The sequence below is a fragment of the Polaromonas sp. P4_F6 genome (genome assembly GCF_056401275.1).
The window spans coordinates 112,187-153,794 of sequence record NZ_JBFUJQ010000011.1 but is presented as its reverse complement, the minus strand read 5'-3'; the positions used below and the strand labels follow the sequence as shown (position 1 = coordinate 153,794).

33 protein-coding genes (1 of these 33 only partly in view) are annotated in these 41,608 nt (G+C 63.5%); 9 read left to right on the top strand and 24 right to left on the bottom strand.

Features of this window, described 5'->3' with window-relative positions:
- Nucleotides 1-386: 386 nt before the first annotated feature.
- The 3 genes from AC1DUN_RS21565 to AC1DUN_RS21555 form a co-directional block, all read right to left on the bottom strand.
- Complete coding sequence (locus AC1DUN_RS21565; protein ID WP_477715768.1) at nucleotides 387-2,078, bottom strand: ShlB/FhaC/HecB family hemolysin secretion/activation protein; 1,692 nt, start codon at nucleotides 2,076-2,078, stop codon at nucleotides 387-389.
- Nucleotides 2,079-2,105: 27 nt separating this feature from the next.
- Nucleotides 2,106-8,924: a YDG domain-containing protein gene (locus AC1DUN_RS21560; protein WP_477715767.1), complete on the bottom strand. Its 6,819-nt coding sequence runs from the start codon at nucleotides 8,922-8,924 to the stop codon at nucleotides 2,106-2,108.
- A gap of 267 nt (nucleotides 8,925-9,191) precedes the next feature.
- Nucleotides 9,192-10,118: an NAD-dependent epimerase/dehydratase family protein gene (locus AC1DUN_RS21555; RefSeq protein ID WP_477715766.1), complete on the bottom strand. Its 927-nt coding sequence runs from the start codon at nucleotides 10,116-10,118 to the stop codon at nucleotides 9,192-9,194.
- A gap of 60 nt (nucleotides 10,119-10,178) precedes the next feature.
- Between AC1DUN_RS21555 and AC1DUN_RS21550 the strand changes: the two genes are divergently transcribed.
- Nucleotides 10,179-11,231, top strand: coding sequence for a CDP-6-deoxy-delta-3,4-glucoseen reductase (locus tag AC1DUN_RS21550; RefSeq protein WP_477715765.1), 1,053 nt, complete (start codon nucleotides 10,179-10,181; stop codon nucleotides 11,229-11,231).
- 106 nt (nucleotides 11,232-11,337) lie between these two features.
- Here AC1DUN_RS21550 and AC1DUN_RS21545 read toward each other — a convergent pair whose 3' ends face one another.
- A complete protein-coding gene (locus AC1DUN_RS21545) occupies nucleotides 11,338-11,706 on the bottom strand; it encodes a hypothetical protein (RefSeq protein ID WP_477715764.1) in 369 nt (122 codons plus the stop codon).
- Between the two features lie 164 nt (nucleotides 11,707-11,870).
- Here AC1DUN_RS21545 and AC1DUN_RS21540 point away from each other — a divergent pair, with 164 nt between their 5' ends.
- Nucleotides 11,871-12,869 carry a Bug family tripartite tricarboxylate transporter substrate binding protein gene (locus AC1DUN_RS21540; RefSeq protein WP_477715763.1) on the top strand — a complete coding sequence of 333 codons (999 nt, stop codon included), beginning with the start codon at nucleotides 11,871-11,873 and terminating at the stop codon, nucleotides 12,867-12,869.
- Nucleotides 12,870-13,041: 172 nt separating this feature from the next.
- Here the strand turns inward: AC1DUN_RS21540 and AC1DUN_RS21535 are convergent, their stop codons facing one another.
- From AC1DUN_RS21535 to AC1DUN_RS21515, 5 genes are all read right to left on the bottom strand, one after another.
- Nucleotides 13,042-13,416 carry a DUF2845 domain-containing protein gene (locus AC1DUN_RS21535; RefSeq protein WP_477715762.1) on the bottom strand — a complete coding sequence of 125 codons (375 nt, stop codon included), beginning with the start codon at nucleotides 13,414-13,416 and terminating at the stop codon, nucleotides 13,042-13,044.
- Between the two features lie 173 nt (nucleotides 13,417-13,589).
- Entirely contained in the window at nucleotides 13,590-14,309 is a 720-nt protein-coding gene (locus tag AC1DUN_RS21530) for an ABC transporter ATP-binding protein (RefSeq protein WP_074578237.1), read from the bottom strand.
- A 14-nt stretch (nucleotides 14,310-14,323) separates the two neighbouring features.
- Entirely contained in the window at nucleotides 14,324-15,091 is a 768-nt protein-coding gene (locus AC1DUN_RS21525; RefSeq protein WP_477661243.1) for an ABC transporter ATP-binding protein, read from the bottom strand.
- 11 nt (nucleotides 15,092-15,102) lie between these two features.
- Complete coding sequence (locus AC1DUN_RS21520) at nucleotides 15,103-16,221, bottom strand: ABC transporter permease subunit (RefSeq protein ID WP_477715761.1); 1,119 nt, start codon at nucleotides 16,219-16,221, stop codon at nucleotides 15,103-15,105.
- 34 nt (nucleotides 16,222-16,255) lie between these two features.
- On the bottom strand, nucleotides 16,256-17,185 hold the full coding sequence (locus AC1DUN_RS21515) for a branched-chain amino acid ABC transporter permease (protein WP_413329891.1): 930 nt from the start codon (nucleotides 17,183-17,185) through the stop codon (nucleotides 16,256-16,258).
- Nucleotides 17,186-17,536: 351 nt separating this feature from the next.
- Here AC1DUN_RS21515 and AC1DUN_RS21510 point away from each other — a divergent pair, with 351 nt between their 5' ends.
- Nucleotides 17,537-18,430: a LysR family transcriptional regulator gene (locus AC1DUN_RS21510; protein WP_477661244.1), complete on the top strand. Its 894-nt coding sequence runs from the start codon at nucleotides 17,537-17,539 to the stop codon at nucleotides 18,428-18,430.
- A 33-nt stretch (nucleotides 18,431-18,463) separates the two neighbouring features.
- Here AC1DUN_RS21510 and AC1DUN_RS21505 read toward each other — a convergent pair whose 3' ends face one another.
- The 3 genes from AC1DUN_RS21505 to AC1DUN_RS21495 form a co-directional block, all read right to left on the bottom strand.
- Nucleotides 18,464-19,462, bottom strand: a complete 999-nt coding sequence (locus tag AC1DUN_RS21505; RefSeq protein WP_477661245.1) for an asparaginase — start codon at nucleotides 19,460-19,462, stop codon at nucleotides 18,464-18,466.
- A gap of 97 nt (nucleotides 19,463-19,559) precedes the next feature.
- Complete coding sequence (locus AC1DUN_RS21500) at nucleotides 19,560-20,699, bottom strand: branched-chain amino acid ABC transporter substrate-binding protein (RefSeq protein WP_477715760.1); 1,140 nt, start codon at nucleotides 20,697-20,699, stop codon at nucleotides 19,560-19,562.
- Nucleotides 20,700-20,880: 181 nt separating this feature from the next.
- Entirely contained in the window at nucleotides 20,881-22,182 is a 1,302-nt protein-coding gene (locus AC1DUN_RS21495; RefSeq protein WP_477715759.1) for a replication-associated recombination protein A, read from the bottom strand.
- A gap of 130 nt (nucleotides 22,183-22,312) precedes the next feature.
- Here AC1DUN_RS21495 and AC1DUN_RS21490 point away from each other — a divergent pair, with 130 nt between their 5' ends.
- On the top strand, nucleotides 22,313-22,693 hold the full coding sequence (locus tag AC1DUN_RS21490; protein WP_477715758.1) for a nuclear transport factor 2 family protein: 381 nt from the start codon (nucleotides 22,313-22,315) through the stop codon (nucleotides 22,691-22,693).
- 13 nt (nucleotides 22,694-22,706) lie between these two features.
- Here AC1DUN_RS21490 and lolA read toward each other — a convergent pair whose 3' ends face one another.
- From lolA to AC1DUN_RS21475, 3 genes are all read right to left on the bottom strand, one after another.
- The gene (gene lolA, locus AC1DUN_RS21485) at nucleotides 22,707-23,351 is read right to left on the bottom strand and encodes an outer membrane lipoprotein periplasmic chaperone LolA (protein ID WP_477715757.1); all 645 of its coding nucleotides are present in this window, start codon (nucleotides 23,349-23,351) and stop codon (nucleotides 22,707-22,709) included.
- A 5-nt stretch (nucleotides 23,352-23,356) separates the two neighbouring features.
- Nucleotides 23,357-25,696, bottom strand: a complete 2,340-nt coding sequence (locus AC1DUN_RS21480) for a DNA translocase FtsK (protein WP_477715756.1) — start codon at nucleotides 25,694-25,696, stop codon at nucleotides 23,357-23,359.
- 88 nt (nucleotides 25,697-25,784) lie between these two features.
- On the bottom strand, nucleotides 25,785-26,462 hold the full coding sequence (locus AC1DUN_RS21475) for a Crp/Fnr family transcriptional regulator (protein WP_007863182.1): 678 nt from the start codon (nucleotides 26,460-26,462) through the stop codon (nucleotides 25,785-25,787).
- 174 nt (nucleotides 26,463-26,636) lie between these two features.
- On the opposite strand from AC1DUN_RS21475, the gene trxB reads away from it, so the two are divergent.
- The 3 genes from trxB to rpmG all read left to right on the top strand — a co-directional run bounded on the left by trxB (nucleotide 26,637) and on the right by rpmG (nucleotide 28,159).
- The gene (trxB, locus tag AC1DUN_RS21470) at nucleotides 26,637-27,581 is read left to right on the top strand and encodes a thioredoxin-disulfide reductase (protein WP_074578185.1); all 945 of its coding nucleotides are present in this window, start codon (nucleotides 26,637-26,639) and stop codon (nucleotides 27,579-27,581) included.
- A 165-nt stretch (nucleotides 27,582-27,746) separates the two neighbouring features.
- Complete coding sequence (gene rpmB / locus AC1DUN_RS21465; protein WP_413329935.1) at nucleotides 27,747-27,980, top strand: 50S ribosomal protein L28; 234 nt, start codon at nucleotides 27,747-27,749, stop codon at nucleotides 27,978-27,980.
- Between the two features lie 11 nt (nucleotides 27,981-27,991).
- A complete protein-coding gene (gene rpmG, locus AC1DUN_RS21460; RefSeq protein ID WP_007863188.1) occupies nucleotides 27,992-28,159 on the top strand; it encodes a 50S ribosomal protein L33 in 168 nt (55 codons plus the stop codon).
- A 125-nt stretch (nucleotides 28,160-28,284) separates the two neighbouring features.
- Here rpmG and AC1DUN_RS21455 read toward each other — a convergent pair whose 3' ends face one another.
- The 4 genes from AC1DUN_RS21455 to AC1DUN_RS21440 form a co-directional block, all read right to left on the bottom strand.
- Nucleotides 28,285-28,686, bottom strand: a complete 402-nt coding sequence (locus AC1DUN_RS21455; protein ID WP_477715755.1) for a diacylglycerol kinase family protein — start codon at nucleotides 28,684-28,686, stop codon at nucleotides 28,285-28,287.
- A 127-nt stretch (nucleotides 28,687-28,813) separates the two neighbouring features.
- The gene (locus tag AC1DUN_RS21450) at nucleotides 28,814-30,643 is read right to left on the bottom strand and encodes a linalool dehydratase/isomerase domain-containing protein (RefSeq protein ID WP_477715754.1); all 1,830 of its coding nucleotides are present in this window, start codon (nucleotides 30,641-30,643) and stop codon (nucleotides 28,814-28,816) included.
- Nucleotides 30,644-31,023: 380 nt separating this feature from the next.
- Nucleotides 31,024-32,223, bottom strand: coding sequence for a DesA family fatty acid desaturase (locus tag AC1DUN_RS21445; protein ID WP_477661252.1), 1,200 nt, complete (start codon nucleotides 32,221-32,223; stop codon nucleotides 31,024-31,026).
- 198 nt (nucleotides 32,224-32,421) lie between these two features.
- Entirely contained in the window at nucleotides 32,422-33,675 is a 1,254-nt protein-coding gene (locus AC1DUN_RS21440; RefSeq protein ID WP_477715753.1) for an RsmB/NOP family class I SAM-dependent RNA methyltransferase, read from the bottom strand.
- Nucleotides 33,676-33,745: 70 nt separating this feature from the next.
- Between AC1DUN_RS21440 and AC1DUN_RS21435 the strand changes: the two genes are divergently transcribed.
- Nucleotides 33,746-34,006, top strand: coding sequence for a DUF1653 domain-containing protein (locus tag AC1DUN_RS21435; RefSeq protein ID WP_477715752.1), 261 nt, complete (start codon nucleotides 33,746-33,748; stop codon nucleotides 34,004-34,006).
- 25 nt (nucleotides 34,007-34,031) lie between these two features.
- Nucleotides 34,032-35,648 carry a peptide chain release factor 3 gene (locus AC1DUN_RS21430; RefSeq protein ID WP_413329879.1) on the top strand — a complete coding sequence of 539 codons (1,617 nt, stop codon included), beginning with the start codon at nucleotides 34,032-34,034 and terminating at the stop codon, nucleotides 35,646-35,648.
- Nucleotides 35,649-35,738: 90 nt separating this feature from the next.
- Here AC1DUN_RS21430 and AC1DUN_RS21425 read toward each other — a convergent pair whose 3' ends face one another.
- The 5 genes from AC1DUN_RS21425 to AC1DUN_RS21405 all read right to left on the bottom strand — a co-directional run.
- The gene (locus AC1DUN_RS21425) at nucleotides 35,739-37,067 is read right to left on the bottom strand and encodes an esterase-like activity of phytase family protein (protein WP_477715774.1); all 1,329 of its coding nucleotides are present in this window, start codon (nucleotides 37,065-37,067) and stop codon (nucleotides 35,739-35,741) included.
- A gap of 183 nt (nucleotides 37,068-37,250) precedes the next feature.
- Complete coding sequence (locus AC1DUN_RS21420) at nucleotides 37,251-38,381, bottom strand: ABC transporter substrate-binding protein (RefSeq protein WP_477715751.1); 1,131 nt, start codon at nucleotides 38,379-38,381, stop codon at nucleotides 37,251-37,253.
- A gap of 91 nt (nucleotides 38,382-38,472) precedes the next feature.
- Nucleotides 38,473-40,014 carry an amidase gene (locus AC1DUN_RS21415; protein WP_477715750.1) on the bottom strand — a complete coding sequence of 514 codons (1,542 nt, stop codon included), beginning with the start codon at nucleotides 40,012-40,014 and terminating at the stop codon, nucleotides 38,473-38,475.
- 2 nt (nucleotides 40,015-40,016) lie between these two features.
- Nucleotides 40,017-41,003 carry a Bug family tripartite tricarboxylate transporter substrate binding protein gene (locus tag AC1DUN_RS21410; RefSeq protein ID WP_477661329.1) on the bottom strand — a complete coding sequence of 329 codons (987 nt, stop codon included), beginning with the start codon at nucleotides 41,001-41,003 and terminating at the stop codon, nucleotides 40,017-40,019.
- Nucleotides 41,004-41,043: 40 nt separating this feature from the next.
- On the bottom strand, nucleotides 41,044-41,608 hold the 3' portion of the coding sequence (locus AC1DUN_RS21405) for a 1-aminocyclopropane-1-carboxylate deaminase (protein WP_477715773.1). 452 nt of this gene lie beyond the right edge of the window; the window shows 565 of its 1,017 coding nt (coding positions 453-1,017); its start codon lies beyond the right edge, outside the window — the gene reads right to left on this strand; its stop codon occupies nucleotides 41,044-41,046.

The following is a 41,608-nucleotide window of genomic DNA, read 5'->3' as shown; positions in this document are numbered from 1 at the left end:
GCGCCGAGGAGCGCAGGTTCAGGCGGATCAGGGATCGCGTTGTCTGAGCGGAGTGAAACGGAGCGAGTTTAGCSAGACCCCGCCTGAGCCGAGCACCGCAGGTTGCCCGCAGCGAAGCGGAGGGACGCAGACACCAGGGTCGCCTTTTCTTTTGCTTACTTTTGGTGTTTGCGTAACTTCGCTGCGCGAAGTGAGCAAACCCCGCGCGCGTAGCGCGCCTTTTGGCGAACAAAAGAAAACCCGCTTTGCGGGTTTCGATAAAAGTGAGTAGCTGCCGGGCTACCCCCGGCCAGCAAGCCTCAGCAGAGTAAGCAGAAAGACGAAGAGAGGAGAAGGAGAGAGGGGAAGAGCGCGCTCAGCCGGAGCAAGACCCGGCCACAAGAACCTCAGAACCGGTAAGCCAGCTCCGTCCACATCCGCATCGCATCCGGCGCCTTGACCAGCTCGGGCGCGGTGCCCAGCGGTGAAGCCAGGTAGGCCCGGGCGCGCCACTGGTTGTAGCCACTCCAGTCGAGGCCGATACCGGCGCCGCTAAAGGTCGCGGTGTTGGTGCCGGTGGTCCAGGGGCGCTGGTTGACCTTGAGGTAGGCCCCGTCCCAGAAGGCCAGAGCCTGCAGCCTTCCGCCGCCGGCCGCGCCCAGGTCGTAGCGCAGCTCTATGCTGCCGCGGTAGCCCGCGTCGCCCGACAGCGCGCTGACGTCGTAGGCACGTACGGAATAAGGCCCGCCCACGGACATTTTTTGCGAGGAGTCGAGGTTGGTATTGGCCCATTGGCCGGCCCACGACACATACAGCGAGCCCCTGTCGCCCCAGCGCTGCAGGCGGGAGAAATTCAGGTTGGTCTTGGAAAACCAGCCTTCTGTTCTGGCGCTGGCCGCATCGCTCAGCCTGGCTTCCGCGACATCAAAGCCCAGCCGGCCCCGGGTCCATGCCAGGCTCCAGGTGCTGATGCCGCCGGACAGCAGGGTGTCGCGCCAGTCTCCGCTCAGGCTGGAAGTCCAGCTGCCCAGGTGCCGGTCCGTCTTCATGCCCGCCATGTCGATGCGCTCGCGCAGCTGCAGGTTGTCGTACTGGACCTGGCCGTAAACATTGGCAGTCTGGCTGCGCAGCAGCGGGTGCCTGCCCCAAAGGCTTTCGGTTTCGGCCGAGCCATTCGCGCCCAGCTCCTGCAGCGATCCGCCGATCTTGTAGTTCAGCATGGAATAGGCGGCCCCGCCGCGCGTGCCCTGGCCGTTCAACAGGGATTCGTAGCTCACGCGGCCGTAGTTGACCCCGGCGCCTGAACTCAGGCCACTCACACCCAGGACATCGCCACGCCGCAGGGGATTGTTGAAGAACACCGTGCCGCCGAGCCGGCCCCTGCCGGTGTAACTGTTGCCGTAGTCGTCCAGTACCAGGCTTCCGGAAGTCCCCGGGCCGGGCGTGGCCTGGATCACCAGGTCGGAGCTGCCCAGCCCTTCGCCGGGCCTTAAGGTGGCCTGCACCATCACGCCGGGTATGTCCGACATCAACAGCAAGGACTTGTCGAGCAGGGCCTGCTCCACCGGTTTCCCGCCCTGCAGCGGCGCGGCCGTGGCCTGCAGCAGCAGGTCGTTCACGCGCGTCTGGTTGTCGATGCCGACCTTGCCGTAGCGCGCCTCTATCACCAGAAAGCGCACAACGCCCGAGGAGATCACCTGCGCGGGCACCACGGCTCGCGCGAAGCTTTGGCCCCGGCCGCGGTAGTACCTGCTGATGCGTGTCGCCATTTCATCGAGTTGGTCGAGCGTGAGGGTTTTGCCTTCCGCGTCGGCCACCAGTCCATGCAGGGTGTCCGTCTCGACCAGGGTGTTGCCGAGGATCTGGATCGATTTGACGTCCACTGAAACCGGTGGACGTACGGGCGGTGCCGGGGCATTTTCCTGGTTGTTCAGGGTCGGCGCTTCCCCGCGGGGCGGCGGCGCGAAGGGCTGGGACGGCTGGACCTGCTGCAGGATGGTGCCGATATCGACCGGCAGCGGATCAGCCGCCCGGGCCGTCAAAAAGGGCGCGGCGGCCAGCAGCAGCACCGCGTGCTTTCGGGATACGAGGCATTTCATGGGAAAACTTCCGTGGAGCGACCGGTTTTATTTTTTGGCGGCGATCACACCGCTTCGCAACTGCACGCCACCGTCAACGATATGCAGGCGTGGGTCTTTTTTTGCCATGGCAAGGGGCGCGTCCGCCACCTCCTCGGCGAACTGGCTGGAAGGCTCCGGCGCTTCGCCGCCCGACGATGCATCGGTGCTTGCGCTGTGCGTCACGCGCAGGGTTGACGATGCCTCGGTCGAGTTGGCGTTGGGATTGGATTTGGCGTTGGAACTCGAACTGGCGCTGGAGTTGAATGTAGAGCGCTCCGTATCCAGGGCCTCTTTCGTGGCGGAACGAATGCCTCCATCATCCACTCCCAATCCCCGCCCGGACGTCGTCGTCGTCGTCGTCGTCGTCGGTGTCGGTGTCGGTGTCGGCGTCGCGGGCGCAGGTGCTGCGGGCAAAGGCGTGATGGCCGCAGTCAGCCCGGTGGGCTGTACCACCGCGTAGTTGCCGGCATCGGCGCCGCTCAGGGTAAAACCGGTCACGGTCACGGCCTTGCCGTTGCCCACGTTCGGGTCGGCAAAAGCCCCGTGGCCGCCACCGACGCTGACCACATCGCCGGCCAAGGCCGTGACGGCGGCGGTGCCGCCCAGGGTGGCGGCGGTCGTGCCGTCAAACACCTTGTTCTGGGCATTCACCCCGGTGATGGCCAGGGTGGCGGGCGTGATGTTGGCGGTGACACCGCTGGGCTGCGCGATGACGTAGTTGCCGGCATCGGCACCGCTCAGGGTATAGCCGGTGACGGTCACGGCCTTGCCGTTGCCCGCGTTTTTGTTGGCGAAGGTGCCGCTGCCCGTTCCGCCCAAGGCCACAACATCGGCGCCCAGGGCGGTGATGCTGGCCGTGCCGTTCAAGGTCGCGGTGGTGGTGGTGTCGTAGACCTTGTTGTTGGCGCCTACGCCGCTGACGGCCAGAGTGGCGGGCGTGATGTTGGCCGTGACGCCGGTTGGCTGCACGATGGTGTAATTGCCGGCGTCGGCACCGCCCAGGGTGTAGCCGGTGACCGTCACAGTCTTGCCATTGCCGACATTCTTGTTGGCGAACGTGCCGCTGCCGCCGCCAACCGTCACCACGTCACCGCCCAGGGCCGCAACACTGGCCGTGCCATTGAGCGTGGCCGTGGTGGTGGCGTCATAGACCTTGTTGTTGGCACCCACACCCGTGACGGCCAGGCTGGCCGGTGTGATGTTGGCCGTGACGCCCGTGGGCTGAGCTAGGGTGTAGTTGCCGGCGTCGGCACCGCTCAGCGTATAGCCGGTGACGGTCACGGCCTTGCCGTTGCCCACATTCTTGTTGGCGAAATTGCCGCTGCCGGTGCCGCCCACGGCCACCACGTCGCCGCCCAAAGCCGTGACCGCCGCCGTGCCGCTCAGCGTGGCGGCGGTGGTGGTGTCATAGACCTTGTTGTTGGCGGTCACGCCTGTGACGGTGATGCTGGCCGGCGTGATGTTCGCCGTCAGCCCCGTGGGTTGCACCACGGTGTAGTTACCGGCGTCGGCGCCGCCCAGCGTGTAACCGGTGACAGTCACGGCCTTGCCGTTGCCCACATTCTTGTTGGCGAAAGCACCGCTGCCGCCGCCAACCGTCACCACATCGGTGCCCAGGGCCGCAACGCTTGCCGTGCCGCTGAGGGTGGCGGCAGTCGTGGTGTCGTAGACCTTGTTGTTGGCGCTCACACCTGTGACCGTGATGCTGGCCGGCGTGATGTTGGCGGTGAGCCCTGTGGGCTGGACCACGGTGTAATTGCCGGCGTCTGCGCCACTCAGCGTGTAACCGGTGACAGTGACAGCCTTGCCATTGCCCACATTCTTGTTGGCGAAGTTGCCGCTGCCCGTTCCACCGATAGCCACCACGTCACCGCCCAGGGCGGTAACCGCCGCCGTTCCGCTGAGGGCAGCGGTGGTGGTGGCGTCGTAGACCTTGTTGTTGGCGCCTACACCCGTGACGGCCAGGCTGGCCGGCGTGATGTTGGCCGTGACGCCCGTGGGCTGAGCTATGGTGTAGTTGCCGGCGTCAGCCCCGCCCAGCGTGTAGCCGGTCACGGTCACGGTCTTGCCATTGCCCACATTCTTGTTGGCGAAAGTTCCGTTGCCGGTGCCGCCTACAGTGACGGTATCGCCACCCAGAGCGGCAACGCTGGCCGTGCCAGTGAGCGTGGCGGCAGTCGTGGTGTCGTACACCTTGTTGTTCGCGCCCACACCCGTGACCGTGAGGCTGGCGGGCGTGATGTTGGCGGTCAGCCCCGTGGGCAAGACCACGGTGTAGTTGCCTGCGTCGGCTCCGCCCAGCGTGTAGCCCGTGGCGGTCACGGTTTTGCCGTTGCCCACATTCTTGTTGGCGAAGGTGCCGGTGCCGCCGCCAACGGTCACCACATCACCGGCCAGGGCCGTGACGGCCGCGGTTCCGCCCAGCGTGGCGGCGGTTGTGGCGTCGTAGACCTTGTTGTTGGCGCTCACACCCGTGACCGTCAAGCTGGCAGGCGTGATGTTTGCTGTCACTGCCGTGGGTTGCACCACTGTGTAGTTGCCCGCATCGGCGCCGCCCAGCGTGTAGCCCGTGACAGTGACCGCCTTGCCATTGCCCACGTTCTTGTTGGCGAACGTTCCGCTGCCAGTCCCGCCCAAGGTGACGACATCGCCGCCCAAGGCTGTAACGCTGGCCGTGCCATTGAGCGTGGCGGTGGTCGTGGTGTCGTACACCTTGTTGTTCGCGCCCACCCCCGTGACCGTGAGGCTGGCGGGTGTAATGTTCGCCGCCAGCCCGGTGGGTTGCACCACGGTGTAGTTGCCCGCATCGACACCACCCAGCGTGTAGCCGGTGACAGTGACCGCCTTGCCGTTGCCCACATTTTTGTTGGCAAAAGTGGCGCTGCCGCCGCCAACGGTCACCACATCACCAGCCAGGGCCGTGACGGCCGCGGTTCCGCCCAGCGTGGCAGCCGCCGTGGTGTCGTACACCTTGTTGTTTGCGCTCACGCCCGTGACCGTCAGGCTGGCAGGCGTGATGTTGGCGGTCACCGCCGTGGGTTGCACCACGGTGTAGTTGCCCGCATCGGCGCCGCCCAGCGTGTAGCCGGTGACAGTGACCGCCTTGGCGTTGCCCACATTCTTGTTGGCGAAAGTGCCGCTGCCCGTCCCGCCCACGGTCACGACATCGCCGCCCAAGGCTGCAACGCTGGCCGTGCCATTGAGCGTGGCGGCAGTGGTGGTGTCGTACACCTTGTTGTTCGCCCCCACGCCGGTAACCGTCAGGCTGGCCGGTGTGATGTTGGCCCTGACACCGGTGGGCTGCACCACGGTGTAGTTGCCGGCATCGGCACCGCCCAGCGTATAGCCGGTGACATTGACCACCTTGTTGTTGCCCACGTTTTTGTCGACAAACCTGCCGCTGCCGCCGCCCACTGTCACCGTGTCACCGGCGATTGCCGTGACGCTGGCTACGCCATTGAGTGTGGCTGCGTCGCTGGCGTTGTATACCTTGCTGTCCGCGCCCACACCGGTGACTGTCAAGCTGGCTGGTGTGATGTTCGCCGTCCCCGTGGGCTGAACGATGACATAGTTGTTGGCATCGGCGCCGCCCAGGAAGTAGTTGGTGCCGGTGACGGTCTTGCCGTTGCCCACGTTCTTGTCGATGAACATGCCGACGTTGCCGCCGCCCACAAGCACGACATCGGTGCCCAGGGGCGTAACGGTCGGGGTGCCATTGAACGTGGTGGCACGGGTGCCGTCATACACCTTGCCGGCCGCGCTCACGCCGGTGACAGCGAGGCTGGCCGGTGTGATATTTGCCGTCAGCCCCGTGGGCTGCACCACGGCATAGTTGCCGGCGTCGGCTCCGCTCAATGTGTAGCCGGTGACAGTCACGGCCTTGCCGTTGCCCGCGTTCTTGTCGGCGAAGGTGCCGCTGCCCACACCGGTCACGCTCACCGTGTCACCGGCAATGGCCGTAACGCTTGCCGTTCCGTTCAAGGTGGCGCCCACGCCGGCGTCGTACACCTTGTTGGCCGCGCTGACGCCCGTGACCACCAGGTTGGCGGGATTCACGGTCAGAGTGCCATTGGCGTAACTGATGTCATAGCCCTGCTGGTTGGAATACAGGCCCGACCCTGTCACCGTGTAGCTGCCGGCATTGACCGCCCCCTGGGCGTTTCCGCCGAAGCTGACGCTCCCCGACAGGCTGCCGCAGGCCACGTTGGAGCAACTGATGCCGGTCCCGCCGTTCCATGCCAGCTTGTCGTAGGTCTTGCTGGTATTGCCGACGGTGACCGTGACCGGCGTCATCAATGATTTGAGCAGCGGACGGCTGTGCCCGTCATAAATCCGCCAGACGTTGGCCAAATCCCAGTTCGGGTTGACGTTGCCGTTGGCGGCCGTGGCTGAGTTGAAATTGGCCTGTTGCTGCATCTGGGCCGTGGTCATGCCGGTGCCGCCGCCCGCGCTGGTGGCCTGCCCGGTGGTCGTGGTGTCCCAAAAACTGCCGCTGATCGTCCCGGCCGTCTGGCTCCCTACCAAACCGCCCACGCTGCCGGCGGTGCCCGTCACCTGTCCGGCGGCATAGCTGTTGGTGATCGTGCCGCCGCTGTTGCTCATGTCTCCCACCAGCCCGCCTGTCTTGGTGGTGCCGGTGACGGCGCCCGTGGCATAGCTGTTGCTGATGCTTCCGCCGCTGCCGCTCCACAAACCAACCAGGCCGCCGTTGGTATCGCCGGAGCTGTTGACGGTGGCACTGGAATAACTGCTGCTGATGTTGCCGACATGGAGCATGTAGCCAACGAGTCCACCGGCAGCCTGACCGCTGGTTACGGTACCGGTGGAATAGCTGTTGCTGATATCACCTTGGTTGTACCCCGCCAGCCCACCGGTGAAAACCGATCCATTCACATTGCCTGTCGCGTAACTGTGGTCGATTTTTGAGTTGCCGCTGGTCCCCCCCACCAGCCCACCGGCATCGGCGCCTCCGGACACGTTCGTGCTGGCGTAGCTGTTGCTGATGATGCCGTCGTTCCATCCCGCCAATGCACCGGTATCGTTGTTGGTACTCCTGACTGAACCGCCCACCAGGCCGACATTGCGGATAACGCTGGCCGAAGAGGTGGAACCGAACAGGCCGGTGAACCGCGTCGTTCGGTCTATGGTGAGGCCGGTGATGGTGTGGCCCAGGCCGTCAAAAGTACCGTAAAAACAATTGGGGGTGCAGCCACTGTTGCCTGTTCCGATAGGCGCGAAGCCCGCACCGCCGTTCCAGGTGCTCGTGAGCGCAGCATCGATGTCGGCCCCCAACACATAGCGCCCGCCGAGATTGCCGCTAATGCCCTGCAGATCGGTGGTGGTGGTGCTGCCCGCGGCGCCCAGGTCGGTGATGACGGTATACGCGATGGTGGCGCCGGTGCTGCCTCGTTTGGTGCTGAAGTTGTTGCCCGCCGGCAGGTTGACCTTCGCGCCGTTGTTGACGTTGTAAGAGCTGCCGGTGCCGTTTGTCGTACCCTGGCCGTATTCCAGCGCCAGCTTGCCCGTGCCCGAGGCGTTGAGGTTGGCGTTGATGTTGATGTTGTTCTGCGCGTTGAGCGTCAGCTGGTTGGCGCTCCAGCCCACCACGTCGTTGACGTTGACGTCGCCCGCCGTGCCCGCGGCGCCGCTGCTGCTCTGGATGACGACGTTGCCCGCGCCCAGGTTGGTGCCCAGCGCCGCGCCCGTGATGTCCCCGCCCGAGGCGGCGACGGTGAAGTTCACCGGGTCGATCAGCCAGGTGCCGCTGCTGCCGGTGGGGGCCGCCGTGGTGATTCTGGCGTCATCCGCAATCTTCACCTGCGCGCCCGAGGTCTCGATGAAACCACCGTTGCCGCCATTGGGCGCCGAGGCGTCCAGCGTGCCCGCGACCTTGGCGGTGCCGGCGGCCATGCCGCCCAGCAGGATGATGGTGCCGTTGCGGTTTTCCACGGTGCGCGCCTGGATCACGCCGCTGTTGTTGACCACGCTGGCCAGCAGCGAATCCCGGGCGCCGGCGCTCAGGAATACCTGGCCGCCGTCGGCCCGGATCAGCCCGCCGTTTTCGGCCAGGCTGTTGAGCACGCTCTGGTCGACCACGACCTTGAGCAACTGGTTGTCCTGCAGGGTCAGGGTGGCCGCGCTGCCGGCCGCCAGCGCCACGCTGCCCTTGGGGGCGTTGATGCTGCCCTGGTTGCGCACGGTGTTGCCGATCAGGACGACATAACCGCCCGGGGCCGCAGTGAGGGTGCCCAGGTTGACCACGCTGCCCGAACCGCTGCCGCTGAAAGTGCGCTGGGCACTGCCCAGGTCCGCATCCTTGACGTCCAGCGTGGAGGCGACCAGCCCGCCCACATTGACCTGGGCGCCGGCGCCGAAGAGCACGCCGTTGGGGTTGATCAGGTAGACCTGCCCGTTGGCATTGAGCTGGCCCATGATCTGGCTGCCCTGGGTGTCCAGGATGCGGTTCACCGCGATCGCGCTGGCCGAGGGCTGCACGAACTTGACGCTTTCCTGCGCGCCGACGTTAAAGCTCTTCCAGTTCAGGGAGGCGTTCTGGCTGGACTGGGTGATGGTGGTGTTGGCCCCGCTCTGGGAGATGCTGGCCGCACCCGAGGTGACCTGGCCATCCACCGGCCCGGCCTGGGCCGTGGCCGCCCCGAGCAGCAAAACCGCTGTTGCGGGTTTGCGCAGGGCCCATCGGCCTGCCGCGCGGCCGGCGGCCCGGCCCAGCGCGTCAAGAAATGGCGGAGCCGCGAGGGCCTGCTGGCCAATTCTTGTTACAACTCCTGCAGCTTTTGCGCTGCCGCTCGAATTTTTTTTGTGCATTTTTCACACTCCGCAAGACCCCCTTTGTCAGTCGATTGAAAGAGAGGGGTCGGTCGAAGTGATGGTATGCAGAAAGGAATCGCAGCAGATCAGCTCAAAAAAAGATCTTTTTACGGTTAATAGAAACGGCTCCGGGTCGGAGCATTTTGTTTCAAATGGTTACCTCTTTGGTTGTAACATTTGACCGCCGCGCCGTTGCAAAAAACATACAGCCACAAAGGGCGAAGTGGCGCGAAAGCGGACCACATTGCTTCAACCCGGCGTTTTTCAGCGATCGCGCAGCCCGATTTCCACCGTCGGGTAGCGCAGGCGAAGCCGCAATTCGCGCTTGAGGCGGCTGTTGTCCAGCCGGCGCGATTCACTCATGAAGCTCAAGAGCACCCCGGGCAGCTCTTGCTGGGCGCTGCCGCGCGCCAGGCGCGCCGGCCGCGGCAAGCCGTAAAGATCGGCCGCCAGGTCGAAGTAGTCGCCCATCTTGAGCTGGGTGTCGTCACTGGCATTGCTGGCGCGCTGCGGCTTGCCGCGCCACAGCGCCGCGAGGCAGGCACGGGCCAGATCGTCGGCGTGGACGTGGTTGGTGTAGACGTCGTCCTCCGCGCGCAGCACCGGCGTGCCTTTGAGCAGCCGCCCGCGCGGCGTGCCGCCTTCGCGGTCGGGCGCGTAAATGCCCGGAATGCGCAGCAGGTGCACCCGGGTGCCGGTGGCCCGGCCGAACAGCCGCACATGCGCCTCGGCATGCACGCGGCGCTGGGCGCGCGGCGTGTGGGCGTTCAGCGGCCGGGTTTCGCGCACCCATTCGCCGCCGCAGTCGCCGTAGACCCCGCTGGTGGAGGCATAGACCAGGGAGCGCGGCAGGCCGCGCAGCCGCAGGGCGCGCAGCAGGGCCAGCGTGCGCGGGTCGCTGCGCAAGTCGGCTCTGTCATTCGGGGGCGGCGCCAGGTGCAACACCCGGGTGGCCAGGCCCGCCAGCCGGCGCAGCGAGGCGCCTTCGTCCAGGTTGCCCTGCAGCGGCGTGATGCCCCGGGAGCGCAGTTCGGCCACACGCGCGGCCGAAGAGGTGAGCGCCATGAGCCTGGCATTGCGCGGCAGCTGCCGGGCCGCGCGCAGGCCCACGTCGCCGCAGCCGACGATCAAAATGCGCTCCCTGCGGAAGCGGGAAGGCAGTGCACCTAAAGGACTTAAGTTTGAGGGCAAAATTGGGGGTTGCCGGGAAAACCGGCCAAGTCGAGAACAGTTACCGCAAGGATACCGAATATGAGCTTTAACGTGACCGTGCAGCCCAGCGGCCGGACTTTCATCGCCCAGGTGGACGAAGCCCTGCTGGCCGCCGCCATACGCCAGGGCATAGGCCTGCCCTACGGCTGCAAGGACGGCGCTTGCGGTTCCTGCAAATCCAGAAAACTCGAAGGCACGGTGACCCACGGCGCGCACCAGGCCAAGGCCCTGTCGCCCGAGGAAGAAGCCGCCGGCTTCATCCTCACCTGCTGCGCCACGGCCCATTCCGATGTGGTCATCGAGTCGCGCCACGTGACCGACGAAAGCGCCTTCCCCGTCAAGAAGATGCCGGTGCGCATCAACAGCCTGGCCAAGGCCTCGCACGACGTGATGGTGGTGCGCCTGCAACTGCCGGCCAGCGACGTGTTCAAGTACCACGCCGGCCAGTATGTGGAGTTTTTGCTGCGCGACGGCGACCGCCGCGCTTATTCCATGGGCAACGCACCGCACACCCAGGCCGAGAACCCGGGCGTGGAACTGCACATCCGCCACATGCCGGGCGGCAAGTTCACCGAGCATGTGTTCGGCCCCATGAAGGAAAAGGAAATCCTGCGCATCGAAGGCCCTTTCGGCAGCTTCTACCTGCGCGAAGACAGCGACAAGCCCATGGTGCTGCTGGCCTCGGGCACCGGTTTTGCGCCCATCAAGGCGCTGATCGAGCACCTGCAGTTCAAGGGCATCACGCGCCCGGCTGTGCTCTACTGGGGCGGCCGCCGACCGGCCGACCTGTACATGGACGAATGGGTGAAAACCAAGGCCGCGGAAATGCCGAATTTGCGCTACGTGCCTGTGGTGTCCAATGCCCTGCCCGAGGACAACTGGACCGGCCGCACCGGCTTTGTCCACCAGGCCGTGCTGGAGGATTTCGCCGACCTGTCGGGCCACCAGGTGTATGCCTGCGGCGCACCCATCGTGGTGGACTCGGCCCAGGCCGCCTACACCGCGGCCGGACTGCCGGAAGATGAGTTTTATGCCGACTCCTTTGTGACCGAAAAGGAAAAATCCCAGGCCACGGTTCCCGCGGAAACCTGAGCGGCGCACCCAACAAACAAGAAGAATAAAAGAAGAAGAAAAAGAAACGCCCCGGCTGATGTATCAGCCGGGGCTTTTTTTATGCGCGGTTCAAGGGCGGCGAACTTCAGCCGGCTTTGGCGGGCACGGGCGCGACCTGCCGGTCATGCTTCTGGCGGCGGATGGCGGCGCTGGCGCGGTTTTCTTCGTGTTTGAGTTTGCGGCGTTCGGCCTTGGTGACCTTGCCGTCGGATTTGGCGGCCAGCTTGTCGGCTTCGATTTTGGTCTCGCGCTTGTCGAGCTTGGCCGTTTCCTTGGCGGTCAGCGTACCCGAGCTGACGCCCTGGTCAATGCGCTTTTCCTGGTTGGCCTGGCGCTGGTCGATGCGGGGCGTGGCCAGCGGGTCTTTGGGCGCCGCGGGGGCGGCGGGCGCCTGGGCAAAAGCAAGGCCACCGGTAGCCAGTGCAAGGGCGGCGGCAAGGGTGTGAATCTTCATGGGGTTTCCTTGGGTTTGAGGTTGAGAAAACATGAAGCGGGCGCCTCATGACATCCCAACGCGGCGCGGCCGCCGGGCGTCCATGTCTCGCAGGTAAAGATGCTGTAACCGCGATGTTCCAGGCAGGAGGCTGCTGCCTCAAACTTTTTTGCAACAATAGGGCAATGAATATTCGACCCCTCACCCTCCCCTTCCTGCTGGCCAAAAGCCTGGCCGTCGTTTTGACGGCTGGCGCGGCCCTGTCACCCGTCCCGGCACTGGCCCAGGCCAAGATCACGCGCATCATCGTGCCCTATGCGGCCGGCGGCCCCATCGACGCAACCGCCCGCCTGATGGCTGAGCGCGTAAAAGACTCGCTGGGCACCGTGATCATTGAAAACAAGCCGGGCGGCGGCGGCAACATCGGCGTCGACGCGATCGCCAAGGCCCAGCCCGACGGCCTCACGGTCGGCATCTCGGCGGTGGCCACGCATGCCATCAACCCCTGGCTTTACAGCAAGATGCCGTACAACGCGGCCACCGATTTCGCACCCATCACGCAGATGGTGCGTGTGCCCAATGTGCTGGTGATGAACGCCGACACCGCGCGGCGCCTGAACATCAACACACTGGCCGACCTCATCAAATACGCCAAGGCCAACCCGGCCAAGCTCAACTACGCCAGCGGCGGCAACGGCAGCGCGGGCCACCTGGCCGGCGAGATGTTCAAGGCCCAGGCCGGCATCTTCGCGCTGCACATTCCCTACAACGGCGGCAACCCGGCCCAGCTGGCGCTGCTCAGCGGCCAGGTCGACTACAACTTCGACAACCTCGCCACGGCCTCGGCCAACATCAAGGCCGGCAAGCTCAAGGCCCTGGCCGTGACCACCGCCAAGCGCAGCGCCATGCTGCCCGAGGTGCCGGCGGTCTCCGAGACGCTCAAGGGTTTTGAGATCGACACCTGGTGGGGCTTGGTGGCGCCCGCCGGCACACCCAAGGACGTGGTGGCCAAACTCAACCATGCCTTTGTCGCCGCGCTGAACTCCCCCGAAGCCAAGTCTCGCTTTGCCACGCTGATGGCCGAACCCGTGGGCAGCACGCCCGAGCAGTTCGGCGCCTTCATGAAAAGCGAGCTGGCCAAGTATGAAAAAGTGGTGAAGGCCTCGGGCGCCAAGGTGGATTGATCCGAGGCCCATAAAAAAGGCCGGCCCCACGAAAGGGGCCGGCCTTTTTCATTGCTCACCGCCGCCGCGACTCTTAAACCCAGCAGGAGCCGCGGAACCGGCTTTGCCGGGCCGCAGGCGCAGCGGCCCCCTCGGGGGGCAGCGCATTACACGAAGTGAAAAGCGTGGGGGCTCACTTCACACGGTCGCCGTAGCGGATGCTTTTGAGGGAGCCGCCCTCAAACAACAGCATGGTCATGAACTGCCCATAACCGGGGTTGTAAGTCCACTCCTCAACCTGCTGGCAGGTGTTGACCGTGACGTTGGCGGTGGCGCTGGGCACCGTCGGCGTGGTGACGGGCGCGCTGGAAACGGTTTCCTGCACGGGCTTGCAGAAGCTGTCCTTCATGACGGGCTCGCCGCATTTTTGCAAAATGGTGCCCTTGGAGTTGCCGATCTGCGCAAGGTCACCCTTGCAGCGTAGCGATTGGGCAGAGGCGCCGGTGAACGCGGACGAAGCCAGCAAGGCCAGGGTCACAGCGGCGGCGCGGACAAGGATTGGATTCATTTTTTGCTTCCCAGGGTTCGATAAAGATGCGCGTGCGGCGCACCCTTCGAACTTTATGCGCAAAGATTTGGCGCCGCAAGGCATTTGCGGCCCCGGGCCGGCCTGCCGGTGTTACGGCTGTAATGCGCATCCCGCGGCACCGTGCGGCGCGCGGGCTGGCGCAAAACAACGGCTTATTCGCCGAGGTAGGCGGCGCGCACGCGCGGGTCGCTGAGCAGCTGCTTGGCGTCGCCGTTCATGGTGACGTTGCCGGACTCCATGACGTAGCCGCGGTTGGCGATGCCCAGCGCGCGGCTGGCATTCTGCTCGACCAGCAGCACCGTCACGCCGCGCGAAGAGACGTCCTTCACGACCTCGAAGATCTTGTCGACCATGATGGGCGACAGACCCATGGAGGGCTCATCGAGCAGCAGCACCTTGGGCCGGCTCATCAGCGCGCGGCCCATGGCCAGCATCTGCTGTTCGCCGCCGGACATGGTGCCGGCCAGCTGGTCCTTGCGCTCACGCAGGCGCGGGAACAGCACGAACATCTTTTCGATGTCTTCGGCGATGCCGGCCTTGTCGCTGCGGATGTAGGCGCCCATCTGCAGGTTTTCGGTGATGGTCATGCGGGTGAACACGCCGCGGCCCTCCGGCACCATGGCCAGGCCTTCCTTGACCAGGTCCCAGGCGCCGCGGCCCTTGATGCTTTTACCCAGGTATTCGATGTCGCCGTCCAGCATCGGCAGGGTGCCGGTGATGGCCTTCATGGTGGTGGTCTTGCCGGCGCCGTTGGAGCCGATCAGCGTGACCAGTTCGCCGTCGTGGACTTCGAAGTCCACGCCCTTGACCGCCTGGATACCGCCGTAGGCGACTTTCAGGCCGGTCACTTTGAGGAGTGTGTTTGCTGCCATGTTCTTGTTTTCCTTCAATGACCGGTGCCCAGATAGGCGGTGATCACTTTTTCGTCTTTTTGCACTTCGGCGGGCGCGCCTTCGGCGATCTGCTTGCCGTAGTCGAGCACGGTGACCCGGTCGCACAGGCCCATGACCAGCTTGACGTCGTGCTCGATCAGCAGGATGGTGCGGTTGTCCTTGCGGATACGGTCTATCAGTTCGCGCAGCTGCACTTTTTCGGTGGCGTTCATGCCGGCGGCCGGCTCGTCGAGCGCGATCAGTTGCGGGTCGGTGGCCAGCGCCCGGGCGATTTCCAGGCGGCGTTGGTCGCCGTAGCTCAGCGTGCGGGCCTTGAAGTCGGCATATTTGCCTATGCCCACGTAATCCAGCAGTTCCTGCGAGCGCTTGGCGATGGCGGCTTCCTCGTGCTTGAAGCCGGGCGTGCGGAACACCGCGCCCATGAGGCCGGACTGCGTGCGGATATGCCGGCCGACCATCACGTTTTCCAGGGCCGTCATGTCGGCGAAGAGCCGGATGTTCTGGAAGGTGCGGGCGATGCCGGCCTTGGCGACTTCGTGCACGGCCGTGGGCTTGTAGGCCTTGCCGGCAAGTTCAAAAGTGCCGCTGTCGGGCGTGTAAAGCCCGGTCAGCACATTGAAGAAAGTGGTCTTGCCGGCGCCGTTGGGGCCGATCAGGCCGTAAACCTGGCCGCGCTGGATGTGGATACCGACATCGCTCAGGGCTTGCAAGCCGCCGAAGCGCTTGGAGACACCGGAGACTTTAAGAATGGTTTCGCTCATGTCCATTCTCCTTAGGGGTTGATTGACTGAATGGGGTCTTTGCCGGCGACCTTATTCAGCGACTTGCCGTGCTCGGCGGAAGGCCAGAGGCCGCGCGGACGCATCAGCATGATGGTGATCATGGCCAGCGCGATCAGCAACTGGCGCAGGATGGCGGAGTCGAGGCGGCCGTCGGTCATGGCCTGCAGCGGGCCGGCCACATGGCGCAGCACTTCGGGCAGGGCGGCCAGCAGCAAGGCGCCCAGGATGACGCCGGGCAGGTGGCCTATGCCTCCCAGCACCACCATGGCGACGATCATGACGGATTCCATCAGGCTGAAGGATTCGGGCGACACAAAGCCCTGGAAGGCCGCGAACATCGAGCCGGACACGCCGCCGAAGGTGGCGCCCATGCCGAAAGCCAGCAGCTTCATGTTGCGGGTGTTGATGCCCATGGCCTTGGCGGCGATCTCGTCTTCGCGGATGGCCATCCAGGCGCGGCCTATGCGGGAGTTTTCCAGGCGGTGGCAGATGACGACCGAAACGATCACCAGCACCAGGAACAGGTAGTAGTACATGGACACCGAGTTGACCTCGATGCCGAAGAACTCATGCGGCTTGCCCAGGTCGAAGCCGAAGAACTTCATCGAGTCGATCTGGTTGATGCCCTTGGGGCCGTTGGTCAGGTTGATGGGGCGGTCCAGGTTGTTCAGGAACACCCGGATGATTTCACCGAAGCCCAGCGTCACGATGGCCAGGTAGTCGCCGCGCAGCTTGAGGGTCGGGGCGCCCAGTATCACGCCGAAGAAACCGGCGAGCGCCGCGGCGGCCGGAATGATGGCCCAGATCGGCAAATGCAGGCCGTTCGGGAACTGCGCCGCGATCCAGGGGAAGGCGTCGGCCAGGTGGGGTGAACCGAGCAACGCGAACAGATAGGCGCCGACGGCGAAGAAGGCGACATAGCCCAGGTCCAGCAGGCCGGCGTAGCCGACCACGATGTTCAGGCCCAGCGCCAGCAGCACATAGAGCAGCGCCATGTCGACAATGCGCACCCAGGCGTTGCCGCCCTGCTGCAGGATCAGGGGCAGCACCAGCAGCGCCGCCGCGACGACCAGAAAGGTCACCAGTTTTTTCGATTGTGTGGAATTCATCAATATTCTCCTTGTGTACCGGATGGAGGGGCCTTCAGGCCCGGTCCGCCACACGCTCACCGAGCAGGCCCGAAGGCCGCAGCGTGAGGACAAAAATCAGCACGATAAAGGCGAAGATGTCGGAGTACTGGCTGCCCAGCACGCCGCCGGTCAGCGGCCCGATATAACCTGCGCCTATCGACTCGATCAGGCCCAGCAGGATGCCGCCCAGCACCGCGCCGCCGAGGTTGCCGATGCCGCCGAACACGGCGGCCGTGAAGGCCTTGAGGCCGGGCAAGAAGCCCATGGTGTGCTGCACCGTGCCGTAGTTGGAGGCGTACATCACACCGGCCAGCGCCGCCAGCACGGCGCCGATGATGAAGGTGGCGGAGATGACGGTGTCGGGTTTGACGCCCATGAGGGCCGCCACGCGCGGGTTCTCGGCGGTGGCCCGCATGGCGCGGCCCAGCTTGGTGTAGTGCACCAGCCACATCAGCACGGAGAGGGAGACGGCGGTGGCGCCCAGGATGAAGAGCTGGGTCACCGTGATGACGGCGCCGCCGACCTGGAAGGGCTCGGTGGGCAGCAGGGTGGGATAGGGTTTGTAGTTGGGTTTCCAGATGATCATGGCCAGTGTCTGCAGCAGCAGCGACATGCCGATGGCGGTGATCAGCGGGGCCAGTTTGGGGGAGTTTCGCAGCGGCCGGTAGGCGATTTTTTCAATCGCGAAGTTCAGGGCTCCGCAGACGACAAAGGCGATCAGCAGCGATATCAGCAAAATCAGCCAGCCCGGCGCGCCCGGCATGGCCTCCTGCATCCAGCGGATGATGGTCCAGCTGGTCAGCGCCCCCACCATCAAAACCTCGCCGTGCGCGAAATTGATCAGGTTGATGATGCCGTACACCATCGTGTAGCCCAGCGCGATCAGGGCATACATGCTGCCCAGGACCAGACCGTTGATGATCTGCTGTAGCAATACTTCCATAACTCACTCTCCCATGTAAATGAAATGCCAACTCAGTCTGGCGGCACCTGCCGCCGGGATCACCGGTGGCTGGCGCGAGTTAACAAAAAGCCCGCCCATCAAAGCCGGTTGGCTGCTGAATGGCGAGCTAATCCGCAAATTGTAGCCATCGGTGTTAAGCGAGAATCGGGCCAAGCAGGCGGTTTTCGCGGGGTTTACCCTTAACATTTGGTGAAACATCGATTTTTAACTTTTCATTAGTCAGTCTTATGTTGGTTACTCTTTGAAAATCCCGCCTAATGCGACATCGAGCCGCGCCCCATTGCGGCAAACCCCTGATGCCCCGCAAGCCGTCCATTTTTAAAATCCGACATGCGATTCCATAAATACGAGGCCATCAACGCGGTATTTCTTTGCGGCACCGTCACCGGCGCGGCAAAGATGCTCAATCTCTCCCAGCCGGCCGTATCCCGCCTGATTTCCAGCGCGGAAACTGAACTCGGCTTTCTTCTGTTTCACCGCCAGCAAGGACGCATGGCGCCGACCGACGAAGCCCAGCAGCTGCGCCCGGCGATCCTGAAAATCATGGAATGCATGAGCCATGCCTCCTCGCTGGCAGCCGGGCTGCGCAACGGAGGCATCAAGCAGTTGAGGATCGCAGCCGTGCCCTCGCTGGCCACAGCCGTCTTGCCCAGCGCCGTGAGGTCCTTCATCGAGCAATATCCCAAATGCAAGCTGACGCTGGAAACCTACCACTACGACTCTCTTGTCGAGGCGCTTCTGGCCGGCCAGGTCGATATCGGGTTTGTTTATGAACCGGTCGCGCACGCGGCGCTCGACACCACGGACCTGCTCCAGGCCCACTTTTGTTCAGTCTCCACATCGGGTTATTTTTCCAAATCCAAAAAATCCATCTCCATCCAGGACCTCGGCTCCTGCAACATCATTGGATTGAGCAAGGATGACCTCGTGGCCTCGCTGATTGCCCAGACGGACGGGATGGCCGACATTGCGCTCACCCGCAATGTTTCGGTCGAAACCAGCGTGGTCGCCATGCACCTGGCCATGCAAGGCTTGGGGGTGGCATTGGTCGACTCCCTGACCGGTGCGCTGGGCAAGGTGCTCGGAGCGCAGGTTTTGCCCTTTGCGCCTGAAGTGCCCATCAGGGTCGCCGCGATGCGACTGGTCACACACCAGGCTGGCCTGCATGAAAGAAAGTTTATGGAACACTTCAAGGCCCAGGCGAGTCTGATTCACGGTAGCTGAATGGGCTGAGATGGTTGCCGACATCGGGGCAGGTCAGTAGCTGTCGAAATAGCGCTGCAGCTGCACCGCATCCTGCGTCAAGGTCAATGCCAGGCAGAGCAACACGCGGGCTTTTTGCGGGCTGAGCGTGTCGGCGCCAACGCTGCCAAAGGCATCGTCGTTCATCGCGCCATTGCGCGAGACAAGGCCGCTCCCGGTGCGGGAGCTCCGTACCACAGGTATGCCCCGGAGAATCGCCTCGCGATAAGCCGCCTGGTGAACACTGGAGATGGAACCATTTCCAGTGCCCGCATGCACCAGGCCGCGCGCGCCGTGGTTCAGGAATGCGCGAATACTTTCACAGCCGGCGCCAGCGTAGGCATAAACAATATCCACCTTCGGCAGGCTGCGCAGGCCGGCCACGCTGAAAGGCGAATCCACCGTGTGCTGGCGCGACGGCATCCGGTGCAGCTTGACCTCGCCGTTTTGCATATAGCCGACGCAACCAAATTCCGGGCTCCCAAAACTGTCAATCGAGGAGGTGTGGGACTTGGTCACTTCACGGGCCGAAAAGATCCGCTCGTTTGCAACCACCATCACACCCAGGCCTCGCGCAAGAGGGTTGGCGGCCAGTTGCACCGCTCGCAAGAGATTCAGAGGACCATCCGCACTGAGGGCCGTTGCCGGCCGCATGGCCCCCACCACCACGACCGGCTTGGGCGTCTTGATCGCCAGGTGCAGAAAGTAGGCGGTCTCCTCCAGCGTATCGGTCCCTTGCGTCAGCACAAAGCCATCGGGAGCTTCGGTTTCCTCCAGCCGGGTCATCGCGTCAGCCAGGCCGAGCCATGTATCGGTGGAGAAGTTTTCGCTGCCCAGCTGGCTGATCTGGATCACGAGCAGCTCGACGTTCCCGGGCAAATAAGGCCTCAAAGGCGCCAGCGTGTCGGCCGCGGAGAGCTGTGAATCCTGGTAATTGAGTACGTCCGCCGCGGAATCGGCTTCGCCCGCGATGGTGCCCCCAGTTCCCAGAACGGCAATTTTTATTTTTGGCATCAATGTTCAGCAATTGCGTTAGGCGCACCAGGAAGACGGCGGCGAAATCGGCGCCGCGGTCTTTCAGGGGTGCGGGGACTTTCCGGGCGCAGGCGCGTCACTTCATCGTGACAAGCGTGGTCTTGATGCCCTGGGGGTAGGTGGACAAGGTGACGGCGGCATTCTTGCGCTGGCCGGTTCCGTCAAACTCGATATGCCCGGTGATGCCCTCGTGCTTTGTCTTGCCGACATACGCCAGGTATTTCGCGGGCTCCGCCGAACCGGCCGCACGCATGGCATTGGCCAATATCATGACGTTGTCATAGGCATAAGGCGCATACACCACGACCTCGGCACCGTAAGCAGCCTTGTAGCGTTTTGCAAAACCGGGGCCGCCTTTCATATCCATCAAGGCCTCGCCGCCGTCGCCGCAAATAACGTTCTTCCCGACAGCCTGCGCACCCAGCTTGGGCAGATCGCCGGTGCAGACGCCGTCACCGCCCATGAAAGGAAGTTGCCCCATTCCCAACTGGGCCATCTGGCGAAGCATGGACCCGGCCTGCCCATCAAGCCCGCCAAAAAACACAGCCTGGGCTTTCTTGCCTTTGATCGTCGTCAGGATGGGCGAGAAATCGCTTGCCTTGTCATTGGTAAATTCACGCGCGACGACTTCACCGCCCAGCGATTTGAAGGTTTTTTCAAACTCATCCGCCAGGCCCTGGCCATATGCCGTGCGGTCGTCAATCAACGCGACTTTTTGAAGCTTGAGTTTGGTCGACGCAAACACAGCCAGGGCGCTACCGATCATCCCGTCATGGGCAATGGTGCGGAAGGTGGTTTTGTAGCCCAGCTGGGTGAGCTTCGGGTTGGAGGCCGCCGGGGTGATATGCGGAAGGCCCGCTTCGCTGTAGATGCGGGCGGCAGGAATCGTGGTGCCGCTGTTGTTGTGCCCCACAACACCGTTGACGCCGCTGTCCACCAGTTTTTGTGCAACGGCGGTTCCCTGCTTCGGGTCGGCCTGGTCGTCTTCGGACACCAGTTCAAACTTTACGGCCTTGCCGCCGATCTTGAACTGGCTGGCGTTGAGGTCGTCAATAGCCAGCTGCGCGCCACGCTCGTTGTCTTTTCCGTAGTTCGCCGCCTGGCCGGACAAGGGTCCGACGATGGCAATTTTGATTTTTTCCTGGGCGAAGGCCGAAGTTGCCGAAACAACTGCCAGCACCGAAAGAATGCTTTTTATGCAAGAACCTGACGACATACCGACTCCTGATGAATTGATGAGTTGGTAGTATCAAACGGGGATTTCTCCTCACGCATGCGCAGACGGGGCACGCCATGCAGAAAGCGTATGCGCTGTTTTGGGGAGCGCCGATCCGCATCGACTGAGCCGCACCTCGCTGCCCGCCGGCAATCTTCCACCTCAACCCGCCGCGCGCGGCTTATTTCTTAGAGTCGTTCTTTGCCCGCAGCTGCTCGAGCTTTTCAGCAATTTTCATTTCCAGCCCTCTGTTGACCGGCCGATAAAAGCCCGGGGCCTGCATGCCTTCGGGAAAGTAGTTTTCACCGGCCGCGAAGCCGTCTTCCTCATCGTGGGCGTAGCGGTAATTTTTGCCGTAGTCGAGCTGCTTCATGAGCTTTGTTGGTGCATTGCGCAAATGCAGGGGCACCGGGCGGGTGCCGTCCTTGCTGATAAACGCCTTGGCTTCGTTGAAGGCCTTGTAGACCGCGTTGGACTTGGGCGCCACCGCCAGGTAGATCACGCACTGGGCCAGGGCCAGCTCGCCTTCGGGGGAGCCCAGGCGCTCATAGACCTCGGCCGCGTCCAGTGCCAGGCGCAGCGCGCGCGGGTCGGCCAGGCCTATGTCCTCGCTGGCCATGCGCACCAGCCGGCGCGCCATGTAGCGCGGCTCGGCGCCGCCGTCGAGCATGCGCATGAACCAGTAGAGCGCGGCGTCGGGGTCCGAGCCGCGCACCGATTTGTGCAGCGCCGAGATGGTGTCGTAGAACTGCTCGCCGCCCTTGTCATAGCGGCGCAGGCGCTCGCCCAGCACCTTGAGCAGCCAGGCGTCAGTGACTGCGCTGACCTTCTCGGCCTTGGCCGCCACGCTGAGCGACTCCAGCGTGTTGAGCAGGCGGCGCGCATCGCCATCGGCATAGGCCACGAGGCGGTCCACGGCCTGCGCATCGACGGCGGTGATGGCCGGCAGCGCGTTTTCGGCCAGCACCTTGCCCACGATCTGCTTCAGGTCCGCCTCGCCCAGCGGCTGCAGCACATAGACCACGGCGCGCGACAGCAGGGCCGAGTTGACCTCGAACGAGGGGTTTTCGGTGGTGGCGCCTATGAAGGTGAAAAGGCCGCTCTCCACATGCGGCAGGAAGGCATCCTGCTGGCTTTTGTTGAAGCGGTGCACCTCGTCGACAAACACGATGGTGCGCCGCCCGCCCTGGGCCTGCCAGATGCTGGCCTGCTCCACCGCCTCGCGGATGTCCTTGACGCCGCCCAGTACGGCCGAAATGGTGATGAAGTGCGCGTCAAAGCTGCTGGCCATCAGGCGCGCGATGGTGGTCTTGCCCACGCCGGGCGGGCCCCAAAGGATGCAGCTGTGCGGCTGGCCGGACTCGAACGCGATGCGCAGCGGCATGCCTTCGCCCAGCAGATGCTGCTGGCCTATGACTTCGCCCAGGTTTTGCGGGCGCAGGCGCTCGGCCAGGGGCTGGTGGGTGGAGGACGCGGCTTTCACGGGCAGGTGGGAAACGGGAGATCAGGGGCTGGGGAACTGGGATGCCATGAGTCTAAGCCACGCGCGGGACCGGCTGCAGGCTTGGGGTAACTCGTGTACAACCCCATCACACCCTTTCAAAGGAAACCCCATGCCAAGCCGCGACACCCTGGAACGATTTATCGCCCGCGTTGAAGAAAACGCCCACGCCGAAGCCATTGAAGAGTTCTACACCGAGAACGCGTCCATGCAGGAAAACCAGGCCGCGCCGCGCGTGGGGCGCGCCAACCTGGTGTTGGGCGAGCAGAAGGTCATGGAGAGGGCGAAGTCGTTGACCTCGACCTGCGTGCGCCCCGCCCTGCTCAACGGCGACCACGTGGTGATCCGCTGGATCTTCCGCTTCGAGTGGCAGGACGGCAGCCGCACCGAGATGGAAGAGCTCGCCTGGCAGCGCTGGGAGGGCGAGCGCATCGCGGAGGAAACGTTTTTCTACGATCCCGCGCAGCGCCTTCCCAAGCCCCCGGTGGCCTGAGCCCCGGCCGGGTTTACTGCCGGATTACGTCCGCGCCCTTGGGCGGCGTGAAGCGGAAGGTGTCGGCGGGCAGGCTGGGATTGACCTCGACCTTGCTGAAACTCAGCACCGAGCGCTGGCCGAAGCTGTCGGTGATCTCGAGCGCGGCCAGGCCGGAGGATTTTTCGCCGGGGCGAAAACCCACGCGCACGGACTGCAGCTGGCCTTCCTTGCTCTTGGGCGTGGCCACCACCCATTGCAGGCCGTCGGCGTCGGGCGCGGCGGCCAGCGTGAAATCGGCCTGCAGGGCGCGCAGGTCGGGCGCCGCGGCAATCAGCGCTGCGGGGGTGGAGCCCAGCACGCTGGACTGCTTGCGCGAGCTGACCTGGTTCAGGTCCACGTCGTGCAGCCACAAGGTCTGGCCGTCGGCCACGATGCTTTGCTCAAAGGGCTTCTTGTAAATGAAGCGAAAGCGGTTGGGCCGGGAAAACTCAAACGTGCCGGTGGAGGTCTTGCTGCGCGCGGCCTGCCCGTCCCTGGCCGGCGCGGTGACGACCTGGGTGAATTCAGCGCGGCCGCTGCTGACGGTCTTCACGAAAGCCTCCAGGCTGTCCAGGCCGTCGGCCCAGGCGGGGTGGGCGCAAGCCGCCACCAGCATCATCGCAAGGTATTTCTTCATGATCGTCACTCCGCCCTTGCGGGCACCAGGATGTCGCGCTGGCCGCTGCCGCTCATGGCGCTGACCAGCCCGGCTTTTTCCATGTCTTCGACCAGCCGCGCGGCGCGGTTGTAGCCGATCTTGAGGTGACGCTGCACCAGCGAAATGCTGGCCTTGCGGTTCTTCAGCACGACCTCCACGGCCTGGTCGTACATCGGGTCTTTCTCGCCGCTGCCGCCGTTGCCGCCCTCGCCCAGCAGGTCGCCGTCTTCGCCGTCGACCGTGCCGCCTTCGAGCACGCCCTCGATGTAATTCGGTTCGCCCTGCTGCTTGAGGTAGGCCACCACGCGGTGCACTTCGTCATCACTCACAAACGCACCATGCACCCGGATTGGAAAGCCTGTACCACTCGGCATGTAAAGCATGTCACCCATTCCCAGCAAAGCCTCGGCGCCCATCTGGTCCAGGATGGTGCGGCTGTCGATCTTGCTGCTGACCTGGAAGGACAGCCGGGTCGGGATGTTGGCCTTGATCAGGCCGGTGATCACATCCACGCTGGGGCGCTGCGTGGCCAGCACCAGGTGGATGCCGGCGGCCCGGGCTTTTTGCGCCAGGCGAGCGATCAGTTCCTCGATCTTCTTGCCGACCACCATCATCAGGTCGGCCAACTCGTCGATCACCACCACGATGTAAGGCAGGCGCTCCAGCGGCTCGGGCTGCTCGGGCGTGAGGCTGAAGGGGTTGTAGATGAACTCGCCCTTGGCCTTGGCTTCGTCGATTTTTCCGTTGTAGCCGGCCAGGTTGCGCACGCCCAGCTTGCTCATGAGCTTGTAGCGCTTTTCCATCTCGGCCACGCACCAGTTCAGGCCGTGGGCGGCCTGGCGCATGTCGGTGACCACCGGGGCCAGCAGGTGCGGAATGCCTTCATAGACGCTCATCTCCAGCATCTTGGGGTCTATCAGCAGCAGGCGCACATCGCGCGCATCGGCCTTGTAAAGCAGGCTCAGGATCATGGCATTGATGCCGACCGACTTGCCCGAGCCGGTGGTGCCGGCCACCAGGCAGTGCGGCATCTTGGCCAGGTCCGCCACCACGGCGGCACCGCTGATGTCCTTGCCCAGGCCTATGGTGAGCAGGGACTTGGCTTCGTTGTAGACCTGCGAGCCCAGGATTTCGCTGAGCTTGATGGACTGGCGCTTGGCGTTGGGCAGCTCCAGCGCCATGTAGTTCTTGCCCGGAATGGTCTCGATCACGCGGATCGACACCAGGCTCAGGGCGCGCGCCAGGTCCTTGGCCAGGTTGACGACCTGCGAGCCCTTGACGCCGGTGGCCGGCTCGATTTCATAACGCGTGATGACGGGGCCGGGTGCGGCGGCAACCACACGCACCTCGACGCCGAAGTCCTTGAGTTTTTTCTCGATCAGGCGCGAGGTCATCTCCAGGGTTTCGGGCGCCACGGTCTCCTGGCGGCTCAGCGCGCCGTCGAGCAGGTCGACCTGCGGCAGCTTGGAGTCAGGCATTTCGCTGAAAAGCGGCTTTTGCCGCTCTTTGGCCACGCGCTCGCTTTTGGGAATGTCGACCAGCACGGGCTCGATCAGCACCGGCACCGGGTGGTGTTCCTCGATTTCGATGCGTTCGTCGATCAGGGTTTCCTCGCGCTCGCGGGCGGCCAGCTTGCCGAAGGCCAGATCCTGGGCGATTTCGCGCTTTTCGCGGCGCGAATCGATCAGGTTGTCTATCCAGGCGCCTACACGCAGCGCCACATGGGCCCACGAAAAGCCGAAGACCGCCGACACGGCAATGACACCCAGCGCAATAAACACCAGGCCGGAGCCGGCAAATCCCAGCCACTTCTCGCCCTGGGCACCGGCCAGGTAACCCAGCACCCCGCCGGCATGGCCGGGCAGCTTGAATTCAAAGCGGTAAAGCCGCGACCACTCCAGCGCCGCGCTGGCCAGCAGCAGCAACAGCAGGCTGAGCCAGAAGCGGATGCGGTGGGACTCGCCGGCCGCCAGGGGTTCGCCGCGCAGCCAGCGCGCCAGCGACCTCAGCCAGGCCTGGCCGCCCGCGGCCAGCGCCCACCAGACCGAAAAGCCCAGCAGGTAATAGCTGGCGTCGGCCAGCCAGGCGCCCACGCGCCCGCCCCAGTTGAGGGTCGCGGCATGGCCGCCGGCCACGGCTTGCGCGGTGCCGGAGGTCGACCAGGCCGCATCCTGCGGCGAATAGCTGAGCAAGGCGGCCAGCCAGAAAACCAGGCCGAGCAGGCCCAGGATCAAGCTGACTTCATGGGCAAAGCGTTTGATGCCGCCGGGCGCGCCCGTGGCGGGGGAGTTTCTGGAGTTCAGGGTATCGAGTGAGTAAGTCATGGCTCACTTGAAGCTTACCGCAGTTGAGTGCAAGCCTTGAAGGAGCGCCACGGGCGCCAAATGGGTGGCGGGCGATCAGCCGGGCGTGTTAACCCAGGGTATGCAGGCGCTCTTTCACGAGGACGGAGCCGTCGTCCCGGGTTTCGATGAAGCCGCGCTCTTCCAGGTCTTTCATGACCCGGCTGACCATCTCGCGCGAGGCGCCGACCATCTTGGCCAGGTCCTGGCGCGACACCTTGTCGCGGATCACGGTGTTGCCGGTGCCGTCGTCGCTGGCGAATTCCAGCAAGGCCCTGGCCACGCGGCCGTACACGTCCATCAGGGCCAGCGACTCGATTTGCCGGTCGGCGTGGCGCAGGCGCTGCACCAGGCCCTTGAGCACGGCATAGGCCATGGAGCTGTTCTCGGGCAGGCAGCGCGCGAATTCGAGGCGGCCCAGGATCAGGGCGTCGGTCTGGATCTCGGCGCGCACCGTGGCCGAATGCGGTTCGTTGTCGATCAGGCTCATCTCGCCGACGTAGTCGCCGGGGTGCATGGTGGCCAGGATGACCTCGCGCCCGCGGGCATCGGTGGTGACGACGCGGGCCCGGCCCGTGAGGATGATGGACAGCGCGTTGGACTTCTTGCCCTGCTCGACGATGGGCTCGCCGCGCTTGAAGCGGCGCTTGACCACCGTATCGGCGACGGAGGCGGCCTGGGCGGCCGTCAACACGGAGAAAAGGGGTACCCGGCGAATCAATTCCAGGTTGGACACCATCGTCGTCATATCTGATATCTCCCAACCTCACAAACAACGGGACGTCGCGTGAGTTCTTACAATGGCACGTAATTTATAAAACCAAATGCCGCAAAAGTACTACCTCGACGGTTTTACCTTGCGCTGCGCTTATGCGGCACGACTCTACCCGAGTTCTTACACTTTCCCAATCAGTTTTTCAACATGAAACATTCAAGCGTCTTAATCCTCGGTTCGGGACCTGCCGGCTACACCGCGGCCGTCTATGCGGCGCGCGCCAACCTCAACCCGGTGCTGATCACCGGCATCGCGCAGGGCGGCCAGCTCATGACCACCACCGAGGTCGACAACTGGCCGGCCGACGTACACGGCGTGCAGGGGCCAGACCTGATGCAGCGCTTCCTCGAACACGCGGAACGTTTCAAGACCGAGATTATTTTTGACCACATCAACAAGGTTGATTTCAGCAAGCGCCCCTTCACCCTGACCGGCGACAGCGGGACCTACACCTGCGACACGCTGATCATCGCCACCGGCGCCTCCGCCAAATACCTGGGGCTGGAGTCGGAAAGCGCCTTCATGGGCCGCGGCGTTTCGGGTTGCGCCACCTGCGACGGCTTCTTCTACCGCGGCCAGGAAGTCTGCGTGGTGGGCGGCGGCAATACCGCCGTGGAAGAGGCGCTGTACCTGTCCAACATCGCCAGCAAGGTCACGCTGGTGCACCGCCGCGACAAATTCAAGGCCGAAGCCATCCTGATCGACAAGCTGCACGAGAAGGTCAAGGCCGGCAAGATCGAGCTCAAGCTGCACCACACGCTGGACCAAGTGCTGGGCGACGCCTCGGGCGTGACCGGCGTGCGCCTCAAAAGCACCCAGAGCGACGCCACGCAGGACCTCAGCCTCAAGGGCTGCTTTATCGCGATCGGCCACCAGCCCAACACCGACATCTTTGCCGGCCAGCTGGAAATGAAGGACGGCTACATCATCACCAAAACCGGGCTGCAGGGCTTTGCCACCATGACCAGCGTGCCCGGCGTTTTCGCCGCCGGCGACGTGCAGGACCATGTCTACCGCCAGGCCATCACCAGCGCCGGAACCGGCTGCATGGCGGCCCTGGACGCCCAGCGTTTCCTCGAACAAGCAGAGTAAACAAAAAATCCCTTATAATTCAAGGCTTTGCTAAATTTGCCCCCAAAAGGGCCGGTTTGGCAGTCTCGGGTTACCGCCACCCTATTCTGGCGAGGTGAGGCAGGAATGACGACAGGCAGCAAGTGCCTTGCGACATGACTGCTGTTGAAAAGTACTGGAGTGCATATGGCACGCGTATGTGAAGTAACGGGCAAAGGCCCGATGGTCGGAAACAACGTTTCCCACGCCAACAACAAAACCAAGCGCCGGTTCCTCGTGAACCTGCAATACCGTCGTTTCTGGGTCGAGAGCGAAAACCGCTGGGTCCGCCTGCGCGTTTCGAGCGCTGCACTGCGCCTGATCGACAAGAAGGGCATTGATACCGTGCTCGCAGACCTGCGCGCACGCGGCCAAGCTTAAGGAGCACCATCATGGCAAAAGGCGCACGCGAAAAAATCAAGCTGGAATCCACCGCCGGCACCGGTCACTTTTACACGACCACCAAGAACAAGAAGACCACGCCCGACAAGATGCTGATCATGAAGTTTGATCCCAAGGCACGCAAGCACGTGGAATACAAGGAAATCAAGCTGAAGTAATGGCTACGAATCCGTGCGTAGCCAAAAACTATCAGCTCGGTCAGTACATTCAGAAAAAGGACACCTCGGTGTCCTTTATTTTTTGGGGGCTTAGAAAGCAGAACTCCCGCGAAACAAGCAGGTTGCTACGCGGCTTGCCTGAATAAATAGGGCCAGAAGGTTATGACACCGGTTGCCGCTGCTGCACAAGCCGCAATTAATACGCCGCCGGCGGCAAGATCCTTTGCGCATTTGACCGCTAATGAATGTTGTGGCGACACAACATCGCAGAGCGACTCCACGGCTGTGTTCATGGCCTCTGCCATCCAAACCATGGCCATCGCGCCGATCAGCCAGCGCCAATCGCCGGCGTCCACCCGGCACCAGCCGGCCAATCCCGTCACCAGCGTTGTGGCGATTAGATGCAGCCATGCGTTGTGCTGGGTTTTAAGCATCAAAGCTATCCCCTCGAAGGCATAACCAAAGCTTTTGAGGCGTGCGACCAACGTGAATCGCCGCGGAGCGCAGGCATGAGGGGCTTGTTTCATTTCCCATCCTTCTTATTTACCAACCGCCAAGCCTGGGCAAGACATGAACGTCGAGCAGTGCACACCTGCATAACCTGCAACCCATACAAGCAGCCCCATACCGTGGCCATCAAAATACAGCAGCCCATCACAGTGCACCGGCCGGCTCTAGCGTCAAACAGGTGCGTCCAGCAAGCGGAACCTGCAAGCACACCTTTCCCAAATCGTCAGCCAGGACCTGCGTCAGACATGCACCTGTGACCCGATAGCGTGCTAACGGGCGCAAGCCCGACACGCTCAAGCTCTTGATGCCGTCGCCGGCTCCGCCGTACAGCACCGCTTGCAAAGAGCTGCTTACAGCATCGGAGTGCGCAGCTGCAACCAGCACATCGGGGTAGGAATGGAGTTCCAACCTGGGACCTTGTGATGAAAGCGGGTGACTGATCAAGTTTCGAAAACTGTTGCGCCCTCCGGAGCGCGCCATCAGCTCGACACCATGCGCCCATACCGAGGCCTTGCTCCTGTGGGCGACCCCATGACTGAGAGTAGTTGGACACTCGTGCTCCAGGGCATCCATACAGTTTTGATACACACACTCATCGCCCAACTCTGCCGCCGCCAAGGCCGTCGCCGCGTAGGCACTGCCTCTTGAGAAACCATAGTTTCCTGTGTCGATGGGCCAGAATTCACTGCGTCGAAGTCGCTCACGGCTATCGAACAGCTGACGTCTCAACAACAGCCATTGGCGACGCGCCAAGTCAGGTTCCAGCGCATTCAAAAAGTAGCACGGCATCGCCAGGGGCATTGCGCCACCAATGGCGGGTAAGGCCAATCCCGTATACGTAGAACGGCATGGCACGTAGCGACCCATACCGTCCAGAAACTCCGCGTCCAGATGCCGGCGAAACTCCGGCGCGTGACCGGCCCATTTCATCTGACCGTACTGCGCATCGTGGGCACGCAGCGCCGCAGCTCCCAATGTGTTGCACAGGGGGTAGACCCAGTTGGGCTCGCAGGCCATCAAATAGAAGGGTGAACGTTCGTATTCTTTTTCCAACCTGGACAGCAAGGACTGGAAACTGTGTTCGTAGCGTTTCCCGTTCGGATGCACCAGCGTGAAGGCACCTTTTTTCGAAAATTCCTGACTTCCCGTGCTGGCCTGGAACAGGGCTATCTGCAGCGCCACGAAGCCCGTGTACATGATGTTTTCACGGGCTGTAGGGTCGGGGCTCCACCGGAAATTTCCCCACAGATTTTCCAGCGACCAGTAGGCCCACGCGCGGTGCTGTGCCTGTTTGTTCAGTAACCTGCTTTGCGCATCACTCATGTATCCGCCTAACGCGGGCGTGAAGCGTGCCTGCGTCAAGGCGATGCCATAAGCCAGAAAGTTGATTTGATACCGAAGTGCCGCCGTCTGAAACTGGTCGCGTTGCTCGAAGCCCGAAAATTCATCGAAAGGTTGTAGAGCTCGATCGAGTGCGAACCTCACACGATGCAGATGCGCCAACGACATCTCTGGTTTTTGCCTTGACGGTTGGGCTGTGAAGATAGTGCCCAATCGAGCCGTTTGTCGGACCAAGTAATCGTTATCGATGCGCCTTTGCCGGCCTGAAAACATGAACCAGGCCAGCATCGACAGGCAGCCCACTGCAGCAAACAGCGCGAGCACGCAGTACACATTGAGTACCACGCCTGGCTGAATTGCGCCATGGTTCATGCTCGCGGCCCAAAACGCCGAACCAAGCCATACAAACGGAGGCAGCAACACATTGCCTGTGCCAAACCAGACCAACAGCGCAAATGCCAAGGCACCCACCGAACACAGCCAGGCGGCTACATGCCCTATGCCACTGCCTGTGCAGATATCAGCATGCGCCAGAAATCCGCCGCCCGGCACCATCAACCCCAAACCGAAAATCTGCAAGGCATCCTGATGCGCGAAAAGCAGCAAAACCGAGCCGCCCGCAACGAGCAGCATGTACAGCGTTAAAAGCCGGACAGTCTTTCTTGTCGTTATCGGACCGAAAATTCGCGTGTATGGCGGAAGAGTAGCGACGCTACGGATTGAACTCACAGACCGACCTTTCTTCGAAATGAAAACATCGGATTGATGCGCCCGGATTTCGATAGGTGCAGTCTGATACGCGCCTGTGAGGTCTTGATGAGCTGTATGAAGTTGGCGTGAAGTCGCCTGCTGGACGACCATTTACGTTGCGGAACATCGACCCGATAGCCCGTTTTGAGTTGCGGGCGGAGCTCGTACTTTGCGCCGAACAATAAAAAACCGCTCTCGGATTTCTCCGGAGCGGTGTTTTGAAGAGGTATCGGCCTGAGATCAGGCCGACATGTAACGCCAGATCAGGCGCGGGCGGCGCGCAGCTTCAGCGAGAACTCGCGCAGCGCGGCAATACCGCTTTCTTCCGCGCGGTGGCACCAGGCCTGCAGGTCGGTCGCCAGCTGCTCGCGGGAGGCCGAGGTGCTCATCCACATCTGGCGCAGCTCTTCGCGCATGGTGACCATCTTGTCGAGAACGGGGTGCTCGGCGCGGGCCTGGGCCAGCTGCGGCTTGGCGGCTGCGGGCACCTTGTCGTCGTCGCGGTGCAGCCAGCGGTTGGCCGCGCGCAGCACAGACACGTCGGCTTTTTTCGCTTTCAGCACTTCGATTTCAGCCTTGCCGGCACGGCGCAGTTCGCGCGCAAAACCGGCCATCACTTCGTAGCGGTGGGCGATCAGGGCTTCCAGCGTTTTTTCGTCAGCCACGGGCTGGATGGAACCCAGCTGGAGCTTGGGTGGAACCTTCTTCACGGCGGCCAGGCCCATTTTTTCGAGGGCGCGGATGTAGATCCAGCCGATGTCGAACTCATAGGGCTTGACCGAGAACTTGGCCGAGGTCGGGTAGGTGTGGTGGTTGTTGTGCAACTCCTCGCCGCCGATCATGATGCCCCAGGGGGAGATATTGGTGCTGGCGTCAGGCGCCTCAAAGTTGCGGTAGCCCCAGTAGTGGCCGATACCGTTGATGATGCCGGCCGCCGTCACGGGAATCCAGGCCATCTGAACCGCCCAGACCGCCAGGCCGGCCGCGCCGAAGAAGGCCAGGTCGATGATCATCATCAAGCCCACGCCCTGCCAGCTGTAGCGGGTGTAGACATTGCGTTCCAGCCAGTCGTTGGGCGTGCCATGGCCGTACTTGGTCATGGTTTCCTTGTTCTTGCTTTCGGCGCGGTACAGCTCGGCACCTTCCCAGAACACCTTCTTGATGCCGTGGGCTTGCGGGCTGTGCGGGTCTTCGAGGGTTTCGCACTTGGCGTGGTGCTTGCGGTGAATGGACACCCATTCCTTGGTCACCTGGCCGGTACCCAACCAGAGCCAGAAACGGAAAAAATGCGAGGGGATCGCGTGCAGGTCCATGGCGCGGTGCGCCTGATGGCGGTGCAGGTAAATCGTCACGCTGGCGATGGTGATGTGGGTGGTCACCAGGGCGTACAACACGATTTGCCACCAGCTGGCGGCGAGCAGGCCATTTGCCAGCCAGTCGAGGGCGGCATCAAACAAAATCATAAAAATCCTTTAAACAACCTGCACCAGCCGCCCATCCAAATTTGTCTCCAGGCGCTGCACCAGACAAGTTCTTATTGTAAGACGAAGCCCTGCAAACGCCAAGTCGCCAGAGGTACAGGCGCAGGGGCAAATCAGTGCGAAAAATCACGAACAAATATGTAACATCAGCCTATCTGTCGTCTTTTGCTGGCAAAAATATCAGGACTTTTGCCATACTGCGGCGAAAAACCCGTCAGTCTGGTGCAAGTAGGGCCAGAGGCGAAGGTAGGGGCCGCGGCAGAGTTTTTCGGCATGTTCCACCCCCAGATGGGTCAACAAAGGCCCGGTTTCAAGGACGTTAAACCCTGTATTGGCCGCGCTGAAGGCCTCGGCAATCGCCTCGTTTTCTTCGCGCAAAACGCTGCAGGTGGCGTAAACCAGCCGGCCACCGGGCTTTAAAAGCCGTGCGGCGCTCTGCAAAATCGCGGTTTGCTTGGCCTGCAGCTCTTCGATGGCCTTGGGTGTCTGCCGCCATTTGAGGTCGGGGTTGCGCCGCAAAGTGCCCAAGCCCGAGCACGGCGCATCGACCAGCACCCGGTCTATCTTGCCGGCCAGGCGCTTGATGCGGTCGTCGCGTTCGTGGGCGATGGCCACGGGGTGCACATTCGACAGCCCGCTGCGCGCCAGCCGGGGCTTGAGCGCATCCAGCCGGTGTCCCGAGGTGTCAAAGGCGTACAGGCGCCCGGTGTTGCGCATGGACGCGCCCAGGGCCAGCGTCTTGCCGCCGGCGCCGGCGCAAAAATCGACCACCATCTCGCCGCGTTTGGYATCCACCAGCAGGGCCAGCAGTTGCGAGCCCTCGTCCTGCACCTCGATGGCACCGCGCGTGAAGGTATCCAGCTTGGCCAGCTGGGGCTTGCCGTCTATGCGCAGGCCCCAGGGCGAATACGGCGTGGCAACGGTCTTGATGCCCGCCTTGGAGAGCTCTTTCTGGATGTCGGCGCGCTTGTCTTTCAGCGCATTGACGCGCAAATCCAGCCCGGCCGGCGCATTGAGGCTTTCCACCAGCGGCCAGAAATCGTCACCCAACTGCTCCTTGAGCGGCTCGACCAGCCACTGGGGCAGGTTGTGGCGGTGCAACTCCATCAGGTCGCCTGGCAAGACCCGGTCGCAACGGGACAGCCAGTCTTTTTCCTGCTCGGTCAGCGCGCCCAGCAAAAAGTCGCGCTCGGCGGCAAAACCCAGGATTGCCAGGCGCCGCTCCAACGGGCCGCTGCCGTGCTGGGCCAGATAGGTATAGAGGTTTTTTTTGCGCAGCACGCCGTAAATGGTTTCCGCCACGGTGGCGCGCTCGCGTGGGCCGAGCCGGTAGTCGCGGAAGTAGCGCGAAACCACCATGTCGGCGGGATGATCAAATTTGAGAACCTGCTTGAGAAGCTCGGAACAACTGTCGAGTAAGGCTTTAGGATGCATAGCCCCCATTGTCCCACTGCGGTCTCACCGCACCCTTTTTTTAGTCCCTTCACGAAGCCCCCGACTGACCATGCCTGAAGCCCCCGCAGAAACACTGCCGCCCCTGATTGAAACCCCGCCGGGCCTGTACCGCCACTACAAAGGCATGCTTTACGAGGTGGTCGGCACCGTGCGCCACAGCGAAAGCCTGGAGCCCATGACGCTGTACCGCGCGCTTTACGGCGAAAAAGGCCTGTGGGTGCGCCCCGCCGCCATGTTCAATGAAGAGGTGGTGATAGACGGGGTGAAGCAGCCGCGATTTGCCCTGCAACCCGGCCCGCTGCCCGATTAAGCGCCGTCATCGATAATCGTGGGTTATGTCCGAATCCACCGAAATCGAAAAACAGGTCAAACGCCGCCGCACGTTTGCCATCATCTCCCACCCCGACGCGGGTAAAACCACGCTGACCGAAAAGCTGCTGCTGTTCTCGGGCGCGATCCAGATCGCCGGCAGCGTCAAGGCCCGCAAGGCCGCGCGCCACGCCACTTCCGACTGGATGGAGATCGAAAAGCAGCGCGGCATCTCCGTGGCCAGCTCGGTCATGCAGATGGAATACCGCGACTGCGTCATCAACCTGCTGGACACCCCGGGCCACCAGGACTTCTCGGAAGACACCTACCGCGTGCTGACCGCCGTGGACGCGGCGCTGATGGTGATTGACGCGGCCAACGGCGTCGAGCCGCAGACGCGCCGCCTGCTGCAGGTCTGCCGCGCCCGCAACACGCCCATCCTGACCTTCGTCAACAAGATGGACCGCGAGGTGCAGGACCCGATGAGTGTGATGGACGAGATCGAGCGCGAACTCGGCATGACGGTCATTCCTTTCACCTGGCCGGTCGGCATGGGCAAGCTGTTTCATGGCGTCTATGACAGGCGCGAAGACCGCATGCGCGTCTTCAGCCCCGGCGAGGAAAAAGCCGGCGGCGACGACGAAATCCTGGCCGGCCTGGACAACGCCGAAGCCGCCAAACGCTTCGGCGCCGAATACGCCCAGGCCCAGGGCGAGATCGAACTGGTGGCCGGCGCCACGCCCGAGTTCGATCGCGCCGAATTCCTGGCCGGCAGGCAGACGCCCATGTTTTTCGGCTCGGCCATCAACAACTTCGGCGTGCAGGAAGTGCTGGACGCGCTGGTCGACCTGGCGCCCGCGCCCGCCGAGCGCGGAGCCATCCAGCGTGTGGTCCACCCCGAGGAGAAAAAATTCTCCGGCGTGGTGTTCAAGATCCAGGCCAATATGGACCCGGCCCACCGCGACCGCATCGCTTTCCTGCGCGTGGCCAGCGGCGAGTTCACGCGCGGCATGCGCCTGAAAGTGGTGCGCAGCGGCAAGGAGCTGCGGCCCAACACCGTGGTGAGCTTCATGAGCCAGCGCCGCGAGCTGCTGGACACCGCCTTCGCCGGCGACATCATTGGCATCCCCAACCACGGCGTGCTGCAGCTGGGCGACACGCTGACCGAAGGCGAGGCCCTGCAGTTCACCGGCCTGCCCTTCTTCGCCCCCGAAATGTTCCGCGCCGTCGAGGTGGCCGACCCGCTGCGCAGCAAACAGCTGCGCGCCGGCCTCACCCAGCTCGGCGAGGAAGGCGCGATCCAGGTGTTCCGCCCGATTGCCGGCTCATTGCTGCTGCTGGGTGCGGTCGGCCAGCTGCAGTTTGAAGTGGTCGCCCACCGCCTGGAGCATGAATACGGCGTCAAGGCCCGCATCATGCCCAGCAACTTCAACCTGGCGCGCTGGGTCACCAGCGACGACGCCAACGAACTCAAAAAATTCATGGACGCCAATGCCCACCGCGTGGCGCTGGACGCCGTCGATGCGCCCACCCTGCTGGTGGACCACAGCGCCACCTTGCGCGCCGTGGAGCAGCAATGGCCCAAGATCAAGTTCCATGCGCTGCGCGAGCACGCCGGGCTGGTGTTCCAGTCCAAGATGTAAGCGCTTTTCCGCTCATCTGCCCCAGACGCAAAACGGGCGCCAGTCGCTATCCATCGGATAGCTTCTGGCGCCCGTGTTTTTTTCGCCGCCTTATTTGGCGTTCAAAAGCTCTCCAACTTCGAGCAAGACCAGTTCGTTGTCGTCAGCCTTGTTCGGCTCGCGGCTGCTCGAAAACGGCAGGTTGTTGTCGTTGCCGACCACGATGTGGGTCGCGTCCACCACGTCCACGTTTTCAATCGTGAAGAAAGGGAACTTGAGCACACCGTCGTTCAGCGGCTTGCGCGCCAGCTTGTTCGGGTCGGCGATGTTGAGCAGGTCGATATAGCCGACCTTGCGCACCGGCCCGCCCACGTTGGCGTCCGTCATTTCAATCTTGTAGACACGCTTGAATTTGGCGATATCGTGGAAGCAGTCGGTACGTTTCTGGCCTTCGGGGCAGGCCTTGTCGGCCGTGCCTTCGCCGTTGTCGCGTTCGATGACCAGGCCCGTGGTGGCGTCGATCATGTTGAAGTCGCCAATGGCATTGCCGTTGGCTTCCAGCGGGTACATCCACGAGCGGCCGCTCCACTTGCCTGCCTGCACGTCGAACTCCAGCACGCGCAGGGCTTCCTTGCCGGCCACACGTTCATAGTCTTTGGCCTCGGCGTTCCACACCGGGCCTTCGAGCAGCGCGTAAAGCTTGCTGCCGTCTTTCGACGAGGCCATGCCTTCAAAGCCCTTGGAGCGCTTGACCTGGAAGTCGACCGCGCCGCCGGGCGCGGCTGGCGTGGTGACGGCCGGGTGGTCGGGCGAGCGCACGACTTTGCCGTCCACCAGGGTTTCAAACACCGCCAGCACCTTGCCCTTGAGGTCGGCCTTGATCAGGAAGGGGCCGAACTCGTCGCCAATCCACAGCGCGCCGCCGGCGAACTGGAAGCTCTCGGTGTCGAAGTCGCTGCCGGTCAGGTAGCGTTTTTTGCTGCCTTCATGGACGATGCGAAACGGCACTTTTTTGTCGGGGTCATGCAGGAAGATGGTTTCCAGCCGCTTCATGCTGCCGCCCTTGAAGTCGACCTTGTAGCGGTTCAGGTAGAGCATGGCGTCGGGCGAGTTCGCCTTGGCGCCAAAACCGTTGTCCGTGATGATCCAGAACGTGCCTTCGGCCATCTTCTTGATGCCCGAATGGCCTTGCAGCGGCTGGCCCTTGAAAGGCAGCGACACGCCGGTAGGGCGGCCGGCCGACAGGCCCGGCACCGTGCCCAGCGCCTCGGTGCGCTGGCCGTTGGTGAACTTGCCGCTGACCTGCAGGTCCTGCGGCGCATCCTTGGGCGCGGGGATAAAGGATTGGGCGGGCAGCACCGCGTGGCCTGCCAGCGTGGCCGGAAATGCCGCGGGCGACTGTGCCAGCGCGCACAAGGGGGAGGCCAGCAGCACCAGCATCAGGGAGGAAAGAAGGCCGGTCGGGCGCTTTGGCAAGGAACAGGCAGTGGCGCCAGAATCAGATAAGAACATGTGTCATCCGTGGTTAAAGGAAGACGCATGGTCGCCAACCGGTGTGACGTCGCGATGACACAGGGTGCTCGCCCCAGGCCTCGGCAACCGGGAAATCGCCCCCGCTTTGCCCTATTGCCGGATTCTTCCGTTTCCGCTGACGATGGTCATCTCCACAAAGCGCGAACCATTGCGCATCCCCGGGCGAAATCCGACGACATATCCTCCCAGGTCAAAGTTTTCCAGCCCATCCAAAGCGGTGGCAAAACCTTCACGGGTCACGCGCGCGCCCTGCCGCCGGGCGGCTTCAACAATCACCTTTGCCGCGATGAAGCCTTCCATCATGGCGTAGCTGATCGGAACATCCTGCGCTCCGGCCGTTGCCGCGATGTCGTTGAATTCCTTGGAAAGCCGGTTTGTCAGTTTGTAGGGGCTGGGCGTGACCTGGGCAATCGCGATGCCTTGCATCTGCTCTTCAGAAAGCCGCTTTGCCATCTGCTCGATGTCCGCGCCTGAATGCGCGAACAGCTGGGCGGTGCCTCCCGCCGATCGGTATTTTTCAATGAAGCCGGCACAGGCGCTTCCGCTTGCAATCATGATGATCGCCTGCGGTGAGGCTGCCAGCATGGCATCGGCGGCCGCGCTCACGCGGCTGGTTCCGGCGTCATAACCCGCCGTTTGCACGATCGTGGCCTTGGCATTCGCGGCTGCCTCCTTTGCAGCCGCGATGAGCGGCGCAGCGTTCGGGCCATTTTCGTAGAGCAAGCCGAGCCTGGTGATTCCCACTGTCGCCAGGTGCGCCGCGATTCTGGAGATTTCGTCTCGCAAGGTGGCACGCACGCCATAAAGTTGCGGGGCCTCCAGATTCAGTTCGGTCGCGCGGAAGCCAACCAGTGCGATGCGCTCGCGCTCCAATACGCCCGCACTGACCAGCTGGGAGATATTGCGGCCTCCAAAGTAGCCGGCAAGCACCACGGGTTTGTCCTCGGCCAGAAGCGCGCGCGTTTGGGTGAGTGTTTCATCGGGTCGCCCGGCGTCGTCGCGGCGCGCCAGGATGAAGGTGTTTCCATTCACACCGCCCGCCTTGTTCACGGCGTTGAAATGCAACTGCATTCCAGCCGCGTAGGCACGGCCCTGGCTCGCGTCGATACCGGTCAAGGGCGCCACCTGGCCGACCACAAGCTGCGCGGCCAGTACGGATGACGTGATACCGCTTGCGATAGCCAGGCCGGCCAGGCGGCCGATCCATTGATTTTTTCTCATCTTCGCCCTCATCCTCGTTCTTATCTTCGTTGTTATCCTCGGTCCTCAACGAAATCCAAATCGCCTGGACCGGCCATTGATTTTTCTTTGTTCACGCACCGGCACTGATGCGATGTCCGGCGCCGCCTGCCGTCGTCGGCGAGCCGCCGGAGTGCGGCGGGGCCGAGACGATCGATGTCAGCGCCGGTTCGACGGCCCGCAGGCGGTCCAGCGCGGGACGCGGCCGCCGCAGCTCATCGGAGCCGGCAAAGGCCTGCTCCAGCGCCGCGGCCACGCCAAGCACATGCTGGTCCGCGCGGAAGTGGCCGACGATTTGCAGGCCGAAGGGCATGCCCGCGTAGTCGACTCCGCAGGGCAAGCTCAGCGCCGGCAAGGTGGCCAGCGTCACGACGTAGGTCAGGGCAAGCCAGCGGTAGTAGTTGGCTTGCGGCTTGCCGGCGATGGTGTCGGCATGCAGCGTGGTCCACGGGAAGGGCGACAGCGGCGTGGTCGGCGCCAGGATCACGTCATAACCCGCCATCGTGGCGTTGAAGCGGGCCAGGATGCGCGTCTGCTCGGCCTGGGCCCAGGCGCTGTCCAGCAGGCTCATCGCCGCACCTATCTCATAGTTGGCGCGCGTGTTGGGCCCCAGGCTGGCGGGGTCGCGTGCGTAGGCGTCGCGGGTCGCGGCCACAAAGGCCTCCGCGCGCAGCACGTCAAAGCAGCGGTGCACCTCGCCCAGGTCGAACTCCACCTTTTCACAACTGCGAAACAGGTGGGACATGGCGCGGACCTTGCGGCCGAAGGTCTCCCGTATCAGGGGATCGACATCGCAGGCGCCGAAGTCCTCGGTCCAGCCGACGCGCAAGGCCCCGAGGTCCAATTCAGGCGGATGCAGAAAACCGGCCGCATCCACCGGATAGCTGAGCGGGTCGCCCACGGCGGCGCCGGCCGAGGCAGCCAGTTGCTGGCAGGTGTCTGCGACGGTGCGGCCCATGGGGCCCACCACGGAAATCGGCGTCCAGCCCAGCGGCTTGCGCGAACTGGGCACCAGGCCCGGCGAGGGCCGAAAACCCACCACGCCGCACAGGGCCGCCGGTATGCGCAGCGACCCACCGGTGTCCGAACCGGTACATACCGGAAGCATGTCGCAAGCCAGCGCCGCCGCCGAGCCGCCCGACGAGCCGCCGGCATTGAGCCGGGGGTCAAAGGGGTTGCCGGTGGCGCCCCAGACCGCATTGCGAGTGTTTGCGCCGGCCCCCAGCTCGGGCACATTGGTCTTGCCGACCACGATGGCACCGGCGGCGCGCAGCCTCGCCACGAGCACGTTGTCGGCCGCGGGCACATGGTCGCGGTACAGTGCCGAGCCCAGGGTGGTCAGCAGGCCCTCGGTGGCCTCCAGGTCTTTCACGCCCATGGGCAGGCCGTGCAGCAAGCCCAGCGGGCGGCCCTGCATCACCGCGCGCTCGGCGTCCTTGGCCTCGGCGCGCGCGCGTTCAAAGCAGGTGGCCGTCACGGCGTTGACGAAAGGGTTGACCGCCTCGATGCGCTCGATGCAGGCTTCCAGCAGTTCGACGGGCGATACCTGCCTGGCCTCTATCAGGCGCCGCAGCTCCACCGCCGAGAGAGCTACCAGTTCCTTGCGGCTCGCCACCGTCAATCAATCCGGATGTTGGAACGCAGGGCGATCACGCGCATGCGGGGCAGCTCGTTTTCGATGCGCGCGGCGACCGCGGCAGCGGGCTCCCAGGCGGACTCGAGTCCGTTGGCGACGAGTTTTTCGCGAATTTCCGGGTCCTTCATGGTGTCAGCCAGCGCCTTCTGCAGCTTGGCTTTGACATCCGCCGGAACCCCTTTGGGCGTGGCAATGGCCAGCCAGGAGTCGGCCGAGAAACCTTTGAAGCCGCTCTCCGCCACGGTCGCCACCGTGGGCATTTGCGTCGCGCGGCTCTCGCCGGTGACGGCGATGGCCTTGATCCTCGGCTTGGCCGCCTTCAGCTGCGGTAGCGCCGCCGCGACGGTGTCAATGGTGAAAGGGATTTGCCCGGCCATCAAGTCATTCATCGCCGGGGCGCTGCCCTTGTAGGCGATGTGCTGCAGCTTGATGCCCGTGGTGCTCCACAGCATTTCGCCTGCGAAGTGCCCTGTGGTGCCGTTACCGAACGAGCCATACATGTATTTGTCCGGTGCGGCGCGCACTGCCGTGATGAGTTGCTTCAGGTCGTTGATCGGGACATCGACGTTGGCCAGCAAAACAAGGGGAACGCGTGCCACCATCCCGACAGGCTCAAAACTCTTGATCGGGTCGTAGGGCAGTTTGGGCATGAGGGCTGGATTCACCGTGAAGGTGGAACCAGAGCTGATCAGCAGCGTGTAGCCGTCCGGCGCGGCCTTGGCGACAAAGGCCGCACCGACGACGGTGCCGGCGCCCGGGCGGTTGTCGATGACGATCGGCTGCCCCAGGCGCTCGGCCAGTTTCTTGGCGACCAGCCGCCCGGCGATGTCGGTGGCGCCACCCGGCGGAAACGGGATGACCAGCTGGACCGGCTTGGACGGATAGCCCTGCGCATGGACGCCGGTCCAGGGCGCCAACAAGGCCAGCGCCATGGCCAGGAAGAAGCGCTTCTCATACCTTGGTTTCATCATCGTAGTTCCCTCTTTGTTGCAGCGCGAGCCGCGTTGATCAACCGTTGCGAAACAGGAAGCTGTAGGCATTGAGCGCCGGCACGCCGCCCAGGTGCGCGTACAGCACGCGCGAGCCGGCCGGAAACTCGCCGCGCCTGACCTTTTCAATCATTCCGTGCATGGACTTGCCCTCGTACACCGGGTCGGTCAGCATGCCCTCCTGCCGCGCGCACAGGCGGATCGCCTCCAGCGTGCCTTCATTCGGCAGGCCGTACTCGGGGCCGCCGTAGCCGGTGTCCAGCACCACGTCTTTTGCGGTGATGGGGCGACCCAGCTCAACCAGCTTGGCGGTGTTCTGCGCGATGCGCAAAATCTGCGCGTGGGTTTGTTCCGGCTTGGCCGAAGCGTCAATGCCGATCACGCGCTCGGCCCGGCCGTCGGCCGCAAAGCCCACCACCATGCCGGCCTGCGTGCTGCCGGTGACCGAGCAGACCACGATGTAGTCGAACTGGAAGCCGAGTTCGGCCTCCTGCGCGCGCACCTCTTCGGCAAAGCCGACAAAGCCCAGGCCGCCGTAGGGATGCTCCGAGCAGCCCGCCGGAATCGGGAAGGGCTTGCCGCCG

Bases quoted from the DNA above. Each gene is read 5' to 3' on its own strand.
- AC1DUN_RS21565 (WP_477715768.1), bottom strand. From the start codon at position 2,078: ATGAAATGCCTCGTATCCCGAAAGCACGCGGTGCTGCTGCTGGCCGCC.
- AC1DUN_RS21560 (WP_477715767.1), bottom strand. From the start codon at position 8,924: ATGCACAAAAAAAATTCGAGCGGCAGCGCAAAAGCTGCAGGAGTTGTA.
- AC1DUN_RS21550 (WP_477715765.1), top strand. From the start codon at position 10,179: ATGAGCTTTAACGTGACCGTGCAGCCCAGCGGCCGGACTTTCATCGCC.
- AC1DUN_RS21545 (WP_477715764.1), bottom strand. From the start codon at position 11,706: ATGAAGATTCACACCCTTGCCGCCGCCCTTGCACTGGCTACCGGTGGC.
- AC1DUN_RS21540 (WP_477715763.1), top strand. From the start codon at position 11,871: ATGAATATTCGACCCCTCACCCTCCCCTTCCTGCTGGCCAAAAGCCTG.
- AC1DUN_RS21535 (WP_477715762.1), bottom strand. From the start codon at position 13,416: ATGAATCCAATCCTTGTCCGCGCCGCCGCTGTGACCCTGGCCTTGCTG.
- AC1DUN_RS21530 (WP_074578237.1), bottom strand. From the start codon at position 14,309: ATGGCAGCAAACACACTCCTCAAAGTGACCGGCCTGAAAGTCGCCTAC.
- AC1DUN_RS21525 (WP_477661243.1), bottom strand. From the start codon at position 15,091: ATGAGCGAAACCATTCTTAAAGTCTCCGGTGTCTCCAAGCGCTTCGGC.
- AC1DUN_RS21520 (WP_477715761.1), bottom strand. From the start codon at position 16,221: ATGAATTCCACACAATCGAAAAAACTGGTGACCTTTCTGGTCGTCGCG.
- AC1DUN_RS21515 (WP_413329891.1), bottom strand. From the start codon at position 17,185: ATGGAAGTATTGCTACAGCAGATCATCAACGGTCTGGTCCTGGGCAGC.
- AC1DUN_RS21510 (WP_477661244.1), top strand. From the start codon at position 17,537: ATGCGATTCCATAAATACGAGGCCATCAACGCGGTATTTCTTTGCGGC.
- AC1DUN_RS21505 (WP_477661245.1), bottom strand. From the start codon at position 19,462: ATGCCAAAAATAAAAATTGCCGTTCTGGGAACTGGGGGCACCATCGCG.
- AC1DUN_RS21500 (WP_477715760.1), bottom strand. From the start codon at position 20,699: ATGTCGTCAGGTTCTTGCATAAAAAGCATTCTTTCGGTGCTGGCAGTT.
- AC1DUN_RS21490 (WP_477715758.1), top strand. From the start codon at position 22,313: ATGCCAAGCCGCGACACCCTGGAACGATTTATCGCCCGCGTTGAAGAA.
- lolA (WP_477715757.1), bottom strand. From the start codon at position 23,351: ATGAAGAAATACCTTGCGATGATGCTGGTGGCGGCTTGCGCCCACCCC.
- AC1DUN_RS21480 (WP_477715756.1), bottom strand. From the start codon at position 25,696: ATGACTTACTCACTCGATACCCTGAACTCCAGAAACTCCCCCGCCACG.
- AC1DUN_RS21475 (WP_007863182.1), bottom strand. From the start codon at position 26,462: ATGACGACGATGGTGTCCAACCTGGAATTGATTCGCCGGGTACCCCTT.
- trxB (WP_074578185.1), top strand. From the start codon at position 26,637: ATGAAACATTCAAGCGTCTTAATCCTCGGTTCGGGACCTGCCGGCTAC.
- rpmB (WP_413329935.1), top strand. From the start codon at position 27,747: ATGGCACGCGTATGTGAAGTAACGGGCAAAGGCCCGATGGTCGGAAAC.
- rpmG (WP_007863188.1), top strand. From the start codon at position 27,992: ATGGCAAAAGGCGCACGCGAAAAAATCAAGCTGGAATCCACCGCCGGC.
- AC1DUN_RS21455 (WP_477715755.1), bottom strand. From the start codon at position 28,686: ATGAAACAAGCCCCTCATGCCTGCGCTCCGCGGCGATTCACGTTGGTC.
- AC1DUN_RS21450 (WP_477715754.1), bottom strand. From the start codon at position 30,643: ATGCTGCTCGTTGCGGGCGGCTCGGTTTTGCTGCTTTTCGCGCATCAG.
- AC1DUN_RS21445 (WP_477661252.1), bottom strand. From the start codon at position 32,223: ATGATTTTGTTTGATGCCGCCCTCGACTGGCTGGCAAATGGCCTGCTC.
- AC1DUN_RS21435 (WP_477715752.1), top strand. From the start codon at position 33,746: ATGCCTGAAGCCCCCGCAGAAACACTGCCGCCCCTGATTGAAACCCCG.
- AC1DUN_RS21430 (WP_413329879.1), top strand. From the start codon at position 34,032: ATGTCCGAATCCACCGAAATCGAAAAACAGGTCAAACGCCGCCGCACG.
- AC1DUN_RS21425 (WP_477715774.1), bottom strand. From the start codon at position 37,067: ATGCTGGTGCTGCTGGCCTCCCCCTTGTGCGCGCTGGCACAGTCGCCC.
- AC1DUN_RS21420 (WP_477715751.1), bottom strand. From the start codon at position 38,381: ATGAGAAAAAATCAATGGATCGGCCGCCTGGCCGGCCTGGCTATCGCA.
- AC1DUN_RS21410 (WP_477661329.1), bottom strand. From the start codon at position 41,003: ATGAAACCAAGGTATGAGAAGCGCTTCTTCCTGGCCATGGCGCTGGCC.